Origin of the sequence: Thermosynechococcus sp. NK55a (assembly GCF_000505665.1) — a bacterium.
GTDB lineage: Bacteria > Cyanobacteriota > Cyanobacteriia > Thermosynechococcales > Thermosynechococcaceae > Thermosynechococcus.
Window position 1 is genome coordinate 1,982,640 of the sequence record NC_023033.1, and the last position, 54,155, is coordinate 2,036,794.

General features: G+C 53.7%; 69 protein-coding genes and 2 pseudogenes (2 of these 71 cut by a window edge). 46 read left to right on the forward strand and 25 right to left on the reverse strand.

Annotated elements, in window-relative coordinates:
- Positions 1–418, reverse strand: the start of a protein-coding gene (locus tag NK55_RS09615; protein WP_024125531.1) for an ATP-binding cassette domain-containing protein. It extends 605 nt beyond the left edge of the window; 418 of the gene's 1,023 nt are visible here — the first part of the coding sequence; the start codon lies at positions 416–418; the stop codon falls past the left edge of the window.
- A 141-nt stretch (positions 419–559) separates the two neighbouring features.
- Between NK55_RS09615 and NK55_RS13855 the strand changes: the two are divergent.
- The 3 genes and pseudogenes from NK55_RS13855 to NK55_RS09625 all read left to right on the forward strand — a co-directional run.
- Positions 560–694, forward strand: a pseudogene (locus NK55_RS13855) (hypothetical protein); the annotation flags it as partial.
- An 840-nt stretch (positions 695–1,534) separates the two neighbouring features.
- Positions 1,535–2,614: a PIN/TRAM domain-containing protein gene (locus NK55_RS09620; protein WP_041429819.1), complete on the forward strand. Its 1,080-nt coding sequence runs from the start codon at positions 1,535–1,537 to the stop codon at positions 2,612–2,614.
- 25 nt (positions 2,615–2,639) lie between these two features.
- The gene (locus NK55_RS09625; protein WP_024125533.1) at positions 2,640–4,850 is read left to right on the forward strand and encodes a glycosyltransferase; all 2,211 of its coding nucleotides are present in this window, start codon (positions 2,640–2,642) and stop codon (positions 4,848–4,850) included.
- Between the two features lie 405 nt (positions 4,851–5,255).
- Here the strand turns inward: NK55_RS09625 and NK55_RS09630 are convergent, their stop codons facing one another.
- The 3 genes from NK55_RS09630 to NK55_RS09640 are packed head-to-tail and all read right to left on the reverse strand — an operon-like array spanning position 5,256 to position 7,725.
- Positions 5,256–5,750 carry a hypothetical protein gene (locus NK55_RS09630; protein ID WP_024125534.1) on the reverse strand — a complete coding sequence of 165 codons (495 nt, stop codon included), beginning with the start codon at positions 5,748–5,750 and terminating at the stop codon, positions 5,256–5,258.
- An 18-nt stretch (positions 5,751–5,768) separates the two neighbouring features.
- On the reverse strand, positions 5,769–7,487 hold the full coding sequence (ureC, locus tag NK55_RS09635) for an urease subunit alpha (RefSeq protein WP_024125535.1): 1,719 nt from the start codon (positions 7,485–7,487) through the stop codon (positions 5,769–5,771).
- Positions 7,488–7,539: 52 nt separating this feature from the next.
- The gene (locus NK55_RS09640) at positions 7,540–7,725 is read right to left on the reverse strand and encodes a hypothetical protein (protein WP_024125536.1); all 186 of its coding nucleotides are present in this window, start codon (positions 7,723–7,725) and stop codon (positions 7,540–7,542) included.
- A gap of 74 nt (positions 7,726–7,799) precedes the next feature.
- On the opposite strand from NK55_RS09640, the gene NK55_RS09645 reads away from it, so the two are divergent.
- Complete coding sequence (locus tag NK55_RS09645; RefSeq protein ID WP_051372841.1) at positions 7,800–8,951, forward strand: trypsin-like peptidase domain-containing protein; 1,152 nt, start codon at positions 7,800–7,802, stop codon at positions 8,949–8,951.
- A 186-nt stretch (positions 8,952–9,137) separates the two neighbouring features.
- Here NK55_RS09645 and NK55_RS09650 read toward each other — a convergent pair whose 3' ends face one another.
- On the reverse strand, positions 9,138–10,151 hold the full coding sequence (locus NK55_RS09650) for a zinc-dependent alcohol dehydrogenase family protein (RefSeq protein WP_024125538.1): 1,014 nt from the start codon (positions 10,149–10,151) through the stop codon (positions 9,138–9,140).
- Positions 10,152–10,643: 492 nt separating this feature from the next.
- Between NK55_RS09650 and NK55_RS09660 the strand changes: the two genes are divergently transcribed.
- Positions 10,644–11,366: an ABC transporter ATP-binding protein gene (locus NK55_RS09660; RefSeq protein ID WP_024125539.1), complete on the forward strand. Its 723-nt coding sequence runs from the start codon at positions 10,644–10,646 to the stop codon at positions 11,364–11,366.
- Here NK55_RS09660 and gmk read toward each other — a convergent pair.
- The gene (gene gmk / locus NK55_RS09665) at positions 11,363–11,938 is read right to left on the reverse strand and encodes a guanylate kinase (RefSeq protein WP_024125540.1); all 576 of its coding nucleotides are present in this window, start codon (positions 11,936–11,938) and stop codon (positions 11,363–11,365) included. The two genes, NK55_RS09660 and gmk, sit on opposite strands and share 4 nt — an antisense overlap.
- Positions 11,939–12,014: 76 nt before the next feature.
- Here gmk and NK55_RS09670 point away from each other — a divergent pair, with 76 nt between their 5' ends.
- The 5 genes from NK55_RS09670 (at position 12,015) to NK55_RS14310 (ending at position 15,266) form a co-directional block, all read left to right on the forward strand.
- Entirely contained in the window at positions 12,015–12,509 is a 495-nt protein-coding gene (locus tag NK55_RS09670) for a biopolymer transporter ExbD (protein ID WP_024125541.1), read from the forward strand.
- Positions 12,510–12,518: 9 nt separating this feature from the next.
- Positions 12,519–13,442, forward strand: coding sequence for a GTPase Era (era, locus tag NK55_RS09675; RefSeq protein WP_024125542.1), 924 nt, complete (start codon positions 12,519–12,521; stop codon positions 13,440–13,442).
- A 4-nt stretch (positions 13,443–13,446) separates the two neighbouring features.
- Positions 13,447–14,049, forward strand: coding sequence for an urease accessory protein UreG (gene ureG / locus NK55_RS09680; RefSeq protein ID WP_024125543.1), 603 nt, complete (start codon positions 13,447–13,449; stop codon positions 14,047–14,049).
- A gap of 471 nt (positions 14,050–14,520) precedes the next feature.
- Entirely contained in the window at positions 14,521–15,150 is a 630-nt protein-coding gene (locus NK55_RS09685; RefSeq protein ID WP_041429226.1) for a DUF928 domain-containing protein, read from the forward strand.
- Entirely contained in the window at positions 15,108–15,266 is a 159-nt protein-coding gene (locus NK55_RS14310; protein ID WP_162147205.1) for a DUF928 domain-containing protein, read from the forward strand. Before NK55_RS09685 ends, NK55_RS14310 begins: the two co-directional genes overlap by 43 nt.
- Here NK55_RS14310 and NK55_RS09690 read toward each other — a convergent pair.
- Genes NK55_RS09690 through NK55_RS09715 form a run of 6 tightly spaced genes read right to left on the reverse strand, consistent with a single transcriptional unit; the run spans position 15,263 to position 20,812 of the window.
- The gene (locus tag NK55_RS09690; protein ID WP_024125544.1) at positions 15,263–16,519 is read right to left on the reverse strand and encodes a DNA repair exonuclease; all 1,257 of its coding nucleotides are present in this window, start codon (positions 16,517–16,519) and stop codon (positions 15,263–15,265) included. The genes NK55_RS14310 and NK55_RS09690 overlap by 4 nt on opposite strands.
- Before the next feature lie 13 nt (positions 16,520–16,532).
- Complete coding sequence (locus NK55_RS09695) at positions 16,533–17,987, reverse strand: CIA30 family protein (protein ID WP_024125545.1); 1,455 nt, start codon at positions 17,985–17,987, stop codon at positions 16,533–16,535.
- Positions 17,977–18,555, reverse strand: a complete 579-nt coding sequence (tsaB, locus tag NK55_RS09700) for a tRNA (adenosine(37)-N6)-threonylcarbamoyltransferase complex dimerization subunit type 1 TsaB (RefSeq protein WP_024125546.1) — start codon at positions 18,553–18,555, stop codon at positions 17,977–17,979. The genes NK55_RS09695 and tsaB overlap by 11 nt, the downstream gene beginning before the upstream one ends.
- A gap of 40 nt (positions 18,556–18,595) precedes the next feature.
- The gene (gene psb34 / locus NK55_RS13270; protein WP_024125547.1) at positions 18,596–18,766 is read right to left on the reverse strand and encodes a photosystem II assembly protein Psb34; all 171 of its coding nucleotides are present in this window, start codon (positions 18,764–18,766) and stop codon (positions 18,596–18,598) included.
- Between the two features lie 52 nt (positions 18,767–18,818).
- On the reverse strand, positions 18,819–19,982 hold the full coding sequence (locus NK55_RS09710; RefSeq protein ID WP_024125548.1) for a glycosyltransferase: 1,164 nt from the start codon (positions 19,980–19,982) through the stop codon (positions 18,819–18,821).
- Positions 19,979–20,812, reverse strand: coding sequence for a thiazole synthase (locus tag NK55_RS09715; protein WP_024125549.1), 834 nt, complete (start codon positions 20,810–20,812; stop codon positions 19,979–19,981). The genes NK55_RS09710 and NK55_RS09715 overlap by 4 nt, the downstream gene beginning before the upstream one ends.
- Before the next feature lie 133 nt (positions 20,813–20,945).
- Here NK55_RS09715 and NK55_RS12505 point away from each other — a divergent pair, with 133 nt between their 5' ends.
- A complete protein-coding gene (locus NK55_RS12505) occupies positions 20,946–21,398 on the forward strand; it encodes a hypothetical protein (RefSeq protein ID WP_024125550.1) in 453 nt (150 codons plus the stop codon).
- A 47-nt stretch (positions 21,399–21,445) separates the two neighbouring features.
- Positions 21,446–21,982 carry a 6,7-dimethyl-8-ribityllumazine synthase gene (gene ribH / locus NK55_RS09725; RefSeq protein WP_024125551.1) on the forward strand — a complete coding sequence of 179 codons (537 nt, stop codon included), beginning with the start codon at positions 21,446–21,448 and terminating at the stop codon, positions 21,980–21,982.
- A gap of 34 nt (positions 21,983–22,016) precedes the next feature.
- On the opposite strand, the gene NK55_RS12510 is transcribed toward ribH, so the two are convergent.
- Entirely contained in the window at positions 22,017–24,896 is a 2,880-nt protein-coding gene (locus NK55_RS12510; protein WP_157869716.1) for a CHAT domain-containing protein, read from the reverse strand.
- Between the two features lie 146 nt (positions 24,897–25,042).
- Positions 25,043–26,875: a filamentous hemagglutinin N-terminal domain-containing protein gene (locus NK55_RS09735; RefSeq protein ID WP_051372843.1), complete on the reverse strand. Its 1,833-nt coding sequence runs from the start codon at positions 26,873–26,875 to the stop codon at positions 25,043–25,045.
- A gap of 182 nt (positions 26,876–27,057) precedes the next feature.
- Here NK55_RS09735 and NK55_RS09740 point away from each other — a divergent pair, with 182 nt between their 5' ends.
- Positions 27,058–28,080 (forward strand): aspartate-semialdehyde dehydrogenase, encoded by a 1,023-nt coding sequence (locus NK55_RS09740; RefSeq protein ID WP_024125552.1) that lies wholly within the window; start codon positions 27,058–27,060, stop codon positions 28,078–28,080.
- 13 nt (positions 28,081–28,093) lie between these two features.
- Here NK55_RS09740 and NK55_RS09745 read toward each other — a convergent pair whose 3' ends face one another.
- Genes NK55_RS09745 through murD form a run of 5 tightly spaced genes read right to left on the reverse strand, consistent with a single transcriptional unit; the run spans position 28,094 to position 32,150 of the window.
- Positions 28,094–28,930 carry a DUF1838 domain-containing protein gene (locus tag NK55_RS09745; RefSeq protein ID WP_024125553.1) on the reverse strand — a complete coding sequence of 279 codons (837 nt, stop codon included), beginning with the start codon at positions 28,928–28,930 and terminating at the stop codon, positions 28,094–28,096.
- Positions 28,931–28,932: 2 nt separating this feature from the next.
- The gene (locus tag NK55_RS09750; protein ID WP_024125554.1) at positions 28,933–29,610 is read right to left on the reverse strand and encodes a hypothetical protein; all 678 of its coding nucleotides are present in this window, start codon (positions 29,608–29,610) and stop codon (positions 28,933–28,935) included.
- 4 nt (positions 29,611–29,614) lie between these two features.
- The gene (locus tag NK55_RS13860; protein ID WP_225871752.1) at positions 29,615–29,755 is read right to left on the reverse strand and encodes a hypothetical protein; all 141 of its coding nucleotides are present in this window, start codon (positions 29,753–29,755) and stop codon (positions 29,615–29,617) included.
- A 53-nt stretch (positions 29,756–29,808) separates the two neighbouring features.
- Entirely contained in the window at positions 29,809–30,789 is a 981-nt protein-coding gene (locus NK55_RS09755; RefSeq protein ID WP_225871753.1) for an AI-2E family transporter, read from the reverse strand.
- Entirely contained in the window at positions 30,786–32,150 is a 1,365-nt protein-coding gene (gene murD, locus NK55_RS09760; protein ID WP_024125555.1) for a UDP-N-acetylmuramoyl-L-alanine--D-glutamate ligase, read from the reverse strand. Before murD ends, NK55_RS09755 begins: the two co-directional genes overlap by 4 nt.
- Positions 32,151–32,300: 150 nt before the next feature.
- Here murD and NK55_RS09765 point away from each other — a divergent pair, with 150 nt between their 5' ends.
- Positions 32,301–32,735: an FxLYD domain-containing protein gene (locus NK55_RS09765; RefSeq protein WP_024125556.1), complete on the forward strand. Its 435-nt coding sequence runs from the start codon at positions 32,301–32,303 to the stop codon at positions 32,733–32,735.
- A gap of 7 nt (positions 32,736–32,742) precedes the next feature.
- On the opposite strand, the gene NK55_RS12515 is transcribed toward NK55_RS09765, so the two are convergent.
- The 6 genes from NK55_RS12515 to tgt all read right to left on the reverse strand — a co-directional run bounded on the left by NK55_RS12515 (position 32,743) and on the right by tgt (position 37,323).
- Positions 32,743–33,210 carry an SH3 domain-containing protein gene (locus NK55_RS12515; RefSeq protein WP_024125557.1) on the reverse strand — a complete coding sequence of 156 codons (468 nt, stop codon included), beginning with the start codon at positions 33,208–33,210 and terminating at the stop codon, positions 32,743–32,745.
- Positions 33,207–34,712 carry an AAA family ATPase gene (locus tag NK55_RS09775; protein WP_024125558.1) on the reverse strand — a complete coding sequence of 502 codons (1,506 nt, stop codon included), beginning with the start codon at positions 34,710–34,712 and terminating at the stop codon, positions 33,207–33,209. Before NK55_RS09775 ends, NK55_RS12515 begins: the two co-directional genes overlap by 4 nt.
- A 40-nt stretch (positions 34,713–34,752) precedes the next feature.
- Positions 34,753–35,205, reverse strand: a complete 453-nt coding sequence (locus tag NK55_RS09780; RefSeq protein ID WP_024125559.1) for a DUF177 domain-containing protein — start codon at positions 35,203–35,205, stop codon at positions 34,753–34,755.
- Position 35,206: 1 nt separating this feature from the next.
- The gene (locus tag NK55_RS09785; RefSeq protein WP_024125560.1) at positions 35,207–35,638 is read right to left on the reverse strand and encodes a BLUF domain-containing protein; all 432 of its coding nucleotides are present in this window, start codon (positions 35,636–35,638) and stop codon (positions 35,207–35,209) included.
- Positions 35,639–35,726: 88 nt separating this feature from the next.
- Complete coding sequence (locus tag NK55_RS09790; RefSeq protein ID WP_024125561.1) at positions 35,727–36,203, reverse strand: DUF2752 domain-containing protein; 477 nt, start codon at positions 36,201–36,203, stop codon at positions 35,727–35,729.
- Complete coding sequence (gene tgt, locus NK55_RS09795; RefSeq protein ID WP_024125562.1) at positions 36,187–37,323, reverse strand: tRNA guanosine(34) transglycosylase Tgt; 1,137 nt, start codon at positions 37,321–37,323, stop codon at positions 36,187–36,189. Before tgt ends, NK55_RS09790 begins: the two co-directional genes overlap by 17 nt.
- Before the next feature lie 364 nt (positions 37,324–37,687).
- On the opposite strand from tgt, the gene rplC reads away from it, so the two are divergent.
- The 32 genes and pseudogenes from rplC to aguB form a co-directional block, all read left to right on the forward strand.
- Positions 37,688–38,326, forward strand: coding sequence for a 50S ribosomal protein L3 (rplC, locus tag NK55_RS09800; RefSeq protein WP_024125563.1), 639 nt, complete (start codon positions 37,688–37,690; stop codon positions 38,324–38,326).
- Between the two features lie 16 nt (positions 38,327–38,342).
- A pseudogene (rplD, locus tag NK55_RS09805) lies at positions 38,343–38,974 on the forward strand (50S ribosomal protein L4).
- Positions 38,967–39,269, forward strand: coding sequence for a 50S ribosomal protein L23 (locus NK55_RS09810; RefSeq protein ID WP_024125564.1), 303 nt, complete (start codon positions 38,967–38,969; stop codon positions 39,267–39,269). Before rplD ends, NK55_RS09810 begins: the two are co-directional and overlap by 8 nt.
- Positions 39,270–39,280: 11 nt before the next feature.
- Positions 39,281–40,147 (forward strand): 50S ribosomal protein L2, encoded by an 867-nt coding sequence (gene rplB / locus NK55_RS09815; protein WP_024125565.1) that lies wholly within the window; start codon positions 39,281–39,283, stop codon positions 40,145–40,147.
- 33 nt (positions 40,148–40,180) lie between these two features.
- Positions 40,181–40,447 (forward strand): 30S ribosomal protein S19, encoded by a 267-nt coding sequence (gene rpsS / locus NK55_RS09820; RefSeq protein WP_041429233.1) that lies wholly within the window; start codon positions 40,181–40,183, stop codon positions 40,445–40,447.
- Between the two features lie 30 nt (positions 40,448–40,477).
- Complete coding sequence (rplV, locus tag NK55_RS09825) at positions 40,478–40,846, forward strand: 50S ribosomal protein L22 (protein WP_011055941.1); 369 nt, start codon at positions 40,478–40,480, stop codon at positions 40,844–40,846.
- 12 nt (positions 40,847–40,858) lie between these two features.
- Positions 40,859–41,575: a 30S ribosomal protein S3 gene (gene rpsC / locus NK55_RS09830; protein ID WP_024125567.1), complete on the forward strand. Its 717-nt coding sequence runs from the start codon at positions 40,859–40,861 to the stop codon at positions 41,573–41,575.
- A 14-nt stretch (positions 41,576–41,589) separates the two neighbouring features.
- On the forward strand, positions 41,590–42,021 hold the full coding sequence (gene rplP / locus NK55_RS09835) for a 50S ribosomal protein L16 (protein WP_011055943.1): 432 nt from the start codon (positions 41,590–41,592) through the stop codon (positions 42,019–42,021).
- A gap of 2 nt (positions 42,022–42,023) precedes the next feature.
- Positions 42,024–42,236 carry a 50S ribosomal protein L29 gene (gene rpmC / locus NK55_RS09840; RefSeq protein WP_024125568.1) on the forward strand — a complete coding sequence of 71 codons (213 nt, stop codon included), beginning with the start codon at positions 42,024–42,026 and terminating at the stop codon, positions 42,234–42,236.
- A complete protein-coding gene (gene rpsQ / locus NK55_RS09845) occupies positions 42,236–42,484 on the forward strand; it encodes a 30S ribosomal protein S17 (RefSeq protein ID WP_011055945.1) in 249 nt (82 codons plus the stop codon). The genes rpmC and rpsQ overlap by 1 nt, the downstream gene beginning before the upstream one ends.
- Before the next feature lie 12 nt (positions 42,485–42,496).
- Positions 42,497–42,865: a 50S ribosomal protein L14 gene (gene rplN, locus NK55_RS09850; RefSeq protein ID WP_024125569.1), complete on the forward strand. Its 369-nt coding sequence runs from the start codon at positions 42,497–42,499 to the stop codon at positions 42,863–42,865.
- Complete coding sequence (gene rplX, locus NK55_RS09855) at positions 42,865–43,218, forward strand: 50S ribosomal protein L24 (RefSeq protein ID WP_024125570.1); 354 nt, start codon at positions 42,865–42,867, stop codon at positions 43,216–43,218. Before rplN ends, rplX begins: the two co-directional genes overlap by 1 nt.
- A 58-nt stretch (positions 43,219–43,276) precedes the next feature.
- Positions 43,277–43,822: a 50S ribosomal protein L5 gene (gene rplE / locus NK55_RS09860; RefSeq protein WP_024125571.1), complete on the forward strand. Its 546-nt coding sequence runs from the start codon at positions 43,277–43,279 to the stop codon at positions 43,820–43,822.
- 29 nt (positions 43,823–43,851) lie between these two features.
- Positions 43,852–44,253, forward strand: coding sequence for a 30S ribosomal protein S8 (gene rpsH, locus NK55_RS09865; protein ID WP_024125572.1), 402 nt, complete (start codon positions 43,852–43,854; stop codon positions 44,251–44,253).
- 18 nt (positions 44,254–44,271) lie between these two features.
- Complete coding sequence (rplF, locus tag NK55_RS09870) at positions 44,272–44,835, forward strand: 50S ribosomal protein L6 (protein ID WP_024125573.1); 564 nt, start codon at positions 44,272–44,274, stop codon at positions 44,833–44,835.
- The gene (gene rplR / locus NK55_RS09875; protein ID WP_024125574.1) at positions 44,836–45,198 is read left to right on the forward strand and encodes a 50S ribosomal protein L18; all 363 of its coding nucleotides are present in this window, start codon (positions 44,836–44,838) and stop codon (positions 45,196–45,198) included.
- 11 nt (positions 45,199–45,209) lie between these two features.
- Positions 45,210–45,734 (forward strand): 30S ribosomal protein S5, encoded by a 525-nt coding sequence (gene rpsE / locus NK55_RS09880; protein WP_011055952.1) that lies wholly within the window; start codon positions 45,210–45,212, stop codon positions 45,732–45,734.
- Positions 45,735–45,747: 13 nt separating this feature from the next.
- The gene (gene rplO / locus NK55_RS09885) at positions 45,748–46,212 is read left to right on the forward strand and encodes a 50S ribosomal protein L15 (RefSeq protein WP_024125575.1); all 465 of its coding nucleotides are present in this window, start codon (positions 45,748–45,750) and stop codon (positions 46,210–46,212) included.
- A 12-nt stretch (positions 46,213–46,224) separates the two neighbouring features.
- Positions 46,225–47,535 (forward strand): preprotein translocase subunit SecY, encoded by a 1,311-nt coding sequence (gene secY, locus NK55_RS09890; RefSeq protein WP_024125576.1) that lies wholly within the window; start codon positions 46,225–46,227, stop codon positions 47,533–47,535.
- Positions 47,535–48,122 carry an adenylate kinase gene (locus tag NK55_RS09895; RefSeq protein ID WP_024125577.1) on the forward strand — a complete coding sequence of 196 codons (588 nt, stop codon included), beginning with the start codon at positions 47,535–47,537 and terminating at the stop codon, positions 48,120–48,122. Before secY ends, NK55_RS09895 begins: the two co-directional genes overlap by 1 nt.
- Positions 48,115–48,339, forward strand: coding sequence for a translation initiation factor IF-1 (gene infA / locus NK55_RS09900; protein WP_011055956.1), 225 nt, complete (start codon positions 48,115–48,117; stop codon positions 48,337–48,339). The genes NK55_RS09895 and infA overlap by 8 nt, the downstream gene beginning before the upstream one ends.
- Before the next feature lie 60 nt (positions 48,340–48,399).
- Positions 48,400–48,513, forward strand: a complete 114-nt coding sequence (gene rpmJ / locus NK55_RS09905) for a 50S ribosomal protein L36 (protein WP_011055957.1) — start codon at positions 48,400–48,402, stop codon at positions 48,511–48,513.
- A 33-nt stretch (positions 48,514–48,546) separates the two neighbouring features.
- Positions 48,547–48,927, forward strand: a complete 381-nt coding sequence (gene rpsM / locus NK55_RS09910) for a 30S ribosomal protein S13 (protein WP_024125578.1) — start codon at positions 48,547–48,549, stop codon at positions 48,925–48,927.
- A gap of 42 nt (positions 48,928–48,969) precedes the next feature.
- Positions 48,970–49,362: a 30S ribosomal protein S11 gene (gene rpsK / locus NK55_RS09915; protein ID WP_024125579.1), complete on the forward strand. Its 393-nt coding sequence runs from the start codon at positions 48,970–48,972 to the stop codon at positions 49,360–49,362.
- Between the two features lie 29 nt (positions 49,363–49,391).
- On the forward strand, positions 49,392–50,357 hold the full coding sequence (locus NK55_RS09920) for a DNA-directed RNA polymerase subunit alpha (protein ID WP_024125580.1): 966 nt from the start codon (positions 49,392–49,394) through the stop codon (positions 50,355–50,357).
- A 22-nt stretch (positions 50,358–50,379) separates the two neighbouring features.
- A complete protein-coding gene (rplQ, locus tag NK55_RS09925) occupies positions 50,380–50,730 on the forward strand; it encodes a 50S ribosomal protein L17 (RefSeq protein ID WP_024125581.1) in 351 nt (116 codons plus the stop codon).
- Between the two features lie 6 nt (positions 50,731–50,736).
- Complete coding sequence (gene truA / locus NK55_RS09930) at positions 50,737–51,591, forward strand: tRNA pseudouridine(38-40) synthase TruA (protein ID WP_041429236.1); 855 nt, start codon at positions 50,737–50,739, stop codon at positions 51,589–51,591.
- A 16-nt stretch (positions 51,592–51,607) separates the two neighbouring features.
- Positions 51,608–52,066 carry a 50S ribosomal protein L13 gene (gene rplM / locus NK55_RS09935; protein WP_024125583.1) on the forward strand — a complete coding sequence of 153 codons (459 nt, stop codon included), beginning with the start codon at positions 51,608–51,610 and terminating at the stop codon, positions 52,064–52,066.
- Between the two features lie 2 nt (positions 52,067–52,068).
- A complete protein-coding gene (gene rpsI, locus NK55_RS09940; protein ID WP_024125584.1) occupies positions 52,069–52,482 on the forward strand; it encodes a 30S ribosomal protein S9 in 414 nt (137 codons plus the stop codon).
- 38 nt (positions 52,483–52,520) lie between these two features.
- Positions 52,521–52,796, forward strand: coding sequence for a 50S ribosomal protein L31 (gene rpmE / locus NK55_RS09945; RefSeq protein WP_024125585.1), 276 nt, complete (start codon positions 52,521–52,523; stop codon positions 52,794–52,796).
- Positions 52,797–52,805: 9 nt separating this feature from the next.
- Positions 52,806–53,831: an agmatine deiminase family protein gene (locus NK55_RS09950; RefSeq protein WP_024125586.1), complete on the forward strand. Its 1,026-nt coding sequence runs from the start codon at positions 52,806–52,808 to the stop codon at positions 53,829–53,831.
- On the forward strand, positions 53,828–54,155 hold the 5' portion of the coding sequence (aguB, locus tag NK55_RS09955) for an N-carbamoylputrescine amidase (protein WP_024125587.1). The gene runs 530 nt beyond the window's last position; 328 of the gene's 858 nt are visible here — the first part of the coding sequence; the start codon lies at positions 53,828–53,830; its stop codon lies off the right edge, out of view. The genes NK55_RS09950 and aguB overlap by 4 nt, the downstream gene beginning before the upstream one ends.

Below are 54,155 nucleotides of genomic sequence, written 5' to 3' on the forward strand. Positions count from 1 at the left end.
TGCCACCAGAGTAGGTGCCACACTGGCGATCGCGCCATTGCAGCAGATCTAAGCGTGCCAGCACCGCCTCAATGCGCTCCGGAATCAGGGCACGGGGAATGTGGTACAGCGCCGCCTGCAATTCTAGAAATTCCTGACCCGTAAGAATTTTATCGAGGGCCACCTCTTGGGCCACATAGCCTAATTTTTGGCGCACCAAATGGGGTTGGTGGAGCACCGAGAAGCCGCAGACTTCCAGTAGCCCCGCATCCGGTTGCGAGAGGGTACACAGACAGCGCAGCGTTGTCGTTTTCCCTGAGCCATTTGGCCCCAGCACCCCAAAAATTTCCCCTTGATGGGCTGTAAAGGAGACATCGGCCACCGCTGTAATGGCCCCGTAGGACTTCTTGAGATGTTCGACCTTTACCGTGGCTGTCATGGTCATTAACTCTGTGTGCGATTCCTTTAACATTTTGACAGATATTTCTCCTTGCTTTGGGGTGCGTGCTACAACAGCAACTAGAGCCTATTGGGTAGGGGTCCCATGGCCACTGCTGAAACTACACCCATTGCCGTAGTCATGCACCTCACGGGCGATCGCCTGCGATTGCGGATTCAAGAACTGAAAACCGATGTCGGCTTTCGCGATTCCTTGACTGCCTACCTGAAAACCCTCCGAGGTATCAAGTCTGTTCACGTTAACCCCCTTGCCGCCTCGATCACCATTGAGTATCACCTCGAGCAAATCACTCCCCTGCAACTGCTCGCGGCCATTCAATTTTGGGGGGATGTCCAGATCATCGGCCAAGGCAATAGGGGCTTGCAAAACCTCACCCGCGCCTTTGATCTCGAACCCGAAGAAGTCGGCAACAAACTCACCTCCATGGGCGGGTTTCTCATAGGCGGCTACGTGGGCGATATGCTCGGTGGCATGGCGGGGGGAACGGCGGGTGGTCTGTTTATGGGGCCTGCGGGTGTAGTCATGGGGGTGCAAGTGGGCACCTTTGTTGGTGGCGTCATTGGTGCGCGACTGGGGATGGAAGCCAGTGAGCAGATGACCCAACTGCAATTTACTGCCCTTGAGGAAACTCCAGAACGGCTCGTGAAAGCTCTGGAGATTCGCAGCGGTGACAAAATTGGCGGTGCAGCCGGTGAAATTGCTGGCGGCTTGGCGGGACAAGTGGTCTTAGGACCTGTGGGTGAAACCCTTGGGCGCATGGTGGGCAATATGGTTGGTTCGCAACTCGGGGAAGATCTGGGGCGACAGTTAGCCGAGCCATCCCCTGAGGAACCTTCTCCCCCCTCGCTGCATCTTTTCCTGGAGTGGTGGGTGAAAACCAGTCAAACCTTTATGAAGGAAACGCTATTGGGCACCCTCGGTGGAATTGTGGCACGGGCAATGCTGGGTCCTCAAGCCGAAGCTGAGGGCATCCGAGCCGGTACCCGGATTAGTCGTCATCTCGATATGCAACAGTCCAACACCGCACCAGGAGAGAAAAAGTATAATCCTAAAGTAATAGCCTATGGAGATGTCCAGCGCGACAGGAGCGAACTAATGCTCGATACAATCTTACTCCTCATTATCGTCGTGATGGGAATTGCCGTTGGCTTCAACAGCATTGACCTACTCCCAGAAACAGTTCTTGCTCAAGTGGCCAATGTGCGGGGATTGCAGTGGGTCATGGCTGGCTTTGGCGCCATCGTTGGCATTGCCCTTGGCTTATTGTTGCAGTCGCTTTACCATCGTCTCGAGCGCAGTATCCGCCAATTGCCTCCGGAAACGCTCCTGTCGCGGGCAGTGGGTCTTGTTGTGGGGCTGCTCCTTGCCAATTTGATGCTGGCACCGATTTTTCTGTTGCCCATTCCCAAGGACTTCTCCTTTATTAAGCCTCTGATTGCTGTTCTCACTAGCATTCTCTTTGCCTATTCGGGGACAACCTTGGCTGATAGCCACGGACCTGCCCTACTGCGGTTAATTAACCCCAATGCTGTTGCCAGCAGCCTTCTGGCGGAGGGAATGCTCAAACCTGCCCGTGCAAAGGTGCTGGATACCAGTTGCATTATCGATGGCCGCATTGAGGCGCTGTTGAATCTAGGGGTATTTGAAGGGCAAATCATTGTGCCCCAGTTTGTGCTTCAGGAGTTGCAACTGATTGCCGATGCGGGGAATGAGCAAAAACGGATTCGCGGTCGGCGGGGTCTAGATGTCCTCAATCGCCTCCAAGCTAGTTTGGGTGATCGCATTGTCATTCACTCTGCAGACTATCCAGAATTAACGACGGTGGACGCCAAGCTAGTGCGCCTGTGCCAAGAGATCAACGGCACCCTGGTCACCAATGATTTGAATCTGAACAAAGTTGCCCGCTTCCAGAAAGTGGATGTCTTTAACGTCAATGAAGTTGCCCAAGCCCTGCGTCCCATTTATCTCCCTGGGGATACGCTGGAGTTGAAAATTCTTAAGGAAGGCAAAGAGCCTGCCCAAGGGGTGGGATACCTTGAGGATGGCACCATGGTGGTGGTGGAAGAAGGGGTGGATCACATTGGCGATCAACTCTCGGTGGTCGTCACCAGTGCCCTGCAAACTTCAGCAGGACGGATGATTTTTGCCCGTCTGCAAATGCCAACCATGGCCTAAGTTCGCCCTTTTAGGGGGTCTGCTGATGACCCATGAGTCACCCAAGCCCACTTCACCCCCACGGCTGGTTTTACCGTGGGTCTGGGGTTTATTTGTTTTTAGCCTGCTATTTCTGCTGGGCGTATTGTTGGCAACAGTCTGGCAACCGACACTCTTTCCCATCGATTTGGTCAATCCAGATCAATTGCGACCTCTACCGGACCTCTTGCAAATGCCTTCGGATCAGATGAGTAGGTGGTGGCCGGTCATGGTTGCGGGAATGGTGGCGATCGCCCTCAATTTTATTCCCAGCAATAATGTCACCCGCCTCATTATGCGCCTCATTGTCATTCTCTTTGGCTGTCGCTATCTGGTGTGGCGTGGCTGGGTGACGCTGAATGATGCCCACTGGTTGAGTTTTGGAGCAAGTGTCGGTTTCTACGGTCTTGAGCTACTGTACTTTTTGACCTATGTGCTCTACTTTTATCAAACGGCATGGCTGACAACTGCCTGGCGATCGCGCCAGGCCAATCACTACCAGCAGGCGGTTCTTAGTGGTGAATACTGCCCCAGTGTCGATGTTTTCATTCCCACCTACAATGAAGCCCCCTACATTTTGCAGCGAACTATTATTGGCTGCCAGGCAATGAATTACAGAAACAAAACCATCTATGTCCTTGACGATGGCCGTCGTCCGGAAATTGCCGATCTCTGTGAGCAGCTAGGGGTCAACTATCTCACTCGCCCCACCAATGAACACCGCAAAGCAGGGAATCTTAACCATGCCCTGAAACACACCCGCGGCGAACTGATTGTTGTTTTTGATGCCGACTTTATTCCCTTTCAGAACTTCCTGACTCGCACAGTGGGCTTTTTTCAGGATGATCAGGTGTCCATGGTGCAAACCCCCCAGCACTTTTTTAACCCTGACTATTACTCCCGAAACCTTGGCATTGAGTTTATGATGCCCGGGGATATGGAGTACTTTTTTGGGTTTATTCAGCCGGGACGGGACTTCGGCAACGCTATTATTTGCTGCGGTACCTCCTATGTCGTTCGCCGCCGTGACCTAGAAGCCATCGGTGGATACTATACCCGCTGTGTGGTGGAAGATTTCCAAACAGGGACAAAGATGCAGATTGCTGGTTACCGTTTGATCTATCTCAATGAAATTCTCAGTATGGGGGAATCTCCCCGCAATTTTCAGGATTATTTAGAGCAACGGCTGCGCTGGCTCCAAGGGAATATGCAAATCTATTTCTGTGGCGATGATCTTCCCATCTGGTCAAAGCTCTCTTGGTTTCAGCGCAGTTGTCACCTATCGCTGCTGCTGTACAACATCAATCCCTTTATCCGCACCTGCTTTCTCATTGGCCCATTTTTGAGCCTGATGACGGGCATTTCCCTGACAGTAGCCACCTTGAGCGAGTATCTTTTCTACGCCCTGCCCTACACCCTGCTGATGATCGCCACCTTTAGCTGGGCTACAGAAGGACGGTATTTTTCGATCTGGGGTGAGGTTCATGAAGTCACCTTTGCCTTTCCAGGTATGGTGCAACTGATTAAAATCCTCCGCAATCCCTTTGGCAAAATTGGCAGCATTGTCACTAATAAAGGAACAGTGTCCAATCGCAAATGTTTGAATTTACGCTTTACGTGGCCATTGGTTGTCTTTGTGGTGGCGGTGGGAGTGGGGATCTTTATCCGCTATGGTGGCTACTGGCTCCACATTTGGCCGCCAATGGAGTATGAACGGTCGGGTTTAGAGCTGATGTTGGCTTGGACCATCTATAACGCCTTTATTGCCTTAATTGCTGTTTTATCCGCCATTGATCAGCCTACCCGTCGCCAGAGCGATCGCTTCCCCGTTTGCACTGTGTGTCGCTTTCAACTGGGGAATCAAACCTACTGGGGCTATACCCGGGATCTTTCGGAGACAGGGGCGGCTCTATTACTGACCGCTGGCCGGTTTGTGGAAGACCAAGGCAATCAGGTGGGGACGCTCACTTTTTTAGAGCAGGACTTTAGTGTGACCGCAGCTGTTGTTCGCAGCCGTGCAGAAGACGAGAAATGCTGTATTTACCTGCGGTTTCTTGAGGTCGGTGATGAGGCACAGCGGGGCCTAGTACAACTGCTCTATGGTGGCCTCACATGGTGGCACAAACCGAAAGCCCCCAATGGCCTAGATGCCTTTTGGCCAATGTTGATTCGTCTATTCGACTTTCGATCGCTCTTTAGCCTCTATAGCAATAACTAGGAACAACTGACCATCGGCTCACGGCTTAAAAATTTGCCCTGGGGGACAACGACAGTTGGGCAACAGGGGAGATGTCAACGTATTCTTTTGAATAACGCCGGCTCCCATCCAGGCACAACTAGGACCCGTTACTGGTGACCATGCCTAAAGTTGGCCGTCAAAATTTCTACAGATAGGGGATTTACCAGTGGGGGCACCGCTCACCCCTGACTCCCCACTAATCATTACTAAATCATTTCGTACTAATCATTTCGTAGCGATTGCCGTTCTTGGGTAATAGCTCCGGAGCCCCACTGATCTAGAGATGCTTAAGAAAACTAGCAAGGCCTACCCTGTGTCATTTCCAGTTCTTGAGAACTACCATACTGCCTGTGCAGCCCTTTTTGCAGGGTGGTAAAAGCTGCTTTATAACCAAGCTACCAAGAGTGTGGCCACGCCCAAGCCCGTGAGGGCAATCCAAATGAAGGCATTTGGTAAAGGAGTAGCGGGGGGCGGTGGTTCTTGGGGTTTTGGGGTGGGAGCCGATGGCCTTTTCGAGGAGCGGCGATTGGGGGAGGTGTAGCTGCGATCGCCCAGGTGGGATAGGTCAGGAATTTCGCTATACCATTCTGGACGGCGTTTCAGTTGGGGAGCCTCCAAAATCGCTAGCAAGCGACGACTTTCCTGCCGCGTGTGAGGATCGGGATGCCGTTGGAGTTGACGGCAGAGACTCACGGCTGCCCCTTGATCGCCAGCAGCGCTATAAGCTGTGACTAACCAGAGACTAATTTCTCCTGATTGCACCGCATTTCCCTCAGCCAGCGCCGCCGCCTGTCCCAACAGGGCAACGGACTGTTGATAGTTGCCCCGCTCAAAAGCCTCTTGTCCTTGTTGAAAGAGGACAGCTACCGCATCCGTCATTGCTTAAACTTAATAAACTTAAAAGAGAAAATAACGTTGGGCAAGGGGTAAGACACTGGCCGGTTCACAGGTGAGCAATTCACCATCCGCCCGCACCTCATAGGTTTCGGGATCTACCTCAATGTGGGGTAAGTAGTCATTGAGCTTGAGATCTGCTTTGCGCAGTTGGCGGATGTGGCGCACCGGCAGCACTGTTTTTTGCAACCCCAACTGTTCTGGAAGGTTGTTGGCAATGCCTGCTTGAGACATAAAGGTTACTGAGGTGGCGGTTTGGCAGCCCCCATAGCTGGCAAACATGGGTTGCATGTGCACTGGTTGGGGCGTGGGAATACTGGCATTGGCATCCCCCATTTGAGCGTAGGCAATCATTCCCCCCTTGATTACCAGCTCCGGCTTGACTCCAAAGAAAGCGGGCTTCCAGAGGCACAGATCAGCAATTTTGCCCACCTCTACTGATCCCACATACTCAGCAATGCCGTGGGTAATGGCAGGATTAATCGTGTACTTGGCTACATAGCGGCGGGCGCGAAAGTTGTCATGATCGACGCCCGGCTGTTGGGGATCCCTGAGATGTCCCCGCTGCAGCTTCATTTTGTGAGCAGTTTGCCATGTGCGAATAATACTCTCCCCCACCCGTCCCATTGCTTGGGAGTCCGAAGAGATAATACTAAAGGCCCCGAGGTCATGGAGAACATCTTCAGCAGCAATGGTTTCTCTGCGAATCCGCGACTCGGCAAAGGCCACATCTTCAGGAATATTGGGGTCGAGGTGGTGGCACACCATCAACATATCCAAGTGCTCATCGAGGGTATTGACAGTGTAGGGGCGAGTGGGATTAGTGGAAGAGGGCAACACATTGGCTTGACCACAGACCTTAATAATGTCCGGGGCATGTCCTCCGCCGGCGCCCTCAGTGTGATAGGCGTGAATGGTGCGGTTTTTGAAGGCAGCAATGGTGTCTTCGACAAACCCAGATTCGTTAAGGGTGTCGGTGTGGATGGCCACCTGAATGTCGTAGTCTTCAGCCACACTCAAACAGGTGTCAATGGCAGCAGGGGTAGTGCCCCAGTCTTCGTGGAGTTTAAGACCAACAGCGCCCGCCTGCACTTGCTCAATCAGTCCTTGGGGTTGGCTGCTATTGCCCTTGCCCAAAAAGCCTAAATTCACTGGAAAGGCATCGGCAGCTTGAAGCATGCGGTAGATGTTCCAAGGTCCTGGCGTACAGGTGGTGGCATTGGTACCTGTGGCAGGCCCCGTTCCGCCACCAATCATTGTTGTAATCCCCGAGGCAATGGCAGTGGCAATCTGCTGTGGACAGATAAAGTGAATGTGGGCGTCAATCCCCCCAGCAGTGAGGATCATGCCTTCGCCAGCGATCGCCTCCGTGCCAGGGCCAATGATAATATCTACCCCCTCTTGGGTGTAGGGGTTTCCTGCTTTACCAATTTTGTAGATCTTGCCCTCTTTGATGCCGACATCGGCCTTGACAACGCCCCACCAATCCAGAATGACCGCATTGGTGATCACCACATCCACTGCGCCTTCTGCATTAGCAATGGGGGACTGTCCCATCCCGTCGCGGATCACTTTGCCGCCGCCAAACTTGACTTCATCACCGTAGTGGGTGTAGTCGCGCTCAATTTCAATAATGAGATCAGTATCCGCAAGTCGCAGGCGATCGCCCACCGTCGGGCCATAGGTTTCTGCATAAGTCTGGCGATCAATGCGGTAGCTCATGGGGGTCTAAAGAGGTCAGGTGGCAGAGAAGTCCGGCCTTCTCAGTCTAAATTTAGCCTAATTCTTCGACAACAACGAGTCCCTTTTTAATCAAAGCCTGCAGGTCAGCATTGTGGGTTTTGCAGTTGCGCCAGCGCCGCTCATCGACATTTTCATTGCGACCGGGTTGAAGGGTCACAGGCCCAAAGAAACTATCAAAGGTCATGGGCTGTTCGAGGTAGCTAATCACAGTCAGCATGGCAGCAGACGTTCGACAAAATCACTATTTTCAGAATAAGGCTAGAGTGGATCTGATGCCGAGTTGAGTTAAGTATGGTTCGCAGGCGGTTGAGTTTGGTTGGGATGGTGATCGCCCTTGGCGCCCTAACGGCGTGTTCATTGCGTTTGCCCGATCGCACCCCCTCCACCCCCAAGACAGAGGCGTCTCTGCCTCCCCTTGCCCCCATGGAGCGACCCAATGCGAGTGAGAATTTCATTGCCAAGGTGGTTGCTGAGGCGGGGCCAGCGGTGGTGAGTATTGATACTCTACGACTGGGCCGCAGTGGGGAGGATCGTTTTCTCGATCCTTTCCTAATGCCAGATGTGCCGGTGCGCCAAGGTCAAGGCTCTGGGTTTATCTTTACGCCCGATGGCAAAATCATGACCAATGCCCATGTGGTGGAAGGGGCTAGCGCCGTGCGAGTCACGCTTCCCGATGGTCGCCAGTACGATGGCAAGGTGCTGGGTGCTGATTCCCTGACGGATGTGGCGGTGGTGCAAATTAATGCCAGGAATCTGCCCACGGTTCAACTGGGGAATTCCGACACCTTGAAGCCCGGTGAGTGGGCGATCGCCATCGGCAACCCCTTGGGGCTGAGTAACACCGTCACTGCTGGGATTATCAGTGCCATGGGGCGTGCCAGTAGTGAAATTGGTGCTGCCGATAAGCGCGTGAGCTTCATTCAAACGGATGCAGCCATTAATCCGGGAAATTCCGGGGGGCCACTCCTGAATGCCGCCGGTCAAGTGGTGGGGGTCAATACGGCGGTGATTTCCCAAGCGCAGGGCCTTGGCTTTGCCATTCCCATCAATACGGCCTATCGCATTGCTGAGCAAATTATTACCACGGGTGGCGCTCAGCACCTCTACTTAGGCATTCGCATGGTGCCCCTAACTCCAGAACTGGCACTACAAATCCGTGAACAACAGCCCAACTGGACCTTGAACCGAACCCAAGGCACTCTGATCATTGGCGTTGCCCCCAATTCGCCAGCGGCAAAAGCGGGTCTGCAAGCGGGAGATTGGATTGCCAAAGTTAACGACATTAACCAACCCACCCCGCAACAAGTACAAAGCGTTGTTGAGCAAACGAAACTCGGGGAGAAAATTACTTTGGAGATTCAACGGGGCGATCGCCGGCAAACCATGAGCCTTAAACCAGAGCCAATGCCGCCGGAATTGTATCCCTCCTCTCAGCCAGAATAAGTTACCAGAATAAGTTAGTGAATAGTGGGGCTACAGTAGTGCCACTTTTCCTGCAAACCGGCGGCCGCAATAGCTGAGGCACCCGTTAAAACCCGTTAAAAATGGGGTAAACCCGATGGAGAACGCTGGGAAGCCTGTGGCTGGGGAGGGCGGCAAGGATTTGAGCAACCATAGGAAAATTCCCAATTAGGGGATGAGTACCACCTTCCCCTGCACCAAGCGTTGGCTGAGATAGCGGTGGGCATCGGCGGCAGCACCGAGGGGGAAGGTTTTATCCACAACAACCCGGAGCTCGCCGCGATCCACAAGGCTGGCCACCTGCTCTAGGATTTTGCCTTGATGGGCAAGGGCCTCCCGCAGGCCCATGAGTTGAGGGGTGAGCATCAGCGTGAGCTGAATCAAGAGGTTGCGTTGGCGGGCAATTTTCCATGGGGTATCGGCTGCGGGTTCCAAGAGGGTGGCGAGGGTGCCGTAGGGACGCACCGCCTTGAAGGTCTCGGCAAAGGTGGCACCCCCAACGGTATCAAGGGCAAGATCAACCCCCTTGCCGTCGGTCCAATCTAAAACCGCTTGCACCCAGTCGGTTGTTGTGTAGTTAATGGCGAGGGTTGCCCCCAAAGCTTCTGTAAATTGAGCTTTTGCTGGCGAACTGATGGTGGTGGCCACTTGCGCACCTGCGCGCTGCGCTAATTGAATGGCCAGATGCCCCACCCCGCCCGCGCCGGCGTGAATGAGAACGGTTTTTGCGGTAGAGAGGACATTCAACGCTGGGACTGCCCCGCGATCGCCCAAAGCTTCCCAAGCGGTAATGACGGCCAAGGGCAAAGCGGCTGCCTGAATAAAGGAGAGGGTTTTGGGCTTGTGGGCAACAGCAGCTTCCGGCACAACTGCATACTCGGCGTAACAGCCGCCGCGATCGCCCAAGCCGCCATAGCAGAAATAGACTTCATCCCCTATGCGAAAGCGCTGTACTGCCGCACCCACAGCCACCACTACACCGGCACCATCACAGCCGAGAATCGCTGGCCGGCGATCGGGAAAAAACGTGCCCCGCTGTCGTAGCTTAGTATCAATGGGGTTGACACTGGCTGCCCACAGTTGAATTTTCACCTCATCGGCAGCTTCAATCTGCGGCTCGGGCACCTCCCGTAGCACTAAAACATCGGGCTCGCCAAACTCAGTGATGGCAATGGCTTTCATGTTTTGGCTGGCTGGGAAAGCATCTCAGGACGAAATAACGCCCCTATTGTACTCCATCAACTCCACCGCCAAAGAACCCCCTCAAGGGGGAGTCATTGCCAACCCCTCCAGCACTGGTGGCTCCATTTTCAGCTGGGAAAGACTCCCTGCACAGACCCCCCTAGGCGGTAGGCTGGGACTACTATAAGCACAATCCCTTTGCAAGCATCTAGTCCAGATCATTATTTTGTTTTTGTAAAATTTTAATTTTAGATCCGCGGTTGCTCGGGGCGTAATCTCTCTCTAGGACCGGGTTTCCAGCAAATTCAAGCACCTCTAAATCTACCCGCAACTGTCCTAGGGCTGACAGCGTCGGGCCTTGCTAAAATCTTGGAGCAGAGAGAATATTTTTGTCTAGAGATGCTTGATCGACCGCCGTTGGGCACGCGATCGCCGCCGCAGGGGGAAGCCTCTATACTAGGATGTTGACCCTCTGGCCATTTGGTTTGCCCCATGAGCTTGCTCCAAGTCACTGATGTCTATGCCGGCTATATTCCCGATGTGGATATTTTACGGGGGGTTAATTTTCGCCTCGAAGCCGGGGAGCTCGTGGCTGTCATTGGCCCCAATGGCGCGGGAAAATCCACATTAGCAAAAACCATCGCTGGTTTGCTGACGCCCCGCCTTGGCACAATTACCCTTGCCGGAGAAGATATCACCTACCTGCGGCCTCACGAAATTGTCAAAAAAGGTATTGGCTACGTGCCGCAAATTGCCAATGTGTTCCGCTCACTCACCATTGAAGAAAATCTGGAGATGGGGGCCTTTACCAAAACCGGCAACCTCAAGGCCCTCAAAGAACGGGTCTATGACACCTTTCCCCGCCTGGCGGAGCGGCGACAGCAACGGGCCGGTACCCTTTCCGGGGGCGAACGGCAAATGTTGGCCATGGGACGCGCCATGATGCTGGATCCCCAAATTATGGTCTTGGATGAGCCCTCTGCTGCTCTTTCCCCAGCGCTGGTCAATGATGTCTTTGCCAAAATCAAAGAAATTAATGCCCAGGGCACCGCTATTATTCTCGTGGAGCAAAACGCCCGGAAAGCCCTTGCCATGAGCGATCGCGGGTACGTCTTAGAAATGGGTAAAGAGCGCTATGAAGGACTGGGCAGCGAATTACTCAATGACCCCAAAGTGGGAGAACTTTACCTCGGAATTGTGCGGGCACAGCCTTAGGGCGCTGGGCTAAAAATGGCCGTTTCAAGGGCAATCAGGCTTTTTTCTAGATCATCATTGACAATTTGCACATCAAATTCTGGGGCAGCAGCAATTTCAGTTTCCGCTTGAGCTAAACGGCGGGCGATCGCCTCCTCACTGTCTTGGCCACGGCTGCGCAGGCGGTGTTCCAGTTCTGCTAAAGATGGCGGCAAAATAAAGATGTGACGCGCTTGGGGATAGGATTGGCGCACTTGACGTGCCCCTTGCAGTTCAATTTCGAGGATCACGGTTTTCCCTTGGGCAATGAGTTGAACCAGGGGGTGGCGCGGTGTGCCGTAGTAATGACCTGCAAACTCCGCCCATTCCAAGAGTTGCCCAGCGGCAATCATGGCCTTAAATTCTTCTACAGAGACAAAATAGTAATCCACCCCTTCAACCTCTGTGGGACGCGGCGGCCGGGTCGTGGCCGAAACCGAAAATGCCAGTTCGGGATGGCGTTGCCGCAGTTGCCGTAGGAGCGTTCCTTTGCCGACACCACTGGGGCCAGTAATCACAATGAGTTGCCCGGGCTGGGGCGTTGCACTGGTCATAACTGCATAGGTGAGAAACTTTTTAATCCTACTGTGTTTGCTTAGAGTTTTATCATTAAGGCAACGTGGTTGAGGCATGACCGTGAAGATTCATTTGCCCACTGAAAGTGACAATGTCCGCATTGAAATGCTGCCCCTGATTGATGTGGTCTTTTGTATTCTCACGTTCTTTATTTTGGCGGCGGTGAGTCTGACGCGGCAGCAGGCGATTACGTTGAATCTGCCCCAAGCCAGCACCAGTCAAGCCCAGTCGCAAAAGATGCTGGTGGTGAGCATTGATCCGGCAGGGCAACTCTTTGTGGATAAAGACCCAGTCGACCGCAGTGAACTCTATCAACGCTTGGCCACATACTTGAAAACCAATCCCCAGGGCATGGTAATTTTGCGGGCGTCGCAGGTGGTCAGCTATAACGAAGTCATCCAAGTCTTGGATCTTCTGCGATCCCTAGGGGGCAATCGGGTGGCCTTGGCCACTCAACCCGTTGAACAGCCGGTGCTCAGCACGGAGACCCGCCCTACCCCCCTCCCCTCGCCGCCGGCTAACGACCAACCCATACCCGCCAATCCCTAGGGCGTTACCGTGGAACCGATTTCCAGTATTCCTGTGGCCCCGGTGGGCTTTCGCTCTGGCTTTGTGGCCTTAGTGGGTCGTCCCAATGTCGGTAAGTCCACGCTCTTCAACCATCTGCTGGGACAAAAGGTAGCCATTACCTCCCCTGTGGCGCAAACCACCCGCAACCGCTTACGGGGCATTCTGACAACGGCAACAGCGCAATTTATCTTTGTGGACACACCGGGCATCCATAAGCCCCACCATCGCCTTGGGGAAGTGCTGGTGCACAATGCCAAAGGTGTTCTCAAGCGGGTGGATGCGATTGTCTTTGTGGTGGATGCTGCTAGTCCGCCGGGTCGGGGCGATCGCTACGTGGCGGATCTCCTGACAACGACTCCATCGCCCGTTCTTATGGCCATCAATAAAATTGACCTGCTGCCAGCAGCGGAGCGAGAACAGCGGCAACAGGACTATCAAACCCTTGGCCCTTGGCCGGCCTATCCCTGCTCAGCACTGACTGGAGAGGGAGTTGGTTTGCTGCAATCGGCGATCGCGGCGCAGTTGCCCCTTGGTCCCTATTACTATCCACCGGACATGGTTACCGATCAGCCGGAGCGATTCATCATGGCAGAATTAATCCGTGAACAAATTTTGCACCACACCCGCGAGGAAGTCCCCCATTCAGTAGCCGTAACAATTGAACAGGTGCAGCAGGTGCGCAACCTCACTCATGTGCACGCGGTGATTTATGTGGAGCGTCCAACGCAAAAGGCTATCATTATTGGCCAAGGGGGTCAGTTGCTCAAACAAATTGGCACCGCTGCCCGCCAAGAAATTGAAACCCTCATTGGTGGCAAGATCTATCTAGAACTGTTTGTCAAGGTGCGCCCCCGCTGGCGACAGGATCGGTTGCGCTTAGCGGAGTTGGGCTATCGCATTGAGAAGGATTGAGAACATGGAGACAGTATTGCGAGTCGGTGTGGCAGGGCCCGTGGGTTCAGGTAAAACCGCTCTTGTGGATGCTCTTTGTAAAGCCTTGCGCGATCGCTATCGCCTCGGGGTCGTGACTAATGATATTTACACCCAAGAGGACGCTCAGTTTTTGGTGCGTTCCCAAGCCCTTCCCCCAGAGCGAATTCTTGGCGTTGAAACGGGGGGATGTCCCCACACCGCCATTCGGGAAGATGTTTCCCTCAACCTAGCGGCCATTCAGCAATTGGAAACAGCTCTTCAGCCTTTGGATCTGATTTTTGTTGAGAGTGGCGGCGATAATTTGGCTGCGACATTTAGCCCGGAACTGGTGGATTTAACGATTTACGTGATTGACGTGGCTGCTGGCGATAAAATTCCTCGCAAGGGCGGGCCTGGCATTACCAAGTCGGATTTATTGGTGATTAATAAAATTGATCTTGCCCCCTATGTGGGTGCTGATTTAGAGGTGATGAAACGGGACACCCTAAAAATGCGGGGCGATCGCCCCTATGTGATGACAAACTTGAAAACTGGCCTTGGGCTAGATCAGGTGATTGCTTTTCTCACATTCCACCTGGCAGCATAAATATCATCACATGGAATTTGACCCAATGCACAACAAGTCACTGGTCATCATCACTGGCACTGCAACAATTTGCCCCTTAAAATCGTTCTATCGGTGTTGACAGCTAGGAAGTATGATGAACTACCCATGGTTCTCACGGTTCTCATGCCCTTATTTGCCGCTCTGGTTCGACCTACGATGTGCTTACCGCAAAGCACGTTGTCAATTGTAGGGATAATTACCGTGTGATTCCTATCAGGAGGCCTACGCCTGATTTCAATGGGATTAAATTTTTGCCGATACAGAACCGATACAGATTTAGCTGTTGTGGAATTCACGAGCCCAAAAACCCAAAAAAGACTATCCGGTAGCTACGCTAACAAACTCTAACTTTGCCAAGAAAGGGTCACAGGTCTGTAGCGCTGGATCGCTGCAGCCCTGGGGCAAGTGAGTTCCTATTCATTGCCTGTTCAATTGCGAGGATTGAGTGATATGGCGATTCAAGGGGGGAGCCGCCCCATTGCTGTGCTCCTCAGTTTGGCAGTGGGCATGATTGGAGCGATCGCCCATGCCTCTTGGGCAAGTTATCGTCCACCTGCAAACATTGGCCGCCCCGGTAATCGTGAGGGAGCCGCAACGCGAATTGCCCGTCCCATGCTGCTGCGGGAGAGTACCGGTAGTACCGAAAGGTGTCTGACTGAGCCAAAGCAAACCGTGGTTGCCCTCGTGCCCAAGGATAACAATGGCCTCAGCAGCACATCCACCCCCGCCCTCTATAGCTTCATTCCCGCCAATAGGGGAGCCGCCCTAACCCTGACCCTGCGGGATCCCCAAGGTACAGAAGTCTATCGCCAAGAGCGTCCTGCCCCCACAGCAGCGGGCATTATTGGCTGGCCCGTGGAGAATGTCTCCCTCAAAAACGGTGTGGATGACCAGTGGCAACTGACTCTCACTTGCACCAATGGCACCACGGCCCTCAAAACTGTCAGCTGGTTGCGACCGGTGCCCTTATCCCTCAGCCAACAGCAGCGAATTGTCCAAGCTAAAGATGTAGCGGATGCCTTTGCCGTGGCAGGCTACTGGTACGATGCCCCCTCAATCAACTTGCTCAACAACGCCTAGCGCAGCCGGAGAATGCCCAACTCCAGCAAAAATGGCAAGCCCTCTTACCGTCTGCCCCTGTTCAGTTGACCAATGTGGCGAATCAACCCCTCCTTCCCTGGCCATCCCAGCCCTAGCTCCCTAGGGAGAGACTTGCCAGCCACTCGTAGAGGTCAGGAATATTGGCATTGGGTTGAAGGAGATCCTCCTTCATGCGCATGAGTGCCTTGGCCAAAGGTTGGGCGCGATCGCGATACTCTGCGACACTGGCCAGCAAATCTGTAAACACCTGTTCTTCGATCTGGGCGCGAGGGGGTGGCTCAGCCGTTGCATCACGGTAGGTTTCATAGGCCACAGGGGTTGCGGCAAACCCCAGTCGAAAAATAAAAGCCTTAGCTGCCTCTTGTAGTTGCCCTTGGAGCGATCGCACAGACAACTCACCGCGCTCAAAGCCCACTTCTCCTTTGAGGCTGACTTCAACAATCGCCTCTGCCATGTCTGACTGATGCCGCTGCACCAATTGCTGGAGTCGGCTCTCCACCTGGCTCACGGTGTCACTGGGGGTGAGAGTAAGGGTGTAGCGATGGATGGGACGCTGCCAATAGTCGCGCTTGAGTTCCGCCTGGGGTGGTCCCTGATCAAGGCTGACCAACAGTACTCCCCGTGGATTTTGCTGCTGATTTTCCTGAATCGAATTGGCCTCAACGGAGCCGGGATTAAAGATCCAGTCCTCAACGGCATAGTGGCGATGGATATGCCCTAAGGCCAGGTAATCCACACCCGCTTGGCGCAGGGGTAGGAGTTCGTTGTAGCGCAATGCCCCTTGGTAGCGGGAGACTTGCCCCTCAAGACCGTGGTGAAAGAGCAGAATCGTCGCACCAGCAGCGGGGGGCAGTGCCTGAATTTGGCTAGCAAGCTGTTGAATGGCCCGGGGGGCACTGGCACCATACCACTGGGAACCAATTACGCGCACACCACAGGGAAGATCAATATACCCACCCCGCACTGTTTCTGTATCCCAGGGCTGGAGAGCACCTGTCTCGTCGGGTTCCAAAAGATAGAGGTAGTCCTTTTCGCAGAGGTAGCGTAGCCAATTGGACTTGACACCGTAGGGGCAGTTGTCGTGGTTGCCCTCAATGGCGAGCACTGGAATTCCCGCCGATCGCACCTTATCAAGGACGTATTCCGCCTGATTGAGAATGCCGGGGGTAATCATCCGCTCCTCAAAGAGATCACCGGCAATCAGAACAAAGTCGACCCGTGCCTCGATGGCGTAGGTTTCCAAGGCACTGTCAAAGGCACGGAAAAAGTCCAGCATGCGGCTGGGGTTGTCTTGGCGATATTTGTTGTAGCCCAGGTGGACATCGGCAACATGCAGAAACCGCACCATTTGACCCTGTCTCCTAGGGACGATCGCTGGCAAGTTGGGCAAGGCGGACTGCCCAATTGGGATAGGCCTCTGCTGCTTGATCGGTGGCTACCACTTCCACAGTGCGATAGCAGGCCACAGGCAAGTTTAACAAACTGGCCAGAAATGCAGCTAAATCTTCACGACTCAGAAAACCCGTCAGGCGATCGCCTTGATCCAGGCGCAGTTCTTTGCCGCCGGGCTGATCCGTCAGACCACAGGGACGGACAATCGTATAGGGAAGACCACTTTGGCGCAGCATATTTTCCGCTGCTAGTTTCCACGTCAGGAGGCCCCCCAATTGTTTGTTGTATTGAACCGCCAAGGGCTGTCCCTTAACATCAAGATTTGCTTGCTGCGGACGGGTAACCCCAGCAGAACTGACCTGAATAATGCGAGGTAAGGGCAAGCCCCCATAGGCTTGGATGAACTCTATCTCAAGCCTGAAGGAGCCGGGGCGAAAGTGAGGGTTGAGGGCACCGTCATACTCAAACTTGCTCAGCATCAGTTGCAGTGAGTAAATTTGCCCCACATTCAGCGGCGGGGCATTGGTGGCCGTGCGTGCCCGAAATACAGGGATAAAGTGGCTAAAGGGCAACTCAACCGTGATCCACTGATCGGCCGCCGTATCAAAAGAGATGGCATAGCCGACGCCATCCCAAGCGGGGTCACTGCGTAGGAAAAATTTATAGCGCTGGCCATCGCCGCGAACCCGTAGTTGAATGCCCGTATATCCTTGGAAATTGAGCGGTGGGGTGAGGTTGCGGGTGCGAATCGAGACAAAGCCCCCAGAATTTTCTGTAGAAACCACCCCTGTGAAGAGAGCACTGTGATCCTTGAGGTAAAACTGGCTGGCACTGACGCCGCCCATGACCACATCATCAAGGGCACCCCAAACTTCCTTCAGAGGCGGCGTGGGATAGCGATAGTCAAAGAGAGGATAGGTGTTGGGTTGACTTTGAAAATAGGGTTGGGCACGTTCCAACAGATGCCGCATCCCCTCAAATTCAACGGCCTCTGGGCTAGCACCGACAATTTCAAGGCCCGGAGGTGGCGCGTTGGGATTGGGCTGTACCTTTGCCCCGACACAGTTGATCACCGCTCGACTCCCCTGCAGGAGATCCGCAGGCAAGGGCTGAGTCACATCGGCAACGACAATCTCTAAAAAGGGGTCTGGGGGAAGCCCACTTTCAGCCTTGGCGCGATCGCGCACCACTGCCCGCACAGCATAGCCTTGACCCAAGAGGGTTTTCACCACGGCTTGACCGGTTCGACCCGTTGCCCCCATAACCACCACCAGGCCACTGCCCCGATAGGCGGGCGGCTTGAAGAGATCCGGTAAAAGGGGGGACAGCACGGGGCGCAGAGGCTCCAGCGTTCCTACAAAAGGTAAGGTTTGAAAAAAGCGCAGTGTATCGAGAAAGCGACCAAGTTCCCAGTTATTTGCCATAGAGGGGCACCACGCTTGACCAGTGGGGGAATTTTTCCCCTGCCCTTAGTGTATCGTGCCACTGTTGGGCTGCCCATGTCAGCAAAGCCCGGCCATAGTCGCTGAGATGGGGAGGGCGCAGGTGTTTGGAGGGGTGGGGCCAAGTGGCTAGGAGCGCCTCTGCCTCGCTGTCTGTGACCAGGCGATCGCCCCAAAGGGCGTGGAGACGCCCTCCCTGATAGCGATAAATGCCAAGGTATTGATGCCCCTGCTGGGCGCGGCGTGACACGATCCCATCCTCTTCTAGGAGTGCGTTGCGATAGTGCCAGGCCATTGTGCCCAGGCTAGACAGACCCAAAAGAGGGACTTCCAATTGTTGGGCCAGTATGCGGGCAGTGACGACCCCCAACCGCGTTCCCGTAAAGCTGCCCGGACCACAGCCAATGGCGATCGCCCCCAGTTTAGCCCAAGTGTAACGACCCATGAGTTCCCCAAGGCAGGGGTGAAGTTGGCTGGCCAGTTCTCGACCCAAGGGCCATGTTTTCACCTCCAGCAGTTGATCCGCCTCCAGATCATAGAGACCGGCCACCAGTGTAGCATCACTCGTATCAAAGCCAAGACAAAGCAGATTAGCTCACTCCGATAGCGATCGCCACCAAGCCAGCCACTAAGAGCAATCCACCCCCAACCAACAGGGCTGCCCGTACTTTTTGCTGAGGTGTCCAAGGCTGCGCTTGATAGACCTTGGGTTCAATGGCAAAGTTGTTGAGGCGACCGCCCTCATCGGTGGTATAGCGCATCGAAACAAACCTCAATTCAGCGTTACAGTGCAGCTATTTTAACAAGCGAGCTTTAGGACTCTTGAGAATCCTTAACAATTTCTTGCAATTGACCATGCCGATCCAGGCGTAACCAACGACCGCGCCAGTAGATGCGATTACCAAAACAGCCCCCCAACCAAATCAGGAAACTCATCACATCCCGCAGAGGCAATAGCCACAACCACAACAGCAGCCGCGGCGTGCCCATCAAAACAATGCTGATCACGGCCTGCAACCAGCGAATCCCCTGCACCGTCAAAAAGAGCCCTAAGGTCCAAGGTGTTGGAAACAGACCCCACAGCAGGGCACTATAGACAGTGCCAAACGTCAACACTATGCCAAAATACTGATTGCCGCGATTGCTGCGAATACTGCGAGACCAGCGCAGTTCCCGTTGGACAGCCTTGAGAAAGGAATCATTGCCACAGTCATTGTCAAGGATATAGGTGGATAACTCCACCCGGTACCCCGCCCGCCAAGCCGCATATCCCAATTGATAATCTTCACCAACACGATTGAGGGCAATCTCAAAACCGCCAATTTTTTCTAGAACCTCCCGCCGCAACAGCACTGTAGGTCCAATGGCAAAACGCAGTCCCCCATCTAGGCGCCGCGCAACCAGCACACTAGGAATGAAGTCCAGACACCGCCCCAGGGCGACAAAGGCGGCTCCTAACCTTTGGGGCTGGTGATCGATGTAACCGCAGGTAACGACTCCCACCTCCGGATCCGCTAACGGTTGGGTTAGGGTGGCTAGGTAATTGGATCGAACCCGCACGTCACTATCTGTTTCCACAACCACGCCATAGCGCGCATGGGCAAATAGTTGCGATACGTTGCTGGTCTTTAGGTTGACGCCACGAATTTGGCTACAAAAATACCAACGGGCACGGTGGGGATAGGTTTCACAAATTGCCTGCAGGACGGGTATAGCAGGATCATTGGGGTTTTGCACACCAAAGAGAACTTCGTAAACGGGGTAGTTTTGCTCACACAGCGAGGACCAATTTTGCCATGCCCTTGCCTCTAAGCCACACACAGGCACCAAGATCGAGACTGCGGGCAAGGTCTCTAGGGGGGCGGTTTTCTCCTTTCTGAAATTTGTGAAAAATTGCCAAGTGAGTGCCCCTGCGACAATATAGAAAAGGGCCCCTGTACAGCTCAGCAGGGTGAGAAGAATGAGCACAAGACTCATGATCTAGCCGTAATGGTGCCACTTAGGGGTGAACTGGCACTGGCATAGGCTTTGACGGGAATGCGCCCCGCTAAGTAGGCAAGGCGGCCAGCAGTGGTTGCAAGTGCCATGGCTTTGGCCATTGCTGGGGCATTTCCCGCTTGGGCGATCGCCGTATTAATCAACAGAGCATCGGCTCCCAATTCCATGGCAGCGGCAGCCTCACTGGGCGTGCCAATCCCCGCATCCACCACAACGGGAACACTGGCTTGATCAATAATGATTTGGATATTGGCAGCATTGCGCAAACCTTGCCCTGAGCCAATGGGGGAAGCCAAAGGCATTACGGTGACACAGCCCACTTCCTCAAGGCGTTTGGCCAGCAGGGGATCTGCATTGATGTAGGGAAGAACTGCAAACCCTTCTTTGACCAGTTGCTCAGCTGCAACTAAGGTGCCAAAGGGGTCGGGCAACAGATACTTAGGATCCGGAATCACCTCAAGTTTGACAAAGTTGTTATCTTCTTGACCCAAGAGCTTGGCCATTTCTCGGCCTAAACGGGCAACGCGAATCGCCTCCTCAGCGGTTTGGCAGCCAGCGGTGTTGGGCAGTAGCCAGATTTTACTCCAGTCAAGGGCATCCACAAGCCCTTCATGACCCGGGGCATTGGTTTGAACGCGACGTACGGCTACCGTAACAATTTCGCAACCGCTTGCGGCAACACTGGCCTGCAGATCTGCAATGGAACGATACTTACCCGTACCAGTCATCAGACGTGAACGAAATTGCCGCCCAGCGATCATTAGCGGGGCATCTTCAATCAACTGCTCAGGAGGAGGCGCAGTCACCATGATGTCCTTGTGAAGTGAAAAGCACTAGGGTTTGCTTTTCTACAATATCAGGGTTACGCTCTTTGCTGCTGCGACCTTGGAAAACTTATGGCATCATAGAGGCACCATAATCACAGGAGTGCAACATTGGTGCATGGCACACATTGGCAACAATGCCGCCATTCAGGCTGCCGATCGCCTGCTACGCCAGTATGGGTTTGATTTGGATGGCTCCTCAGTTGAGGTCATCTTAGATCGCTGGTTGCGTCATTTTCCTCCCCGCTGGATTCGCCTCGCACTCATTGAAGCCCTTTATCTGGGGCGTTATAAAGCCATCTCTGTAGAGCAAATTTTAGAGCTGTGGCAACGGCGTGAGCAACCAATTTATCACTTCAACAGTGAGTTTGAAGCCATTATCTGCCAGTCATTGCCCGTTAGTGTGCCGGAACCTCCTCCTTCTCGCCTTTTAGAGACACCCAGCAATACCAGAATCAGTGAATTCCACCCCGATTCAGTTTCTGACCCATTTGTTACCAAGTTAACCAGTATTGTGCAGCAGTGGCAGTCCCAAGACTTCCTCGTGGAGCAAGGCGATCGCTCCTCCTAGGCCGTTGCAGGTTATACTCTTTTGGGTAAGATTTGGCACCTCCACCTATGGCTGTTTTTGAAGGCACCTATCAAGTTCTGGGAACGCCTCGCTTTGGCATTGTGATTTCCCGTTTCAATGATCTGATTACAACCAAGCTGCTAGAGGGTTGCCAAGATTGTCTGCGTCGTCATGGCATTGATCCCAATCCCCACGGTTCTCAAGTGGACTATGCTTGGGTACCTGGTAGTTTTGAAATCCCCCTTGTGGCAGCTCAACTGGCGGCCAGTCGTCGCTATGCTGCCATTATTTGTCTGGGGGCAATCATCCGTGGCCAAACCCCCCACTTTGATTATGTGGCTGCTGAAGTCACCAAAGGTATTGCCACTGCCTCTATGCAAACCGGTGTGCCCATTATCTACGGCATTCTCACGACTGATACGATGCAACAGGCCCTTGAGCGCGCTGGCATCAAAAGCAATAAAGGTTGGGAATATGCCCTCAATGCCCTGGAAATGGCAACCCTGATGCAAACTCTCCCCAGTGCCATCAATCCACCAACAACCAAACTCAGCCCCAGTACCCGTGTTCTCACGGATGGGTAATCCCAAACGGTCAAGCAGAAATTGCCCCCCAGAGCTACCAAGGACTGCCAATCATCGTAAATGCTGCCCAAAAGTATGGATGGGAAAGTAGACGCCCACCCCCAGGTTGAACTTCTTGGGGCAAAGGAATCGAAAGCCCTCCCCGCAGTCCAGCACTGCGCAGATGATTCTCCTCAATCACAACCTGCCCGCGGATCATGGCAAGCTGCGCCTGTCGCAAAGCCTCTGCCTTAATCGGAGCAGTTCTCAACTGGTCATAAAATGCCGTCATCAAGGCTAGTGTTCCTTCATCACTGACATACCAAAGGCTGGCAACCGAACTCTTCACACCTGCTTGGAGTGACAGTCCAGCAAACCCAAGTTCTGCATTGGCATCTCCTACTGCTGTGCGACAGGCACTCAGCGTCATTAGCTCTGTGGGTGGCTTGAATAAACGCAACTGCCCTAATTCAGCCATTGAAAGCCGCCTATCCCAAAACTGAATATAGGAATTTTGTGGCTTACCTACATTAAATTCAGCATGGGTCGCCAGATGCAGGATAGGATAGAGACTGCGCCGCCGCTGGGTTTCCAAGTTTGAGACCGTAAAAGCTTCATTGAGCAATACTTGCCCTTGACCTACCAGTTGAGTAATTGTTTGTAGCTCGATGGGAACTGCTGGCAAAGGACTTTGATCTGTGAACTTGGAGGCGCCTATTGCCAATACCGAGGCATTTTGCAACGGTTGGTAGCGGGTATCCACCAAGTTAATACTCGGAATGAGACCCAGGTTATAGCGTTCCACTAGAAACTGACCATTACGACCTATTGGACTATCACTAACTGTCGAGGAAATAAGATTTGACCCCGTGTGCAAAGCAGCGATCGGCACACTCCGTAACCCTTGATCAAGGGCAAAAACCAGTGTATTAATGCCTCGTGCTTGCAATTCAGTATCAACGCTACCCATGATCAATTGGTAGAGCTGCTGCGCGAAGGGCAGATAGGATTGGCTATTGGTTTTTGTTGGATCTCGCACTTCGCGGTTAAAAGCAGCAATGACGCGGCGCACGACTTCTTGGGGTACTCGAACGGATTGATAAATCGGTTCCCCTTGAGGCGTGATAATGAATATATCTAACTGGTTGGGTCGCCAAAAGACATGGGTCAGCGCAGGTTTTTGACCTGTTTCTTGAGCTATACGCCCCAATGATTCCTTGATTTGATCAATGTCAAGGAACTGTAGTCCCTCTTGGCCGGGAGTACTCAAAAATTCACTAAAGTACTCACCAAACTCAAAGGAATAAAGCTGCTGCAGCAGTTTGATAGCACTGTTGTAATCTCCCTGATCAAAAGCGGTACTGATTTGCTGACGGATGATTTCAATGCCGGGAAAGTAAAAGACTTGAGCGGTATTCTGGGGCAGTTGAGTGCTTTGTATCTCCTGGCCAAGATCTTGTTGAATTTGGGATTCTGGAGGTACTGGTGGGGGTGCTTGAGACACCCGATAGAGAAAACCAGGACCAGAAAATAGAGCAGGCTCAGGATAGGTGGTGTTGAATTGCTCTGAACCCGCGAGGCCGCCATTAATATTGAGATTTGGGTCAGTTGAATAAACGAGCCAGCGACCATTGGGGGTACTGAAGACATTTGGCCCATAGTTGTTAATAAAGTTATTTTCTGCAACAAGGACAATCGCATCCCCAGTCCCAACACCAGAAATTGGGGCATTAAGAACGATATCGCCTGTTAATGTTCGCAGGAAAATGCTGCGCCCTGTAATGCCTGTTGGATTAACACTGCCGACGGTAAGGGTACTGTTATTGACAAATTGCAAATCCCTCGAACTATTCAACTGAGCAGCCAGTGTCCCCACCTGGTTATTCGGGTTAGTCAAAATTGCACTGCCATCTTGTAAAGTTAAACCCAAGCTGCCTGCTCGGATGGGCGCACTTTGCGTTAGGTTCCCACTGTTTAAACTGAGGATTAGGGTATTGCCGTTGGTATTAATGCCAGTGGTCAGACCATTGACACCGTTGTTGAAACTGACGATACCTAGAGCGCCTTGATTACTCAAGTTCACATTTCCAGTGACATTTCCTGAGAGTGCCTGAAACTCATTGTTGGCATTGCTGAGGTTGAAAGTCCCCTGTCCGAGGAGTTGGAGCGTTCCCCCAGAAATGGTATGGCTGCCCTGAGTAACGCCACCACCGCTATTGAGTGTCAGATTACGACCATAGAGATTCGTTGTGCCAGAGCCATTGAACTGAATACCTAGGGAACTGGCGGCGGGGGTTTGTAGGGTGAGATTGTAGTTGAGGCTGAAGGGGCGAACATCAATGGGACCAGTGCCACTAGGATGACCGATGGTAATTAATGAAAAGCCACCCCTGATTTGGTTGAGGAGAGACTGATTAACGATTAGGTTACCCGTTGCACCATCGCCAAGGCCAACAGGGGTAGCCGCATCAATCGGTTGAAAGACAAGGTGGCCTGCCCCGTCACTATGGATATCTAGTGAGGTGGGATCACCGGAGATCTCAATCCCCCCTTGGGCTGCTAATGTGAGCACGCCATCTTGAACAGCAACAGTCAGGGAATCAGAGAGTACCAGACCGGGATTACCATCAGTGCCGCGACCTTCGATAAGAATATTCCCATGGCCAGTCGTTCTGACTGCAGCGGGGTCAGTTGGGCCAGCGTCGAAACGAATCCCAGGGCCTGATTGCCCCCCTGTGCCCCTGAGGGTGAGGTTGCCACCTTGACTAATGATCCTGGTGGAGTTGATCTTGATGCCCGTGTTGTTGACCGCAGGACCGGTACCGCCAGTACCTGTAAGGGTAATATTCCCTGTCGTGGTTTGAATTTGTGACCCTTTAAGACCGATGCCAACTTTGGAAAATACTTTAGGGCCGCTGCCGCCCGCGCCGGTCAAGGTAAGATTGCCAGCCTCGGCCCCGATTGAGGAGTTCTGAATTGAGATACCATCCAAAGCGCTATAACTACTACCACTAGAACCACCTGTCCCTAGAATGGTGATCTCCCCAGACCCGGAGGTGAGGATTGAACTGTTACTGATCTCTACCCCGCTAGTTGTTGTTGCACCACTGCCATGAATCCTAATATGGCCACCACCTGCATTGAGAGTAGAGGATTGGATACCAACCCCAGCAGTGGTGACACCGATCGCTGGACTGGTGAAAGGATTAGAACCGCCCCCAAAACAATATTGCCACCGTTAGAAATCAGTGAGACTGAGCTTAATTGAATGGTACCGGCACCGTTGTTATCAGCATCGGCATGGAGAATGATATTTAGTCGGCCTACGTCTGAGCGAATGTTATAAGAATAAACAAAAATGTTATTTGCGGCTTGGAAAGTTAGGGAGGCGTCTCCCCCTGCTGTCTTGGTAATAGGAGCAGCAATAGTAATATTACCCGCTTGGCTTCCAGTATCGCCAGTTGTGATGATGACACTAGTCCCGGAATTCAGAGCAGCTTCAATGGCGGTATTCGCAACAGAGGCATTATCATCTGTGGGGGTAAAAATATCAGGATTGGTACCAGAAAATGTACCCTTACTGGTGCCGCCGCTAATGGTGACATTGCGTGGGTCAAGGAGCCATGTACCGGACTGACCATTAGCTGCAGTGGCATCTACTGTTCCCCAAACGCTCAGTAATTCTCGACCGGAGGTTTCAACAAAGCCCCCATTACCGCCAAGTTGGCCACCGCGTGCAGTGATAGTGCCGCCAAATTGAGTGCTGTTGTCTGCCCATGCAATGACGGTGCCACCATTGCCTTGATTGAGAGCATCTGCTGCCATCAGACTGCCGCTGTTGATAAAGAGATTCTGGGCATTGAAACTGCTATGCAATCGGTTGGTGCCAGTGGTACCTCCTAGGTAATCGCCCCCCAACAGAATCGTGCCACCCCCGAGCTGACCAGAAGCGGTTAAGTTGGTATTGATGAGGGCGATATTTTGACCGGTGATCGTGATTTTGCCACCAGTACCTATGGGATTGGCGACGGAAAGGCTGCCACTGATGACGGCGGTGTTGGTTGTGGTGGGGATTTTACTGGGGTCATGGACAAGGTGAATGGTGCCATCGGGGTTTCGAATGACGCTGTTGACAGGTTGTGAACCCTGGCCAGTGAGTAAGCTGGGTAAGTCCACAGCAGCGATCGCTCCTCCAGAGGGTAGTCGCTCCTGAGGAATCTCAAGGCTGAGCAGCATTCCCTCTTGGGAGACACGCACCATTCCTGTTTCAGGTACAGCTACAATGTGGATATTTCCTGCGGGGGCTGCGAGTATACCTGTGTTGATCACTTGGTATGCCATCAGGCTGAGGGTTTGACCCCTAGCAACCCTAAGCTCACCTTCATTGATGATGAGGCCTTTGCTCAGAAATTCAAAACCGCTGGGCTGACTATTGAGGGATAGATAGAGATTCTGGCCATTGACATCAAAGACCCCTCCCTCAAACAGCACCCGTTGAGCAGTGGAGGCATGGAAAGCAGCGGGAAGATTCAAGCGGGCATTGGGGCCAAAAACAATCCCCGCAGGGTTGAGCAGATACAGGTTGCTGTTGCCACCCGTGATTTGAATCAAGCCATTGATATAACTGGCGTTGCCACCATTGACGCCCGCAAGAATGTTGCGAATTTGCGGATTAGAGAGAAAGTTGGCGATTTGGCCATTGCCAACATTGAAGTCACGGAAGAGGTGAAAGAGATTTTGACCATTCCCCGATAGGCTGCCACCGCTAATATCAATCTGTTGACCATTGTGGATGACGGTGGTGTTAGTGCCATTGATAGCTGGGGTGATCTGGCTGTAAACAGCGTCACTGCACAGTCCCAGTCCCCCAAAGGCTAAGGCAATGGTAAATAGATACCGCTGTAGAGTTTTCACGATTCCAGTCTCCAGATAATTCATCGAGTCGTGCCTCTGGAGACTCTTGTGGAGGAGTGCAGAGGCTGTGGTGGAAATTGGCAATAACCATTATAGGTAGAACAATAAAATTCCCAAAATGCTATGCTTTGTTACTTCTCAATCCGTAACGATCATAGAATGAGCTTATATTCCTAGGAGTAATGGTCTTGGCACAGGGATTACGGGTTGGCATTTTAGGAGCCACAGGTGCGGTTGGCACGGAAATTTTGGCAATTTTGGCGGAACGGTCGTTCCCAGTAGCAGAGTTGCGTCTGTTGGCTTCGCCTCGTTCAGCAGGTCAAACCCTCTCGTTTCGTGAGACCGTGCTGTCTGTAGAGGCGGTGAGTGAACAGACCCTCAAAGGGTTGGATCTCATTCTGGCTTCGGCGGGGGCAAGTGTGTCGCGGCAGTGGCTGCCGATCGCGGTCAAAGGGGGGGCGATCGCCATTGATAATTCCAGTGCCTATCGCATGGAACCCAATGTTCCCTTAGTGGTGCCCGAAGTCAACCCTGAAGATCTAAAAACACACCAAGGCATCATTGCCAATCCTAACTGCACAACAATTTTGATGACGGTTGCGCTATGGCCATTGCATCAGGTGCGACCGATGCGGCGGATTGTGGCGGCCACCTATCAGTCGGCCAGTGGGGCGGGGGCAAAGGCCATGCAAGAACTCAAGGATCAAGCCCTCGATATTCTAAAGGGACAGCCACCGCGCACAGCGGTCTTTCCCTATCCCTTGGCCTTTAACCTCTTTCCCCACAATTCTCCCCTCAATGAGCAGGGCTACTGCCAAGAGGAAATGAAGATGGTCAATGAAACCCGCAAAATTTTCCATGCCCCCCAGTTGCGGCTAACGGCCACCTGTGTTCGGGTGCCCGTGTTGCGTGCCCATTCGGAAGCCCTCAATGTGGAATTTTTTGAGCCTTTTCCACTGCAGGAGGCCCGCGATCGCCTGCAAACAGCGCCGGGGGTACAGTTTGTTGAGGATTGGCAGCGCAATTATTTCCCCATGCCCCTCGAGGCAACAGGTAAGGACCCAGTACTTGTGGGCCGGCTGCGCCAAGATATTTCAGAACCCAATGCCCTTGAACTATGGCTGTGTGGGGATCAAATTCGCAAGGGAGCGGCATTGAATGCGGTGCAAATTGCTGAATCCCTGATTGCCCAAGGATTGCTTTAACTCTCTTCACCAGTCATTGATCCGCAGGTTCACGGGGCGATCGCCCAACCTCAGGGGATGGCTCCCCCAGCCTTTCTAGGTAGGCTTCAAAGTGCTCCTGAAAATACAGCCACGAGGTCATATCTGCGCCCTCGCGGTATTCCCTGGGGGCTTCACGGTATTGGGGCAGTCGCTCTAATTGCTCTTGTAGGAGAGGGGGCAAGTCTTCCACGGCCAGGGCTTTGCAGCCGGTCGCGCTATAGATGAGATAACCGGGGCGATCGCCCATCTTCATCCAAGGCAACCAAGGACCAATCCGACTCCAAGACAAATGGACATCGGCAATGGTCGGTGTCTCCTGTTGTAAATCGGCGGTGGCCACCGTTAGCTTAAAGAGTTCTGCTGCTTGGTAGATGGGCTGGGGGCTGTAGGCTTGAAACCGCTTATCCCTAGCCAAGGGATTGTCATAGTAGGGAAACAGATCAAACTGAAACGTCGTGGTTCTCTCACTGACTTGAGCCGGTACCTCACGGCGAAATAGCCCCTGCACAGGATCGTTGGCAACCGGAATCACGGGAACTCCCTCATCTGTCCAAGGATTGTGCCAGCGATCGCACAGGGATCCATTTTCTGGATCCAGATAAAACGTTAATTCACGGGAAAGAAAATACCACCCTCCCTCGGGATGGGGCAAACAGCGAGCGGCACTCATGCCAACAATGTTGAAGAGGTGGCGGCGACGCTCTTGGGGAACAAAGCTATACACAGCTCCCTGCCATGCGATAAACGTGGTCTTGCCCCTCAAATCTGCCCGCACCCGCACCCAATCGCGAGCACTCAACCATTTTTGAACCAATTCAGCAGCGGGCATGGCTACTCCACAGGAATATTGGCAGCCTGCAATTCCACATCCTGATTCGGATAGCTGGCAAGGCGCAGTGTTAAGGTTTTTGTATTGTTGAGGAGGCTTTTGGGAATAAGAATGGTGCCTTTGACCAGATCACTGCCGGCGGGCAATTCCGTTGGTAGGCCTTCGGTGAGGGCACTCAAAAGGTCACCCTTATCGTTTGTGATTTCAAGAAAGGTGTAAATAAACTGCACCCCTTGGCTACTATCGTTTTTCAAGCTAACCTGCAGCGCTAAATCTTGGCCAAGGGTGTCCACACGGCTAATTTCTAGGCGCACCCCCTTATCCTCAGCGACGATAGGCAGTGTCCGACTCACTGCGGGTTCCGCTGCTGGGGGTTCATTGGCAGGGGTGGGAGCAGGCACAATCTTGCGATCGCTGGAACCCTCGGTCATTTCGGCAATGCGGGCTTTGGTTTGGGCAATGATCTGCGCCTCGTCAAGAATGGGCGATCGCTCCCCTTCAGTTTGATCATTGGCATTCACAGCACTGCCGAGGATGGGATTCACCACCGGCTGGGACACACCGCGCAATGAGTCTCGCCCTAGGTGGTAGCCAATAAAAGCCGTAACTAGAGTAATGGCGGTTGTTGTACTGATTAACACAAGGGAGGTGAGAATTCCGGGGTGAAGGGCACGCAGCATTTTCCTACTCCACTGAGGATGGCTTCATTGAGGAAGAAACCGGCGGTAAGGGGGGCGGATGATTGGGGAGTGCAACGGTGGCCTCCACGTCTTCCTCAGTATTGAGGCGCGATCGCACACTCACAAGGAAGGTTTTGATCACCACCGCAATTGGAACTGCAATTAGAACCCCAACTAAACCCGAAGCCCTAGCGCCCGTCAGGATCGCCAAAAAACCCAAACCGGATTTAAGCCCGTAAAGCTACCAATGATCCGTGGCGCAACCACATTCTCCAAAAACTGCTGATAGAGAAAGGCAAACCCGACCACCTTCAGGGAGAGCCAAACATCCTGAAGGGCAACCAGCAAACTAATGGAAATGATCCCCACTGTGCCGCCAAAGGGCACCAAAGCCATCACGCCAATAATGACACCAAAGAGCAGTCCATAGGGCACCTTGAGGAAAATGAAAATCGTGGTCAAGCCAATTCCCATGCACAGCCCGAGTACCAGCTGACCAATAAAATAGCTCTCAAAACTGCGGCGTATCGTTTCTGAAACCGTGGGGCGGACCGTATTTGGCAGCCAACTGAGGAGACCATCCCACAATTCATCACCGTGCTGCAACAAATAAAACGTGAGTACAACCGTCAAAATCAGGTTAATCAGCACATCCACAGCACTGCTGAGGGTGCCCAAAATTAAATTCAGCGCCTCGCGAGCTAAGCTTTGCAATTGATCCTTAAGTTTTTCCAACAGTTGATTGGCAAGGGCATCCACATCCACCGTCACCGGCAGATTGAGGGAGTCCACCCACTGGCCAAATTCCAACAGTCGTCGTTGGCTGGAGTTAAACCATTCCGGTAGACGGGCAATGAGCTGTTGTGCCTGATTAAAGAGATTGGGCACCACAACCAAGGCAATGATGGCAATCAGTACCAAGGCGAGCAGAAAGACGAAAATTGCTGAGGGTCCTCGGGGGTTTCCCTGCTCCTCCATCCAGCGCACCGGGTAGTTCAGCAAAAAGGCAAATAGGGAGGCAAGGACAAGCACTGCCACCAGTGGTCCAAAGAACTTGAGAACGGTGGCAAATGCCCAGAAATTCAGCGTCAAAACTGGCCCTGCCAAGCCAATAATCAGAAACCGACTGGCAATGGAGAGACGATTCCACCAGTGACCCGAGGCCGCAGATTGGCTCATAGCTCTAAGCACAGTTGACGAAAGTGATCACCGCGTTCTTCAAAGTTCTGATATTGGTCAAAGCTGGCACAGCCAGGGGAAAAGAGCACGGTTTTGATCGGATACTGGGTCACCAGTTCAGCCGCCGCCGCCACTGCCCGATCCAGTGTCTCCATGATCTCATAATTTGTAAAGCCGATCGCCTCTAGGCGCTGCGCAACCTGCGGTGCCGCTTCACCAATTAAGAGCACCCAAGCAGCTTTCTCCTGAATTAGGTTGAGCCAAGGGCGATCGTCCCCCTTTTTGGCCTGTCCCCCAGCAATGAGAATGACTGGACCTGTCACAGAACGCAGCCCAATTTCTGCAGCGTCATAATTGGTGGCTTTGCTGTCGTTGATCCACTCCACCTGTCGCCATTGACGAATTCGCTCTAGGCGATGGGGTACACCGGTAAACCCCGCCACCCCTTTGGCAATCGTTTCGGCGGGAATACCGGCTAAATGTGCAGTTGCCACCGCTAGAAGAAAGTTTTGCTGATTGTGTTGACCTGGCATTTGCAGGATATGGGTAGGCAGGAGGGGCTGATCCTGAAACCACACTTGATCCTCAGCAATATAGATGCCCTGTTCAATCCCCTGGGGTAGGGCTGCCGCCCCTTGAGTACTGATCCACCATGCCTCGGGCCAGCGATTCACCATGTGCTGACGCAGATAGGGATCATCCCCATTGAGAATCACTTGTTTTGCGCCGTTCATTAGGTGGGCTTTGGTTGCCACGTAGGCGTCGAGGGTACCGTGGCGTTCCAAGTGATCTGGCGTGAGGGTTGTCCAAAGGGCAAATTGGGGTTGTAGGGGGGGGCTCGACTCTAATTGATAGCTACTAATCTCAGCAATCACCCAATCAAGGGCCCTTGCGGTCAAAGCCACTTCGCAAATGCTATTGCCAATGTTGCCACAGGCCGGTGCATTGTACCCCGCCGCTTGAAAAATGGCAGCCGTGAGTGCCGTGGTTGTTGTTTTACCATTGGTGCCCGTAATACACACCCAGGGCAAATGGGCAAGGGTCTGCCAGGCAATTGCCACTTCGCCGCAGACGGGGATGCCCGCTTGGCGAGCAGCGACCAGTGCAGGGGAGTGCCACGGTACCCCCGGACTAATGACAATTTCATCGGGAACGCGCAGGCCAACGCTGACAAGAGTTTGCAAATCAAAGTCATAGTTGAGTTGAACGGGGATGCCTTCAGCTTGCAGCAGTTGCTGTTGAGATTGCAGCGCCGGAGTTTGGCGGCGGTCACTGACCTCCACTTGCCAACCTTGACGTTTGAGTAAACGGGCGGCAGCAATGCCAGAGCGACCAAGACCAATCACATGAACAGTTGGCATAGTTAAGGGGGGTGAATCCAATCGAGCAGGTACAGACTCGGGGCAGCGGCCACCAAAGTGGTATCCTCAAGGCCAATGGGACCGAAAGGCGATCGCTGCCGCTGAAGGTTGCGCCTTAGACTCTATTATTGTCACACTGGGTAAAGAACAATGCCTAGCTTACGCAGAATTTGGCTCTGTGGTTTGCTATTGACAATCTGTGGCGGGTTCCTCTCCCTTGAAGGTATGCCCGCGATCGCCCGCCGCCGGGAAGTACCCAAAGTGGTGCGCGTCACCAATGTCCAATTGCAGAGTGAGAATATTGCGGGTGTCTGGTACCACCGCCTGACGGGACGCGTGCGCAATGAAACGGCCACACCAGCACGCAATGTTCAGATCTATTACGAAATCTATGATCCTACCGGCAAACGACTGCTGGAAGCGGGATCGACCCAGTTGCGCAATCAAGCGATTAATAGCCAAGGGGAGGCGGAGTTTCTGGCAACTCCCAATGCGGGCGGACGGGTGAAAATTACGCTTGTGGAATGGCTGAGTGGCGATCGCGAGTACCGCTCGTTTCAGCAAATGCAGGAATTTTCCCAATAGCCGGGGCCTACTGGGGTGTCTCACTGGATGTGGCGGATTGAGGGGTTGTTTCCTGCACACCAAAGGCCAGTACCCAGCCTTCAAGATCATTTTTAGTGCGAATCTTCAACCATTCCCCATCCTCACTGCGCTCTAGGATCGTCACCACCTCATCAAAGGCCACGCCCCCCAGGGCATTTGCCTCCCGACTGGGGCGATCGCGCACCCGCAAACCCTCTCCATAGATCACTCGCCCTTTAGGATTTGGCTGCGGTGACTGGATCGGGGTTGGTTCAGGCGTGGGCGAGGGTGAATTCGGTGAGGACTCTGGTGACGTCGGTGGTGGCGAATTGTGTGCCTCGACTTTGGGAGGCGGGGGTGGCCAGAGCAAGTTAAAGATGAGGGGCGTAATGAGGGCAGCAACCACAAGGGTAATCAGGCCTAAGCCCAAAAAGGTTCCCAAGAGCCATTGCAGCAGACGCACAACTGGTTTCATGATCTAACGTCCTGGGGGGGAGACAGGATGCGTGAGGCAAACCGCGCCCGACCGGAGGCCGCCCATTCTTGTAATTGGTGGACTTGTTCGCGAGCTGTCCGCGCCAAGGGGATAATTTCGCTGGCCGCATGCAGGAGATCTTCGGTGGTAAAGTCGCGGTCTTGGCTAAAGGCAAGGTGCATTGCTTCAATGATACACTGCTCGATTTCAGCCCCGGAAAAGTCAATGGTTTCGTAGGCCAGCCGCTCTAGATCGTAGTTTTGCAGGCGATCGCGCCGCACGCGACTGAGGTGCACTTCAAAAATGGCGCGCCGCTCATCCACATTGGGTAGCCCCACAAAAAAGATTTCATCAAAGCGCCCCTTGCGCAGCAGTTCAGGGGGCAAGACCTGCACATTGTTGGCAGTGGCCACAACAAAAACGGCAGAGGTTTTCTCCGCCAACCAAGTGATAATCGTGCCAAAGACACGGCTACTGGTTCCGCCATCGCCACGGCCATCAATGCCGGCAAAGGCCTTATCCATTTCATCAATCCAGAGAACACAGGGCGCCAAGGCTTCAGCAATTTGAATCATTTCGCGGGTGCGTGCTTCCGATTCCCCCACCAGGCCACCAAAGAGCCGCCCGACATCCAATCGCAAAAGGGGCAAGTGCCACTGGTGAGCGATTGCCTTTGCTGTCAGGGACTTACCTGTACCCTGAATCCCCACCAGCAGCACCCCACGGGGATAGGGTAGCCCATAGCGCCGTGCCCGCTCGGAAAAGGCGCCGCCGCGCCGCAGCAACCACTCCTTAAGGTTATCAAGACCGCCAATATCAGCAATCGTTTCTTGGGTGGGGTAAAACTCGAGAATTTGGGTTTGCCGCAGGATCTGCCGTTTCTCCTCCAAGATTAGATCCACATGGCTGCTGTCCAGCATACCGTGGAGGGCAATAATCCGACCCATCACCCGGCGAATTCGCTCTAGGGTCAAGCCCTGACAAGCGCGGATCAATTCATCGAGAAGAGGTTCTGGGGGAATGTTACCGAGGCTGTGGCAGAGCTTCACCAGTTCAAGGCGAATTTCCTCCCGTTGGGGCAAGGGAAACTCGACAACGGTAATCACATCCCGCAGTTCCGGGGGCAACTGCACCGTCGGAGCAAGCAAGATTAAGTTTTTGGGCTGGGACTTGAGTTGCCGTGCCAGGTTCCGCAGTTTGCGAGAGACCGCTACATCCTCAATAAAGCGATGAAAATCCCGCAGCAGAATTATGGCCGCTGCCGCTGGCGGTAGTTTTTCGACAAATTCAAGGGCAGTGAGGGGATTGCGCTTGGCCACTCCCAGATCATTGGGATTACCCTGATATCCCTCGACAAAATCCCAAATGTAGATGGGGCGCTGATTCAGGCGATCGCTAATCCTATGCAGTGTCGCCTCAAGGCGTTCTTCCTCCGTTGTGGCCACATACAACAGGGGATAGCGTGCCCGCAGCAAGAGTTCAAGGTCAGACTGAGCACTCACGGCGATGGTTCTGCACCCTCCAGAGCCGACTGTAGTTGCGCTAGTGTTGCCCAGCGGTGATCCACGGGGGGTTCTGCGGGGGTGGGGGGTGAATACCGCCACAGTGGGGATCACAGTACTTGGGATAGGGCAGGGCAAGGCACAGTTGCTGGTAGAGCCAATCTCCAAGATCAATGCGACCTGTGGCCGGCAAGGTCTCCACTAGATCATCGTCGGGCTGACTCGTTGGGCTTTCCGCCAGCCAAATCAGTTCGCTGGTCGCACACTCTAGACGGTGATTATAGTACTGCAAACAGCGATCGCAAGAGAGGGTGACAATGGTCTGCACACTGGCCCGCAGTTCTAAGTAGGTGTGGCGGTGACTGGCAGTAACCATCCCTTGCACAGGAGTCAGCGTTGCCAAGTCTGGAAAATGGGTATCCACCCGCCACTCGTAGGTCTGGGCGGGCAGCCGCAACAGTTCAGGAATGCTTAGCCAGTGGACAGGGGTCACGTTAGGATCCTTGACTTATATCATAGAGTTCTTTCAGGAAACGGAAGCACTGCTCGGCCGTCATTGAGCTTGGCTGAAACGTTGCTGCTGGAGAGTATTTTAACCGCAGGCGCCGAATGGTGTCGCTATCCATCTCACCCAACTGCACCAGACGCATTGACCAATTGATAAAGGTTCGCTCTTCGATCGCCTTAAATTCAATAATTTCAGCGCTGTGGTGGCGGGGATCCTTAAGAATACGGGCGTAGGTTTCACTGACTTTCTGGCGATCGCCCTCAAGGGTTTGCAGAAACATGCCATTGCCATAGCACAGCATTCCCGTAATGCCATCGCGCACATTGTTCACCTCTGACTTGGCCATAATATCCCGCAGGTCTGGGTAGGACAACCCATCTGTGGCACAACTGAGATAGATTAGGCGATGTAGTCTCATGGGTTTTCTGTTCTCGATCGCACACAGTTGAGTTTTACTATCCCATAAAAGGGTTCTTTTCTTTAGCTGAATTTTGTTATTAGTATTTCTAAAGGATTTTTATTATTAGTATCTCTAAAGGATTGATATAGAACTCCCCTGTGTGGAATAGGCTGTACAGCCGCAGGCCATAGTAGCCAAGGTAAATGCCCCCCAGCCACCACCAGTTTTGAATGCGTTCATTGATGTCGCGAAAGGGGGTGTGCTGCAATCGTCGCCCTGCTTTTAGTTCAAGGGCCATCAATACAGCAGCCACTGTAAATGCGAGAAAGAGTATAGGGCCAAAGAGATGCATTCTCAGGGCATCTGCAAGATTGCCGCGAGCGATCGCCATAAAAGAACGAGTCAGGCCACACCCCGGACAGGGAATGCCCGTTGTTGCCCAAAACGGACACAGTAAGAAAGGCGGCGTTCCCGTATGGTTAAACAGTGCCGCTCCCACTAAAGGTGCCGTCGTCAGTCCCAAAAAGCCCCAACGGCTCAAGCGTTCCTGTTTAGATAAAACAGCATCAGAGAAGCGCAGCATCGGGTTCCTCAGCATTCACCACTAGTCGCTGCTCCCATTCTGCCGCAAAGGCCGCAAATCGCTCCTCTAAAATTGCCTGCCGTGCTGCTTGGGTAAAGCGAATCAGTTCCGTCACGTTATGAATTGAGAGCAGGGTATAGGCGAGGAGTTCCTTGGCACGCACAAGATGACTGAGGTAGGCGCGGCTAAATGTCCTACAGGTATAGCAGGGACAGGTTGGATCGAGGGGGTCATAGTCGCGGCGGAAGCGGGCATTTTTCAGGTTCCAGCGCTGCCCTTGGACAATGGCACAGCCGTGGCGAGCCAGACGCGTAGGAATCACGCAGTCAAAGAGGTCAACACCGGCAGCGATCGCCCGCAGCATTTCTAAGTGCGTCCCCACCCCCATCAAATAACGCGGCTTATGGACGGGCAGGAGGGGAGCTGTCACCGCCACAACTTCGTGCACAGCACTGTTGGGTTCACCGACACTAACGCCACCAATGGCGTAGCCGGGTAGGTCATAGGGCACCATTACCTCAGCACATTCCCGACGCAGGTCGGCATACACCCCCCCTTGAACAATGGCAAAGAGGGCCTGATCGGATCGTTGTTTGGCGGCAATACAGCGCTCTAACCAATGCAGGGTGCGTTGGGTAGCTTGGATCACTGCCTCACGGCTAGCAGGGTAGGGGGGACACTCATCGAAGGCCATGATCACATCTGCCCCCAAGGCTTCTTGAATGGCGATCGCCCGCTCGGGTGATAACTCAATGATCTGACCATCGTGGGGCGAGCGAAACACCACCCCCTGATCGGAAATTTGCCGCATTTCACTGAGGCTAAAGACCTGAAACCCCCCCGAATCCGTGAGAATTGGCCCTGACCAGCCCATAAAACAGTGGAGCCCCCCCGCTGCAGCCACAATGTCTTCTCCCGGTTGCAGGTGCAGATGGTAGGTGTTGGCCAAGATCATTTGGGCGCCTGCTGCCTTCAGGTGTTCTGGGGTCAGGGTTTTGACATTGGCTAGGGTGCCCACTGGCATAAAACGCGGCGTTGCCACTGTGCCATGGGGGGTGTGAAACAGGCCGGCCCGGGCTTGGGTATGGGCACATTCCTGCTGGCAGACAAATTCAAACACGCTGTGGATCGACAAGAAGGCGTAAAAAATGTTACCAAATCCCTAGACAAACCCACAACCGCTGATCTATGATTAAAACTTGTGACCAAAAACGGATACTGAGTGGGAGCGATCGCCTCAACCCCCTTAAGTCCTTGGTCCCACTGATCCAGGGGTGGCAGCGTGTTCGCAACTTGCAATCATAGCCTTGCCATCTTTACCTGCGCCTGTCCTTGATCAATGAGATGCGCCCTGGGCGTCATCGTCTTGACCGTCTAACTGCTGGGTCAATTCACTATTCCTAACTCTAGGAATCTGCCGAAGTGTAGCCTTGCGGCTTGCTTTTGCTGTTTTGTTGTGATTCGTATTTTTAAGGAACGCGATCGTGACAGTTGGTATTTTAGGGACAAAGTTGGGCATGACCCAAATCTTTGACGAGGCGGGCCGATCTGTCCCCATTACGGTGGTACAAGCGGGACCGTGTCCGATCACCCAAATTAAAACCCCTCAAACCGACGGCTACACAGCAATTCAAGTGGCCTATGGTGAGGTGCGAGAGAAAAACCTGAGTCGCCCTGAGCGCGGTCACCTCAACAAGTCACAAACACCGCCTATGCGTCATCTGCGGGAATTTCGCCTCGAGGATGTCTCTGCCTATCAATTGGGTCAGGCCATCACCGTTGATATTTTTAGTCCAGGGCAGCTTGTGGATGTCCGCGGCACGAGCATTGGCCGCGGCTTTGCTGGCTACCAAAAGCGCCACAACTTCAAGCGCGGTCCGATGGCGCACGGTTCAAAAAACCATCGTCTACCCGGTTCTACGGGGGCGGGGACAACACCGGGTCGTGTCTTCCCCGGCAAGCGGATGGCCGGTCGCATGGGCAACACGGCGGTTACCATTCGCAAGTTGCAGGTGGTCCGCGTTGATCCTGAGCGCAACTTAATCCTCATCAAAGGGGCATTGCCGGGTAAACCGGGGGCACTGGTGAGCATTACCCCCGCCAAGGTTGTCGGTCGCAAATAGGGGCTGGAGAGTAGTTATGGTTGCATGTGTAGTTAAAGACTGGCAGGGTGCCGACAGAGGTGAAGCCACCCTGGATCTGGCGACAGCAAAACCTGAAACTGCCAGTCATATTGTCCATCGTGCCCTTGTGCGGCAGTTAGCCAACGCCCGTCAAGGGACCGTTTCCACCAAAACTCGTGCCGAAGTGCGCGGCGGTGGGCGCAAACCTTGGCGGCAAAAGGGAACAGGACGTGCCCGCGCCGGCTCGATTCGTTCTCCCCTCTGGCGGGGGGCGGTGTGATCTTTGGTCCAAAGCCCCGCGACTATAGCCAAAAAATGAACCGTAAGGAGCGCCGGCTTGCCCTGCGCACAGCTCTGATGAGCCGCGTTGAAGACTTGATTGTGGTTCAAGACTTTGCCGATCACCTGCCACGTCCCAAAACCAAGGAATTGGTGACGGCTTTGCAACGCTGGGGCATTGAGCCAGAGCAAAAAGTACTGCTACTGGCCGCAGACATTACGGAAACGGTGGCACTCTCAGCGCGAAATGTGCCCACTCTGAAACTGCTGCGTGCTGATCAATTGAATGTTTTTGATTTGCTCTATGCCGATCGCATTGTTGCCACCACTGGCGCGATCGCCAAAATTCAGGAGGTGTACGGTGACTAAAGTCCAACCCCGCGCCCTTGCGGATCTCATCAAGCGCCCCATCATCACAGAGAAGGCCACAATTTTGCTGGAGAACAATCAATACACCTTCGACGTGGATCGGCGCGCCACCAAGCCGCAAATCAAGGCGGCTGTTGAGGAACTCTTTAACGTCAAAGTCACGGCAGTTAATACCTATCATCTGCCTCGCAAAGAGCGCCGCGTGGGTCGGTTTGTTGGCTATCGTCCTCGCTATAAGCGGGCGATCGTCACCCTTGCCCCCGACAGCAAGATCGTTCTGTTCCCCGAAGTTTAACGGAGTAGATCATGGGCATTCGCGTTTACCGACCCTACACCCCCGGCGTTCGCCAAAAAACTGTTTCTGACTTTGCTGAAATTACCACCGCCAGGCCCGAAAAGTCACTCACCCGTGGCTTCAAGCGCGACAAAGGCCGCAACAATCGCGGTGTGATTACCAGTCGGCGGCGAGGTGGCGGCCACAAGCGTCGCTACCGCATTGTTGATTTTCGCCGCAGCAGCAAGCTCAATATCCCTGCCAAAGTGGCAACCGTGGAGTACGACCCCAACCGCAATGCCCGCATTGCCCTGCTCCACTACCGCGATGGTGAAAAACGCTACATCATCCATCCGCGCGATTTGACCCCCGGCACTGAGATTATTGCCAGTCCCGATGCCCCCATCGAAGTGGGTAACGCCCTTCCCCTGGGCAAAATTCCCTTAGGTACCAGCGTTCACAATGTGGAAATTACCCCCGGTCGCGGTGCGCAAATGGTGCGAGCTGCTGGTGCCATGGCACAGGTGGTGGCCAAGGAAGGTGACATGGTCACCCTCAAGCTTCCTTCGGGGGAAGTGCGGCTCTTCCGTAAGGAGTGCTATGCCACCATTGGCCAAGTGGGGAATGTGGAAGCCAACAACATCAGTTTGGGCAAAGCCGGTCGCAATCGCTGGAAAGGTCGTCGTCCGAAGGTGCGTGGTTCGGTGATGAACCCCGTAGATCACCCCCACGGTGGTGGTGAAGGGCGGGCTCCCATTGGTCGTCCTGGACCTGTTACTCCTTGGGGTAAACCCACCCTTGGCTACAAAACTCGCAAGAAGAAGAAACTCAGTGATGCCCTGATTGTGCGTCGTCGCAAGAAGTCTTCCAAGCGGGGTCGCGGTGGTCGTCAGTCTTAGGTTTTTGCGGAGAAGTTAGGTTATGGGACGTTCATTAAAAAAGGCCCCTTTGTGGCGGATCATCTCTTACGCAAGATTGAAGCCCTCAATGAGCGCAATGCCAAGGAAGTGATCAAAACGTGGTCGCGTGCCTCAACAATTGTGCCAGAAATGATTGGCCACACGATCGCTGTCCACAACGGCAAACAGCATGTGCCCGTGTACATCACTGAGCAAATGGTGGGGCACAAACTGGGGGAATTTGCCCCCACCCGCAACTTCCGCAGTCATGTTAAGGGCGATAAAAAAGCCCGCCATTGATTCTCTTGTTCGCGTCTGGGATAGCCGTCTATGGTTTCTACCTCTTCTCCTACTGCCCGTGCCTGCGCCAAGTATGTCCGCATGTCACCCCACAAAGTGCGGCGGGTACTAGATCAACTGCGGGGTCGCACCTACCGCGATGCCCTCATTATGCTGCGCTTTATGCCCTATCGTGCCTGTGAGCCGATTACGAAGGTCCTGCGATCGGCGGCAGCCAATGCCACCCACAATTTAGGCTTAGATCCGGCCACCTTGGTGATTAGTCAGGCCTATGCCGATCAAGGGCCTTGCCTGAAGCGGTTCCGCCCCCGTGCCCAAGGTCGCGCTTACCAAATTCGCAAACCCACCTGCCACATCACGATTGCTGTGGCGCCCCAAAACACTGCTGACGAATCGTAGAAGGATACCACCGTGGGACAGAAGATTCACCCAATTGGCTTTCGCCTTGGCATTACCCAAGAACATCGCTCCCGCTGGTTCGCCGATAGCGATCGCTATCCCGAGCTTTTGCAGGAGGATCACCGCATCCGCACGTTTATTAACAAGCAACTGGCCAATGCTGGCATTGCTGAAGTGCGCATTGAGCGCAAAGCGGATCAAGTGGAGCTGCAAATTCGCACCGCCCGTCCCGGTGTCGTCGTTGGCAAAGGCGGCCAAGGGATTGAGGAACTGCGCAAGCAACTGCGGCAGATGCTTCCTAGTAACCGCACAATCAAAGTCAACGTGGTGGAAGTCAGCCGAGTGGATGCTGAGGCCAGCCTCTTGGCGGAATACATCACTCAGCAACTAGAGCGACGGGTAGCCTTCCGAAGGGCCGTGCGCCAAGCTATTCAGCGGGCGCAGCGAGCAGGTATTGAGGGGATCAAAGTCCAAGTGGCCGGTCGCCTGAATGGGGCAGAAATTGCCCGCACCGAGTGGACACGGGAAGGGCGAGTTCCCCTGCATACCCTAAGGGCAGACATTGACTATGCCTACCGCACAGCCCGCACGATCTACGGCATTTTGGGTGTGAAGGTGTGGATCTTTAAGGGCGAAGTTCTGCCGGGACAAACGGAAGCAGTTCCACGGGAAGCCACTCGCCGTAGCCCGCAGCGCCGTCTACCCCAATTTGAAAATCGCTCTAACTAACAGGGAAGCTAGCGATGCTAAGTCCAAAGCGTACAAAATTTCGCAAACAGCAGCGGGGTCGCATGACGGGAGTTGCCAGTCGCGGTAACTCCATCCATTTTGGTGACTATGCTCTTCAAGCCCTTGAACCTGCTTGGATCACCGCACGGCAAATTGAAGCCGGCCGTCGCGCCATGACCCGCTATATCCGCCGCGGTGGCAAAATCTGGATTCGCATTTTCCCCGACAAACCCGTGACGATGCGGCCTGCAGAAACACGGATGGGGTCAGGGAAAGGGTCACCGGAGTACTGGGTGGCAGTGGTCAAACCCGGTCGCATTATGTATGAAATTGCCGGTGTGACAGAGGAGGTTGCTCGCGAAGCCATGCGCCTTGCTGCCTACAAAATGCCGATCAAGACCCGTTTTCTGGTGCGCAATCAAGAAGAGCAACAACAGGAGGGTTAAGAATGGCACTGACGAAAATGAAAGACCTGCGGCAACTGAGTGATCAAGAGCTGAGCGATCGCATTGCCGCGATTAAGAAAGAACTCTTTGATCTGCGCTTCAAAAAAGCCACCCGTCAAGAGGTCAAGCCCCATCAATTTAAACATCTGCGCCACGAGTTGGCACAGCTTTTAACCCTTGAGAATGAACGTCGCCGCAGTGGAGGCCAAGGCTAATGGCAGTTAAGGAACGTGTTGGCGTTGTCGTCAGCGACAAAATGCAAAAAACCGTCGTCGTTGCTGTCGAAAACCGCGCCCCCCATCCCAAGTACGGCAAAATTGTCGTCAAAACCCGCCGCTATAAAGCCCATGATGAAAACAATGAAGCCAAAGTGGGCGATCGCGTGCGCATTCGGGAAACCCGTCCCCTGAGTCGCACCAAGCGTTGGGTCATTGCCGAGATTCTCAGTCCTCGCACTGCCTAAGGAGAGCCAGCCATGATTCAACAGGAAACCTATCTCAATGTTGCTGACAATAGCGGCGCCAAAAAGCTCCTCTGCATTCGTGTGCTCGGAGGCGGTAACCGTCGCTACGGTAGTGTGGGCGATGTGATCATTGCCACCGTCAAAGATGCGACTCCCAATATGGCAGTGAAAAAATCCGATGTGGTTCGGGCTGTCATTGTGCGCACGCGCAAAACCATCCGCCGCGAAAGTGGCATGAGCATCCGCTTTGATGACAACGCCGCTGTCTTGATCAACCAAGATGGCAACCCTCGCGGTACCCGTGTCTTTGGCCCTGTGGCTCGCGAACTGCGGGATAAAAACTTCACAAAAATTGTCTCATTGGCACCGGAGGTACTCTAATGGCGGCCAAGAAAGCAAACAAAAAGCCCGTGCGCTATCGCATGCACGTGAAAAAAGGGGATATGGTTCAAGTCATCGCCGGCAGGGACAAAGCCAAAGTCGGTGAAGTCCTCGCCGTTTTTCCCAAAACCAGTCAGGTAATTGTCAAAGGGGTTAACCTGAAAACCAAACACGTCAAGCCCCGCCAAGAGGGCGAATCGGGGCAAATTATCACCAAAGAAGCCCCGATTTACAGTTGCAAGGTGATGCTTTACTCCACCAAGCAAAACGTGGCCAGCCGCATCTGCTACACCTACACCGAAGATGGCCGTAAGGTACGGATGCTCAAGAAAACTGGCGAAATCATTGATTAGGTCTCACTTGTTTCCCCCTCTCTGACCCAGCCCAGAGAATGCCCCTAGGAGAAGCCCCATGTCTCAACGCCTCAAAGACCACTACAACAAAACCGTTGTGCCGCAGCTCATGCAACAATTCCAGTACAAAAACATTCACCAAGTGCCCAAGATTGTCAAAGTGACCGTCAACCGGGGTCTTGGTGAAGCGGCGCAAAATGCTAAGGCCCTCGAAGCCACCCTGGCAGAAATTGCTACAATTACAGGCCAAAAGCCCGTGGTGACCCGTGCCAAGAAGGCGATCGCTGGCTTCAAAATTCGCAAAGGCATGCCCGTGGGGGTTGCCGTGACGTTACGTTCCGATCGCATGTATGCCTTTTTGGATCGCTTAATTAACTTGGCACTGCCACGTATTCGTGACTTTCGTGGTGTCAACCCCAAAAGCTTTGATGGCCGGGGCAACTACACCCTAGGTTTGCGTGAGCAACTGATTTTCCCCGAAGTTAACTACGACGACATTGATCAAATTCGCGGCATGGATGTCTCAATCATCACCACTGCCAATACTGATGAAGAAGGACGTGCCCTGCTCAAAGCAATGGGCATGCCGTTCCGTGAGAACTAACGCCGGAGGCAGATTTTTAAGGAGCAACTATGGCAGTAAATGACACGATTGGCGATATGCTAACTCGCATCCGCAACGCAAACCTTGCGCGTCATCAAACCACCACCATTCCGGCCACGCGCATGACCCGCAGTATTGCGCAGGTCCTGAAAGCGGAAGGGTTTATTCGCGATTTTGAAGAGCAAGGGGACGGCGTCAAACGGCAGCTTGTGGTTTCCCTAAAATATCGCGGCAAGCAGCGCCAGCCGATTATTACTGCGCTCAAGCGGGTGAGTAAACCTGGTCTGCGCGTCTATGCCAATTCCCGTGAGTTGCCCCGGGTACTCGGTGGCATCGGCATTGCCATCATCTCCACCTCAAGCGGCATCATGACCGATCGCGAGGCACGGAAGCAGGGCATTGGCGGCGAAGTACTCTGTTACGTTTGGTAAGCTCGGAGGAAGTCCCACATGTCTCGTATTGGCAAGCGTCCCATCCCTCTGCCCAAGAATGTCACCCTCACCCTAGAGGGGCAGCAGGTCACGGTCAAAGGTCCTAAGGGTCAACTCACTCGCGTTTTTCCTCCGGAAGTGAATGTTGCCCAAGAGGGCGAAACGATTGTCGTCAGACGCCGCGATGATTCTCGACCGGCCAAAGAACGCCACGGCCTCTGCCGCACGCTACTGGCCAACATGGTAGAAGGTGTCTCCCAAGGGTTTACGAAAAAGCTCGAGATTCAAGGGGTTGGTTACCGTGCCCAGCTCCAAGGCAAAACCCTTGTCCTCAGTATGGGCTACAGCCACCCCGTTGAGATCGTGCCGCCTGAGGGCATTACCCTAGAAATCGAGGACAACCAAGGTAAAAAAGTCCAGCAAGGCACCATTGTCCTCGTCAGTGGTATTGATAAAGAACTGGTCGGCAACACCTCTGCCCGTATTCGCGCTGTGCGCCCCCCTGAACCCTACAAGGGCAAGGGTATCCGCTATATGGGTGAATTTGTGCGTCGTAAAGTTGGTAAGACAGGGAAGAAATAGATGAAGCAAACTCGTATTGCGGCTCGCCAAAGTCGGCATCAGCGCATTCGCCGCAAAATCAAAGGTACCAGCGATCGCCCCCGCCTCGCTGTCTTTCGTTCCCATCAGCACATCTATGCCCAAGTGATTGATGACACCCGGCATCATACCCTCGTCGCTGCTTCCAGTCTGGAGCCAGAACTGCGGCAAAAGCTGGGGAATGGGAGGACCTGTGCCGCCTCCACCGAAGTGGGGCGACTGATTGCAGAGCGTGCCAAAGCCGCTGGCATTGAACGCGTTGTCTTTGATCGTGGTGGCAATATCTACCATGGTCGTGTCAAGGCCTTAGCGGAGGCCGCCCGTGAAGCTGGACTAGACTTTTAGAGGATGACCCGATGGCAAATCGTCGTAAAAACCCCCGCAAAGTTGAAAAAGAAACTGACTGGCAAGAGCGAGTCGTCCAGATCCGCCGCGTCTCCAAAGTGGTCAAAGGCGGTAAGAAACTCAGCTTCCGTGCCATTGTTGTCGTTGGCAACGAGCGTGGCCAAGTGGGTGTGGGTGTCGGCAAAGCCGCCGATGTCATTGGTGCGGTCCGCAAAGGCGTAGCTGATGGCAAGAAGCACCTTATTGATGTCCCGATCACCAAATCCAACTCTATTCCCCACCCCACCTTTGGCGAAGGCGGTGCTGCCCGCGTCATGATTCGTCCCGCCGCACCGGGAACTGGGGTAATTGCAGGTGGCTCTGTGCGCACCGTTCTGGAACTAGCAGGGGTACGCAATGTACTTGCCAAACAGCTGGGATCCAGCAACCCCCTCAACAATGCCCGTGCCGCCCTCGAAGCCCTTGCAGCCTTGCGCACTTTTCAAGAAGTTGCCGAGGAGCGGGAAATCCCCATTGAAAACCTTTATAGCAAATAGTTAGGAGTGATCCATGCGTTTTCAAGATCTGCACCCCCAAGCGGGATCGCGACGGCGCAAACGGCGGATTGGTCGGGGTATTGCCGCAGGTCAAGGGGCAAGTGGCGGCTTTGGTATGCGGGGGCAAAAATCTCGTTCCGGTCGCCCCACTCGTCCTGGCTTTGAAGGTGGTCAAAACCCCCTCTACCGTCGTCTCCCCAAACTCAAGCACTTCCCCCTCGTCAGCCGGAAGGTTTACACTACGATCAACGTAGGTCGTCTCAATACCCTACCGCCCAATAGTGTGGTGACAGTTGAATCCCTCCTTGAAGCTGGCATTCTCACCACTGCCAAATATCCCCTTAAAGTACTAGGGGGGGGTGAGCTAAATGTCAAGCTAGAGGTCCATGCGGCTGCCTTTAGTAGCAGTGCCCGCAGCAAGATTGAAGCCGCTGGTGGGGTATGTGTGGAGACCTCCGTTGCTGCCGACAGTGAATAGAGGAACCCCAATATGATTGTGAATCGCGGCAAGGCACCCACTGCCCAAGAAACGTTTATGCAGATGGCTCAAGCGGCTGGTCTGCGGGGGCGACTCCTGATCACCATTGGGCTGCTAATCTTAGTGCGGCTTGGCATCTATCTACCGATTCCGGGAATAGAGCGCGCTGTTTTTGCCCAGAGCGTTCAAGATAATGCCGTGATTCGCTTCCTCGATATCTTTTCAGGCGGTGGCCTTTCCGCCCTTGGGATTTTCGCCCTTGGCATCTTGCCTTATATTAACGCCTCGATCATCATGCAGTTGCTGACTGCTGCTCTCCCCTCCTTGGAGCGACTCCAAAAAGACGAAGGGGAAGCCGGCCGTCGCAAAATTTCCCAAATTACTCGCTACGTCGCTGTGGGCTGGGCGGTTCTACAAAGCTTTGGTATTGCCATTTTTGTCAGTTCAATTCCCGGTGCCGCTTTACACCCGGGGCCGTGGTTTGTAGCCGAGATTGTTCTTGGCCTGACCGCTGGCTCAATGGTCGTGATGTGGATTTCGGAATTGATTACTGAGCGAGGGGTGGGTAATGGTGCTTCCCTCTTGATCTTTTTGAGCATTGTTGCCTACTTACCTGCCTCGGTGGGCCAGACGATCGCCCTTGCGGAAAGTGGTGGCAACATCGGCGGCATCGTGATCCTTGTGGCTGTCTTTTTAGCCATGATTGTTGGCATTGTCTTCGTTCAAGAGGGGACCCGCCGCATCCCTATTGTTTCGGCCCGTCGCCAAGTGGGGCGTAAGCTCTACCGCGAGCAGACCAGTTACCTGCCCCTGCGCTTAAACCAAGGGGGGGTGATGCCGATCATTTTTGCCTCGGCGGTACTGATTCTACCTTCGACATTGGCGCAGTTTACCCGTAACGAACTCGTCGCCCGATTTGCGAGTTATGTTTCTCCGGCAGGGCCAACACCCTGGCTATACGTGATTTTTTATTTGCTGTTGATTCTCTTCTTTAGCTACTTTTACTCCTCCTTGGTGGTCAACCCCGTGGATATGTCCCAAAACTTGAAAAAAATGGGCGCCAGTATTCCGGGGATTCGACCGGGGAAAGCGACTTCTGATTACCTAGAGCGGGTTCTCAACCGCTTGACATTCCTAGGGGCGATCTTTTTGGGTCTGGTGGCAATTATTCCCACAGCAGTCGAGAGCGCAACCAAAGTAACAACATTCCAAGGGTTGGGGGCGACCTCCCTGTTGATCTTGGTGGGGGTGGCCATTGACACCTCAAAACAAATTCAAACCTATGTGATTTCACAGCGTTATGAGGGGATGGTGAAGCAGTAATGCGCTTAATTTTGTTTGGTGGCCCCGGTTCGGGCAAAGGGACACAGGCGGCAATTCTGACCACACTCTTGGGCATTCCCCATATTTCTACAGGGGATATTCTGCGGGCAGAGCGAGCTGCCGGCACCCCCCTCGGCCAACAGGCTCAACGCTACATGGATCGCGGTGAACTGGTACCAGATCAGGTGATTGTGGAGATGGTGGCCAATCGCTTGCAACAGCCAGATACGACGGCGGGTTGGCTTTTGGACGGCTTTCCCCGCAATGTGGCACAAGCAGCGGTCTTTGAGGAGATGCTCAAAAGCATTCACCAAGACTACGATTACTTGCTTTTTTTAGATGTGCCCGCTGCGATTCTCCAAGAACGCGCCCTAAATCGCGCTAAGCAAGCTGTCAACGGTCAGCAGCGCTCCGATGATACCCCGGAAACTATCCTTAAGCGGCTAGAGGTCTATGAGCGGGAAACCCTACCGATGATTCAACAGTACATGAGTCATCCTAGGTTTGTGCACATTGATGGAACGCGTACGATTGAAGAGGTAACTGCTGCCATTCAAGCACGTATTGGGGAGGTGAACCGTGTCTAAACAGGATGCCATTGAAATTGAAGGGACAGTGACTGAGTCATTGCCCAACGCCATGTTTCGGGTGGATCTGGACAATGGCTTCAATGTCCTTGCTCATATTTCTGGGAAGATTCGCCGCAACTACATCAAGATTTTGCCGGGCGATCGCGTCAAGGTGGAATTGACCCCCTATGACTTGACCAAAGGGCGGATTACCTATCGCCTGCGCAAAAAGTAGTTTGATCTTTACTGATCACTCTGCTAAGATATAAAATTTGCGACTACATGAGCAACTGATATGAAAGTAAGAGCATCGGTACGGCGTATTTGTGAAAAATGCCGCGTCATTCGGCGACGTGGCCGGGTGATGGTGATCTGCACCAATCCGAAACACAAGCAGCGCCAAGGGTAACCCACTGTTGTTGCACACATAGGAACTAGATTCATGGCTCGTATTGCTGGTGTTGATTTACCCCGCGACAAACGCATTGAAATTGCCCTTACCTACATCTATGGCATTGGCTTAACCCGCTCCAAAGAAATTTTGGCAAAAACGGGTGTCAATCCTGATACACGCACCCGCGATTTAACGGATGCGGATATTGCGGCACTGCGGGCTGCTATTGACGAGTACCAAGTGGAAGGGGATCTGCGCCGCCTGGAGGCCATGAATATTAAGCGGCTCATGGACATTGGCTGCTATCGGGGACGGCGCCATCGCCTTGGATTGCCGGTTCGTGGTCAGCGCACCCGTACCAATGCTCGCACCCGTCGTGGTGGTCGTCGCACTGTGGCTGGTAAGAAAAAACCCGCTGCTAAGAAATAAGTTTTTCCGCTCCTGCTACCTCATTCACGGTTTGGATAGATTATGGCACCCTCTGCAAAACGCTCTGGCCCTCGTAAGCAAAAGCGCAATGTCCCCAGTGGCGTTGCCCACATTCAGTCCACATTTAATAACACGATTGTCTCAATTACCGACCCCAATGGTGAGGTGATTGCTTGGGCCTCCGCTGGCTCCAGTGGTTTCAAAGGTGCCAAAAAAGGCACACCCTTTGCAGCCCAAACTGCTGCTGATAATGCGGCGCGCCGTGCCATTGATCAGGGGATGCGGCAAGTTGAGGTCATGGTGAGTGGTCCTGGCTCCGGTCGAGAAACAGCGATTCGGGCGTTGCAAGCCGCAGGTTTAGAAATTACCCTCATTCGGGATGTGACCCCCATTCCCCATAATGGTTGCCGTCCCCCCAAACGGCGGCGGGTTTAGGTTAGTTTGGGTCCCTTGGGAGCACAGCTATGGCATATCAAATTGAATGTTTGGAAACACGGGTTGAGGAGGATCAGGGGCAGTATGGCCAATTTGCACTGCATCCCCTTGCCCCTGGTCAAGGGATTACGGTGGGGAATGCCCTGCGGCGGGTTCTCCTTTCCAACTTACCCGGTAGTGCTGTGACAGCGGTGCGGATTGCTGGCGTCAATCATGAGTTTTCGACGATTCCCGGTGTGCGCGAAGATGTCATGGACATTTTGCTGCAAATGAAGCAGTTGGTGATTCGCAGCCACACCTCAGAACCCCAAATGGGTCGTCTTTTTGCTCAAGCCCCTGAGAATGAGCCATTGACGGTCACTGCTGGTATGGTGCAGCTTGGCTCTGAAGTGGAGGTGGTCAACCCCAACCACTATATTGCCACGCTGATGCCGGGGGCAACTTTGGAGATGGAATTCAAGATTGAAAAGGATCGCGGCTATCGCTCGGTGGAGCGGGTGCGGGACGATCGCCTTGCCTTGGACTATCTCCAATTGGATGCGGTCTTTATGCCCGTGCGGCGGGTGAACTACACTGTTGATTCTGTGCGCAGTGCCGGTGCAGAGGGCGATCGCCAGCTCCAGGACTACCTAAAGCTAGAAATCTGGACAAATGGCAGCTTGACTCCTCAGGATGCCCTCAATCAGGCGGCAACGATTCTTGTGGATCTCTTTAGCCCCTTGAAGGAAGTGCCCCTACACACCTCTGAGGCCACCACCACCGATGAGCATGACGAAACGGGGCAAATTCCCATTGAGCAACTTAATTTGTCGGTCCGTGCCTATAACTGTCTCAAGCGTGCCCAAGTGAATACGGTGGCTGATCTCCTTGAGTACTCCCAGGAAGAGCTACTGGAGATCAAAAACTTCGGTCAAAAGTCGGCTGAGGAAGTGATCGAAGCCCTGCAAAAACACTTGGGAATTACGCTACCGCCCCAAAAAGCTGCCCGTAACTAGAGAGATTGAATGAGGTTTACCTATGCGTCACCAACGTCGGGTTCCCCAACTAGGACTACCAGCGGATCAACGAAAAGCACTGCTGCGGGCATTGACCACTGAGCTGATTCGCCATGGTCGCATTACCACCACCAAAGCGCGGGCAAAGGCTGTACGCGCAGAGGCAGAGCGGATGATCACCTTGGCAAAGGATGGCTCCTTGGCGGCACGGCGGCGTGCCCTTGGCTATCTCTACGATAAGCAACTGGTGCATGCTCTCTTTGCCCAAGCCCCAGGGCGCTATGGCGATCGCAAGGGGGGCTATACCCGTATTATCCGCAGTGTGCGGCGGCGGGGGGATAATGCTGAATTGGCGGTCATTGAGCTGGTGTAGTAGGCAATGATGACGGCGATCGCCCCTCCTCAAAGCGGCCAACGCTTGGCACTGCTAATTCAGTACCAGGGCACCCACTTCCACGGCTGGCAACGGCAGGTGGGGCAACGCACGGTGCAGGAGGTGATTGAGCAGGCGATCGCCAGTGTTGTCAATCATCCCGTCTCTGTTGTTGCAGCAGGGCGCACAGACACAGGGGTTCATGCTGCGGGTCAAGTGGCCCATGTCACGGTCAACTCGCCTATTCCCGTTCATCGTTGGCCGGGGATTCTCAATGCTCGCTTGCCGGCTGATGTGGTGATTCGTGCCGCGGCGGCTGTGCCTCCTCACTGGCATGCCCGTTTCTCAGCCCTGTGGCGTCGCTATCGTTATACTCTCTATACCGATCCCTGCCCCAATATCTTTCTGCGGCCTTGGACATGGCACTACTACTATGCCCCCTTGGATGTGGCAAAAATGGCAGCAGTGCTTCAGCCATTGTTGGGGCGGCATCACCTAAGTGCATTTCACCGTTCTGGCTCCAATCGTGCCCATTCTTGGGTGGAGGTACAGGCGGTGAGTTGCCAGCGGCGCGGTGCCCTTGTGGAAATTGAGGTACAAGCTTCAGGGTTTCTCTACGGTATGATGCGCCTGTTGGTGGGCCTCTTGGTACAGGTGGGACAAGGCCAGCGATCGCCCGCCAGTTTTACGGAAATTTGGCAACAGGAGCAACGCCACCTTGTCAAGTATGCTGCACCCCCCAGCGGCCTTTGTCTATTGGGGGTGGGTTATCCTGAATCACCCTTCCCCCTTGCCCTGTGCACCGAGGCGATGCCCCAGTTCCAGTTAGCCTCTGTTTGCCCTGAATTGTCTATTGCATAGCACTATGGAGTTTGTGATGACCAGTACCGTAAAAACACCACTGCCCGCTGTGGATGACCTTGCTCCCCAGTGGTATGTCATTGATGCCGCTGATCAACGGTTGGGTCGGCTGGCCGCAGAAATTGCCCGCATTCTCAGGGGCAAAAACAAAGCCATTTACACCCCCCACATGGATACGGGTGACTTTGTGATTGTCATCAATGCCGAAAAAGTCACCGTCACCGGCAGAAAACGCTCCCAAAAACTCTACCGTCGTCACTCCGGGCGTCCCGGCGGCATGAAAATTGAAACCTTTGATCAATTGCAAGCCCGTATTCCGGAGCGGATTATTGAGCACGCTGTCAAGGGGATGCTGCCGAAAAATTCCCTTGGCCGCAAACTCTTTACCAAGCTGAAAGTTTATGCTGGGCCAGAGCATCCTCACCAAGCACAAAAACCCCAGCCTTTGACCATTAACACGATTCCGGGAGCCTAACAATGCAGATTGCTGATCAGTCTAAGCGGGTAGTTTACTTGGGAACAGGTCGCCGTAAATCGGCGGTAGCACGGGTGCGATTGATTCCTGGTAGCGGTCAGCTATTGATTAATGGCCGCAATGGGGCTGACTACCTGCAAAATAACCCCATCTATCTCAACTTGGTGAAAGCCCCCCTTGAAACCCTAGGACTTGAAAATAGCTACGATATCTATGTCAATGCTACGGGGGGTGGTTTGACAGGGCAAGCGGACGCTATTCGTCTCGGTATTGCCCGTGCCCTCTGCCAACTGGACATCGAAAACCGCAAACCCTTGAAAATCGAAGGCTATCTCACCCGCGATCCCCGTGCGAAGGAGCGGCGTAAATACGGTCTGCGCAAAGCCCGCAAAGCCCCCCAATACTCAAAACGCTAAAATTTTGTTGTTGACTTCTCCTTTGTGGTGAGACTCCTATGCCAAAACCGAACATTCATCCCCAGTGGTATCCCGAAGCCAAAGTCTATTGCGATGGTGAAGTGGTCATGACAGTTGGTTCCACGAAACCAGAACTGCACGTAGACATCTGGTCAGGCAACCACCCCTTCTTCACCGGTACTCAGAAAATTGTTGACGCCGAAGGGCGGGTGGAACGCTTCCGCCGTAAATACAGCGGTACCAAGCCTCAGCAAACGGCTAAAGGGAAAAAAGCCGCCACTAAATCTGCACCTAAGACTAACAAAAAGGGCTAATTGCTCTTTATGTCCCTCTTTTTTCAGCCCGCTGAGTGGCTGCCCCATCGCGCCTGTTGGTTAGCTTTTCCTAGTCACGAAGATCTTTGGGGGGAGTTATTACCGCAGGTGCGCTTCGAGTTTGCTGCCCTGTGTCGGGCAATCGCTGACCCTGATCCGGTTACGGGTCAATGTCGAGGCGAGCAACTGAAAATTCTGGTGCTGGATGAAACAGGCAAAGCCACTGCCCATTCCTACCTAAGCGATCTCAACCCGCAATTTTATCAACTGCCCTTTGGTGACATTTGGCTGCGGGATACAGCTCCTGTGGGCCTCATCAATGAGGCGGGCGAGCGACGGCTCCTCTGTTTGCCCTTTAATGGCTGGGGCAAAAAGTATGAACTGGCTGGCGATAGTGACTTGGCCATCCGCCTAGCCATCCAGATGGGGATACCCTATGGTACTGTGCCCCTATTTCTCGAGGGGGGAGCGATCGAAGTGGATGGCGAAGGAACCTGCCTCACCACTCGCCAGTGCCTCCTCAATCCCAACCGCAATCCCTATTTAAGCAGCGAAGAAGTGGAAGCCCGCCTCAAGCCCGCCCTTGGCGTGAGCAAAATCCTCTGGATTGAATCGGGATTGGTCAACGATCACACCGATGGTCATATTGATACCCTGGTGCGTTTTATCGCCCCCGCAACCGTGGTCTGTATGTTGCCTGACAGCCCTGACGATCCCAACCGCGATATCCTGCTGACGATTTATCAGCAGTTGCAAACCCTGACGGATGCCAAGGGGCGCTCCCTAGAGGTGATCCCAGTCCCTTCACCGGGGCGGGTGATGAGTCAAAAGGGGGAGATTTTGCCCGCTAGCTATGTCAATTTTTATATCGCCAATACTACTGTTGCTGTCCCCACCTATGGTGTCGAAGCCGATACCAAAGCAGTGGAGACGATCGCTAAGCTCTTTCCCAATCGCAGAACCATTGGCCTGCCCGCGCGGACCCTTTTAGAAGGGGGAGGCGCTTTCCATTGCATTACTCAGCAGGAATTATGAGAACACTGACCGTTGCTGCCATTCAAGCTGAACTGACCGATGACGTTGAGACTAATATTCTGCACCTCAGTGACTTAGTGCGGCAGGCGCATCAACAGGGAGCACAGCTCATTGTCCTGCCAGAGCTATTTGAGGGGCACTACTTCTGCAAGGAAGAGCGGGAGATTCACTTTCAGCGGGCACACCCCGTGGAAAACCACCCAACGCTCGCCCACTTTGAGGCCTTGGCGCGGGAACTGGAGGTGGTGATACCAGTCTCGTTTTTTGAAAAGGCGGGTACCGTCTATTACAACAGTGTGGCCATGATTGATGCGGGGGGCGTCA

Bases quoted from the DNA above. Each gene is read 5' to 3' on its own strand.
- NK55_RS09670 (WP_024125541.1), top strand. From the start codon at position 12,015: ATGACCGTGAAGATTCATTTGCCCACTGAAAGTGACAATGTCCGCATT.
- rpmE (WP_024125585.1), top strand. From the start codon at position 52,521: ATGCCAAAACCGAACATTCATCCCCAGTGGTATCCCGAAGCCAAAGTC.
- rpsM (WP_024125578.1), top strand. From the start codon at position 48,547: ATGGCTCGTATTGCTGGTGTTGATTTACCCCGCGACAAACGCATTGAA.
- rpsE (WP_011055952.1), top strand. From the start codon at position 45,210: ATGGCAAATCGTCGTAAAAACCCCCGCAAAGTTGAAAAAGAAACTGAC.
- NK55_RS09650 (WP_024125538.1), bottom strand. From the start codon at position 10,151: ATGAAAGCCATTGCCATCACTGAGTTTGGCGAGCCCGATGTTTTAGTG.
- NK55_RS09920 (WP_024125580.1), top strand. From the start codon at position 49,392: ATGGCATATCAAATTGAATGTTTGGAAACACGGGTTGAGGAGGATCAG.
- ureG (WP_024125543.1), top strand. From the start codon at position 13,447: ATGGAGACAGTATTGCGAGTCGGTGTGGCAGGGCCCGTGGGTTCAGGT.
- rpsI (WP_024125584.1), top strand. From the start codon at position 52,069: ATGCAGATTGCTGATCAGTCTAAGCGGGTAGTTTACTTGGGAACAGGT.
- NK55_RS09710 (WP_024125548.1), bottom strand. From the start codon at position 19,982: ATGAGTCTTGTGCTCATTCTTCTCACCCTGCTGAGCTGTACAGGGGCC.
- NK55_RS09695 (WP_024125545.1), bottom strand. From the start codon at position 17,987: ATGGCAAATAACTGGGAACTTGGTCGCTTTCTCGATACACTGCGCTTT.
- rplQ (WP_024125581.1), top strand. From the start codon at position 50,380: ATGCGTCACCAACGTCGGGTTCCCCAACTAGGACTACCAGCGGATCAA.
- rplV (WP_011055941.1), top strand. From the start codon at position 40,478: ATGGTTTCTACCTCTTCTCCTACTGCCCGTGCCTGCGCCAAGTATGTC.
- NK55_RS09765 (WP_024125556.1), top strand. From the start codon at position 32,301: ATGCCTAGCTTACGCAGAATTTGGCTCTGTGGTTTGCTATTGACAATC.
- truA (WP_041429236.1), top strand. From the start codon at position 50,737: ATGATGACGGCGATCGCCCCTCCTCAAAGCGGCCAACGCTTGGCACTG.
- rplF (WP_024125573.1), top strand. From the start codon at position 44,272: ATGTCTCGTATTGGCAAGCGTCCCATCCCTCTGCCCAAGAATGTCACC.
- NK55_RS09790 (WP_024125561.1), bottom strand. From the start codon at position 36,203: ATGCTGCGCTTCTCTGATGCTGTTTTATCTAAACAGGAACGCTTGAGC.
- gmk (WP_024125540.1), bottom strand. From the start codon at position 11,938: ATGACCAGTGCAACGCCCCAGCCCGGGCAACTCATTGTGATTACTGGC.
- NK55_RS09895 (WP_024125577.1), top strand. From the start codon at position 47,535: ATGCGCTTAATTTTGTTTGGTGGCCCCGGTTCGGGCAAAGGGACACAG.
- NK55_RS09620 (WP_041429819.1), top strand. From the start codon at position 1,535: ATGCTCGATACAATCTTACTCCTCATTATCGTCGTGATGGGAATTGCC.
- rpmJ (WP_011055957.1), top strand. From the start codon at position 48,400: ATGAAAGTAAGAGCATCGGTACGGCGTATTTGTGAAAAATGCCGCGTC.
- rpmC (WP_024125568.1), top strand. From the start codon at position 42,024: ATGGCACTGACGAAAATGAAAGACCTGCGGCAACTGAGTGATCAAGAG.
- NK55_RS09950 (WP_024125586.1), top strand. From the start codon at position 52,806: ATGTCCCTCTTTTTTCAGCCCGCTGAGTGGCTGCCCCATCGCGCCTGT.
- NK55_RS09660 (WP_024125539.1), top strand. From the start codon at position 10,644: ATGAGCTTGCTCCAAGTCACTGATGTCTATGCCGGCTATATTCCCGAT.
- rplM (WP_024125583.1), top strand. From the start codon at position 51,608: ATGACCAGTACCGTAAAAACACCACTGCCCGCTGTGGATGACCTTGCT.
- rplE (WP_024125571.1), top strand. From the start codon at position 43,277: ATGTCTCAACGCCTCAAAGACCACTACAACAAAACCGTTGTGCCGCAG.
- rpsQ (WP_011055945.1), top strand. From the start codon at position 42,236: ATGGCAGTTAAGGAACGTGTTGGCGTTGTCGTCAGCGACAAAATGCAA.
- NK55_RS09750 (WP_024125554.1), bottom strand. From the start codon at position 29,610: ATGCTGCGTGCCCTTCACCCCGGAATTCTCACCTCCCTTGTGTTAATC.
- NK55_RS09740 (WP_024125552.1), top strand. From the start codon at position 27,058: ATGGTCTTGGCACAGGGATTACGGGTTGGCATTTTAGGAGCCACAGGT.
- rplB (WP_024125565.1), top strand. From the start codon at position 39,281: ATGGGCATTCGCGTTTACCGACCCTACACCCCCGGCGTTCGCCAAAAA.
- rpsK (WP_024125579.1), top strand. From the start codon at position 48,970: ATGGCACCCTCTGCAAAACGCTCTGGCCCTCGTAAGCAAAAGCGCAAT.
- NK55_RS09630 (WP_024125534.1), bottom strand. From the start codon at position 5,750: ATGACGGATGCGGTAGCTGTCCTCTTTCAACAAGGACAAGAGGCTTTT.
- rplP (WP_011055943.1), top strand. From the start codon at position 41,590: ATGCTAAGTCCAAAGCGTACAAAATTTCGCAAACAGCAGCGGGGTCGC.
- ureC (WP_024125535.1), bottom strand. From the start codon at position 7,487: ATGAGCTACCGCATTGATCGCCAGACTTATGCAGAAACCTATGGCCCG.
- psb34 (WP_024125547.1), bottom strand. From the start codon at position 18,766: ATGCGCTATACCACCGATGAGGGCGGTCGCCTCAACAACTTTGCCATT.
- rplX (WP_024125570.1), top strand. From the start codon at position 42,865: ATGGCGGCCAAGAAAGCAAACAAAAAGCCCGTGCGCTATCGCATGCAC.
- NK55_RS09685 (WP_041429226.1), top strand. From the start codon at position 14,521: ATGGCGATTCAAGGGGGGAGCCGCCCCATTGCTGTGCTCCTCAGTTTG.
- ribH (WP_024125551.1), top strand. From the start codon at position 21,446: ATGGCTGTTTTTGAAGGCACCTATCAAGTTCTGGGAACGCCTCGCTTT.
- rplR (WP_024125574.1), top strand. From the start codon at position 44,836: ATGAAGCAAACTCGTATTGCGGCTCGCCAAAGTCGGCATCAGCGCATT.
- NK55_RS09625 (WP_024125533.1), top strand. From the start codon at position 2,640: ATGACCCATGAGTCACCCAAGCCCACTTCACCCCCACGGCTGGTTTTA.
- rplN (WP_024125569.1), top strand. From the start codon at position 42,497: ATGATTCAACAGGAAACCTATCTCAATGTTGCTGACAATAGCGGCGCC.
- NK55_RS09745 (WP_024125553.1), bottom strand. From the start codon at position 28,930: ATGCCCGCTGCTGAATTGGTTCAAAAATGGTTGAGTGCTCGCGATTGG.
- murD (WP_024125555.1), bottom strand. From the start codon at position 32,150: ATGCCAACTGTTCATGTGATTGGTCTTGGTCGCTCTGGCATTGCTGCC.
- NK55_RS09715 (WP_024125549.1), bottom strand. From the start codon at position 20,812: ATGGTGACTGCGCCTCCTCCTGAGCAGTTGATTGAAGATGCCCCGCTA.
- NK55_RS09755 (WP_225871753.1), bottom strand. From the start codon at position 30,789: ATGAGCCAATCTGCGGCCTCGGGTCACTGGTGGAATCGTCTCTCCATT.
- secY (WP_024125576.1), top strand. From the start codon at position 46,225: ATGATTGTGAATCGCGGCAAGGCACCCACTGCCCAAGAAACGTTTATG.
- NK55_RS09690 (WP_024125544.1), bottom strand. From the start codon at position 16,519: ATGGTGCGGTTTCTGCATGTTGCCGATGTCCACCTGGGCTACAACAAA.
- rplO (WP_024125575.1), top strand. From the start codon at position 45,748: ATGCGTTTTCAAGATCTGCACCCCCAAGCGGGATCGCGACGGCGCAAA.
- NK55_RS09785 (WP_024125560.1), bottom strand. From the start codon at position 35,638: ATGAGACTACATCGCCTAATCTATCTCAGTTGTGCCACAGATGGGTTG.
- NK55_RS09645 (WP_051372841.1), top strand. From the start codon at position 7,800: ATGGTTCGCAGGCGGTTGAGTTTGGTTGGGATGGTGATCGCCCTTGGC.
- NK55_RS12515 (WP_024125557.1), bottom strand. From the start codon at position 33,210: ATGAAACCAGTTGTGCGTCTGCTGCAATGGCTCTTGGGAACCTTTTTG.
- rpsH (WP_024125572.1), top strand. From the start codon at position 43,852: ATGGCAGTAAATGACACGATTGGCGATATGCTAACTCGCATCCGCAAC.
- NK55_RS09640 (WP_024125536.1), bottom strand. From the start codon at position 7,725: ATGCTGACTGTGATTAGCTACCTCGAACAGCCCATGACCTTTGATAGT.
- NK55_RS12505 (WP_024125550.1), top strand. From the start codon at position 20,946: ATGGCACACATTGGCAACAATGCCGCCATTCAGGCTGCCGATCGCCTG.